At 71.5% G+C, this 55,376-nt stretch carries 55 protein-coding genes and 1 riboswitch (1 of these 56 only partly in view); of the genes, 29 read left to right on the forward strand and 26 right to left on the reverse strand.

Translation table 11 applies throughout. The features are described 5' to 3' along the window. Window positions 1-549, forward strand: partial view of a GntT/GntP/DsdX family permease gene (locus BJ969_RS09880; protein WP_184478647.1) — the 3' end only. The gene continues 807 nt to the left of window position 1, outside the view; only the last 549 of its 1,356 coding nucleotides appear in the window; its start codon lies beyond the left edge, outside the window; the stop codon is at window positions 547-549. A gap of 136 nt (window positions 550-685) precedes the next feature. Then, window positions 686-1,483, forward strand: coding sequence for a DeoR/GlpR family DNA-binding transcription regulator (locus BJ969_RS09885; RefSeq protein WP_184478648.1), 798 nt, complete (start codon window positions 686-688; stop codon window positions 1,481-1,483). Between the two features lie 24 nt (window positions 1,484-1,507). On the opposite strand, the gene BJ969_RS09890 is transcribed toward BJ969_RS09885, so the two are convergent. The 6 genes from BJ969_RS09890 to aztB form a co-directional block, all read right to left on the reverse strand. After that, window positions 1,508-1,801: a hypothetical protein gene (locus BJ969_RS09890; protein WP_184478649.1), complete on the reverse strand. Its 294-nt coding sequence runs from the start codon at window positions 1,799-1,801 to the stop codon at window positions 1,508-1,510. 198 nt (window positions 1,802-1,999) lie between these two features. Beyond that, entirely contained in the window at window positions 2,000-2,296 is a 297-nt protein-coding gene (locus tag BJ969_RS09895) for a hypothetical protein (RefSeq protein WP_184478650.1), read from the reverse strand. Window positions 2,297-2,441: 145 nt separating this feature from the next. Continuing rightward, window positions 2,442-3,605, reverse strand: a complete 1,164-nt coding sequence (gene aztD, locus BJ969_RS09900; RefSeq protein WP_184478651.1) for a zinc metallochaperone AztD — start codon at window positions 3,603-3,605, stop codon at window positions 2,442-2,444. Between the two features lie 50 nt (window positions 3,606-3,655). Then, window positions 3,656-4,576, reverse strand: coding sequence for a zinc ABC transporter substrate-binding protein AztC (gene aztC, locus BJ969_RS09905; protein WP_184478652.1), 921 nt, complete (start codon window positions 4,574-4,576; stop codon window positions 3,656-3,658). Beyond that, window positions 4,573-5,751, reverse strand: coding sequence for a hypothetical protein (locus tag BJ969_RS09910; protein WP_184478653.1), 1,179 nt, complete (start codon window positions 5,749-5,751; stop codon window positions 4,573-4,575). The genes aztC and BJ969_RS09910 overlap by 4 nt, the downstream gene beginning before the upstream one ends. Before the next feature lie 235 nt (window positions 5,752-5,986). Beyond that, entirely contained in the window at window positions 5,987-6,850 is an 864-nt protein-coding gene (aztB, locus tag BJ969_RS09915) for a zinc ABC transporter permease AztB (protein ID WP_184478654.1), read from the reverse strand. Between the two features lie 48 nt (window positions 6,851-6,898). Between aztB and aztA the strand changes: the two genes are divergently transcribed. After that, on the forward strand, window positions 6,899-7,630 hold the full coding sequence (gene aztA / locus BJ969_RS09920; RefSeq protein WP_343071318.1) for a zinc ABC transporter ATP-binding protein AztA: 732 nt from the start codon (window positions 6,899-6,901) through the stop codon (window positions 7,628-7,630). A 104-nt stretch (window positions 7,631-7,734) separates the two neighbouring features. Here the strand turns inward: aztA and BJ969_RS09925 are convergent, their stop codons facing one another. Beyond that, complete coding sequence (locus tag BJ969_RS09925; RefSeq protein ID WP_184478655.1) at window positions 7,735-8,763, reverse strand: GlxA family transcriptional regulator; 1,029 nt, start codon at window positions 8,761-8,763, stop codon at window positions 7,735-7,737. A 124-nt stretch (window positions 8,764-8,887) separates the two neighbouring features. On the opposite strand from BJ969_RS09925, the gene BJ969_RS09930 reads away from it, so the two are divergent. Beyond that, window positions 8,888-9,073, forward strand: a complete 186-nt coding sequence (locus BJ969_RS09930) for a hypothetical protein (protein ID WP_184478656.1) — start codon at window positions 8,888-8,890, stop codon at window positions 9,071-9,073. A 287-nt stretch (window positions 9,074-9,360) separates the two neighbouring features. Here BJ969_RS09930 and BJ969_RS09935 read toward each other — a convergent pair whose 3' ends face one another. Both BJ969_RS09935 and BJ969_RS09940 read right to left on the reverse strand, forming a co-directional pair. Beyond that, window positions 9,361-10,092 carry an NPP1 family protein gene (locus BJ969_RS09935; protein ID WP_184485074.1) on the reverse strand — a complete coding sequence of 244 codons (732 nt, stop codon included), beginning with the start codon at window positions 10,090-10,092 and terminating at the stop codon, window positions 9,361-9,363. Between the two features lie 354 nt (window positions 10,093-10,446). After that, window positions 10,447-11,985, reverse strand: a complete 1,539-nt coding sequence (locus BJ969_RS09940) for a class I adenylate-forming enzyme family protein (RefSeq protein WP_184478657.1) — start codon at window positions 11,983-11,985, stop codon at window positions 10,447-10,449. A 210-nt stretch (window positions 11,986-12,195) separates the two neighbouring features. Here BJ969_RS09940 and BJ969_RS09945 point away from each other — a divergent pair, with 210 nt between their 5' ends. The 6 genes from BJ969_RS09945 to BJ969_RS09970 all read left to right on the forward strand — a co-directional run bounded on the left by BJ969_RS09945 (window position 12,196) and on the right by BJ969_RS09970 (window position 20,149). Further along, window positions 12,196-13,770 (forward strand): NAD(P)-binding domain-containing protein, encoded by a 1,575-nt coding sequence (locus BJ969_RS09945; RefSeq protein ID WP_184478658.1) that lies wholly within the window; start codon window positions 12,196-12,198, stop codon window positions 13,768-13,770. Then, the gene (locus BJ969_RS09950) at window positions 13,770-14,849 is read left to right on the forward strand and encodes an alpha-hydroxy acid oxidase (protein WP_184478659.1); all 1,080 of its coding nucleotides are present in this window, start codon (window positions 13,770-13,772) and stop codon (window positions 14,847-14,849) included. Before BJ969_RS09945 ends, BJ969_RS09950 begins: the two co-directional genes overlap by 1 nt. After that, the gene (locus BJ969_RS09955) at window positions 14,846-16,210 is read left to right on the forward strand and encodes a cytochrome P450 (RefSeq protein ID WP_343071319.1); all 1,365 of its coding nucleotides are present in this window, start codon (window positions 14,846-14,848) and stop codon (window positions 16,208-16,210) included. Before BJ969_RS09950 ends, BJ969_RS09955 begins: the two co-directional genes overlap by 4 nt. Window positions 16,211-16,508: 298 nt before the next feature. After that, a complete protein-coding gene (locus BJ969_RS09960) occupies window positions 16,509-17,753 on the forward strand; it encodes a cation:proton antiporter (RefSeq protein ID WP_184478660.1) in 1,245 nt (414 codons plus the stop codon). 129 nt (window positions 17,754-17,882) lie between these two features. Further along, a complete protein-coding gene (locus tag BJ969_RS09965) occupies window positions 17,883-19,361 on the forward strand; it encodes an ABC transporter substrate-binding protein/permease (protein WP_184478661.1) in 1,479 nt (492 codons plus the stop codon). Then, complete coding sequence (locus tag BJ969_RS09970; protein WP_184478662.1) at window positions 19,358-20,149, forward strand: amino acid ABC transporter ATP-binding protein; 792 nt, start codon at window positions 19,358-19,360, stop codon at window positions 20,147-20,149. The genes BJ969_RS09965 and BJ969_RS09970 overlap by 4 nt, the downstream gene beginning before the upstream one ends. A gap of 12 nt (window positions 20,150-20,161) precedes the next feature. Here the strand turns inward: BJ969_RS09970 and BJ969_RS09975 are convergent, their stop codons facing one another. The 5 genes from BJ969_RS09975 to BJ969_RS09995 form a co-directional block, all read right to left on the reverse strand. Beyond that, window positions 20,162-21,064 (reverse strand): LysR family transcriptional regulator, encoded by a 903-nt coding sequence (locus BJ969_RS09975; RefSeq protein WP_184478663.1) that lies wholly within the window; start codon window positions 21,062-21,064, stop codon window positions 20,162-20,164. Between the two features lie 20 nt (window positions 21,065-21,084). Continuing rightward, on the reverse strand, window positions 21,085-21,909 hold the full coding sequence (locus tag BJ969_RS09980) for an SDR family oxidoreductase (protein ID WP_184478664.1): 825 nt from the start codon (window positions 21,907-21,909) through the stop codon (window positions 21,085-21,087). Between the two features lie 107 nt (window positions 21,910-22,016). Then, on the reverse strand, window positions 22,017-23,309 hold the full coding sequence (locus BJ969_RS09985; protein WP_184478665.1) for a CitMHS family transporter: 1,293 nt from the start codon (window positions 23,307-23,309) through the stop codon (window positions 22,017-22,019). Between the two features lie 158 nt (window positions 23,310-23,467). After that, window positions 23,468-24,106 carry a hypothetical protein gene (locus tag BJ969_RS09990; RefSeq protein ID WP_184478666.1) on the reverse strand — a complete coding sequence of 213 codons (639 nt, stop codon included), beginning with the start codon at window positions 24,104-24,106 and terminating at the stop codon, window positions 23,468-23,470. Further along, window positions 24,103-25,194 (reverse strand): isocitrate/isopropylmalate dehydrogenase family protein, encoded by a 1,092-nt coding sequence (locus BJ969_RS09995; protein ID WP_184478667.1) that lies wholly within the window; start codon window positions 25,192-25,194, stop codon window positions 24,103-24,105. The genes BJ969_RS09990 and BJ969_RS09995 overlap by 4 nt, the downstream gene beginning before the upstream one ends. 206 nt (window positions 25,195-25,400) lie before the next feature. Between BJ969_RS09995 and BJ969_RS10000 the strand changes: the two genes are divergently transcribed. Next, window positions 25,401-26,078 (forward strand): GntR family transcriptional regulator, encoded by a 678-nt coding sequence (locus BJ969_RS10000; protein WP_184478668.1) that lies wholly within the window; start codon window positions 25,401-25,403, stop codon window positions 26,076-26,078. Window positions 26,079-26,135: 57 nt separating this feature from the next. Here the strand turns inward: BJ969_RS10000 and BJ969_RS10005 are convergent, their stop codons facing one another. The 4 genes from BJ969_RS10005 to BJ969_RS10020 all read right to left on the reverse strand — a co-directional run bounded on the left by BJ969_RS10005 (window position 26,136) and on the right by BJ969_RS10020 (window position 28,974). Next, window positions 26,136-26,642 carry a mycothiol transferase gene (locus BJ969_RS10005; protein ID WP_184478669.1) on the reverse strand — a complete coding sequence of 169 codons (507 nt, stop codon included), beginning with the start codon at window positions 26,640-26,642 and terminating at the stop codon, window positions 26,136-26,138. A gap of 119 nt (window positions 26,643-26,761) precedes the next feature. Further along, window positions 26,762-26,974 (reverse strand): hypothetical protein, encoded by a 213-nt coding sequence (locus BJ969_RS10010; RefSeq protein WP_184478670.1) that lies wholly within the window; start codon window positions 26,972-26,974, stop codon window positions 26,762-26,764. 39 nt (window positions 26,975-27,013) lie between these two features. After that, the gene (locus BJ969_RS10015; protein ID WP_184478671.1) at window positions 27,014-28,021 is read right to left on the reverse strand and encodes a bile acid:sodium symporter family protein; all 1,008 of its coding nucleotides are present in this window, start codon (window positions 28,019-28,021) and stop codon (window positions 27,014-27,016) included. Window positions 28,022-28,113: 92 nt separating this feature from the next. After that, entirely contained in the window at window positions 28,114-28,974 is an 861-nt protein-coding gene (locus BJ969_RS10020; RefSeq protein ID WP_184478672.1) for an isocitrate lyase/phosphoenolpyruvate mutase family protein, read from the reverse strand. Between the two features lie 753 nt (window positions 28,975-29,727). On the opposite strand from BJ969_RS10020, the gene BJ969_RS10025 reads away from it, so the two are divergent. The 3 genes from BJ969_RS10025 (at window position 29,728) to BJ969_RS10035 (ending at window position 33,395) form a co-directional block, all read left to right on the forward strand. Beyond that, window positions 29,728-30,927: a dipeptidase gene (locus tag BJ969_RS10025; RefSeq protein ID WP_184478673.1), complete on the forward strand. Its 1,200-nt coding sequence runs from the start codon at window positions 29,728-29,730 to the stop codon at window positions 30,925-30,927. A gap of 139 nt (window positions 30,928-31,066) precedes the next feature. Continuing rightward, window positions 31,067-32,503, forward strand: coding sequence for an NADP-dependent phosphogluconate dehydrogenase (gndA, locus tag BJ969_RS10030; protein WP_184478674.1), 1,437 nt, complete (start codon window positions 31,067-31,069; stop codon window positions 32,501-32,503). A gap of 517 nt (window positions 32,504-33,020) precedes the next feature. Then, the gene (locus BJ969_RS10035; protein WP_184478675.1) at window positions 33,021-33,395 is read left to right on the forward strand and encodes a hypothetical protein; all 375 of its coding nucleotides are present in this window, start codon (window positions 33,021-33,023) and stop codon (window positions 33,393-33,395) included. 18 nt (window positions 33,396-33,413) lie between these two features. Here BJ969_RS10035 and BJ969_RS10040 read toward each other — a convergent pair whose 3' ends face one another. The 5 genes from BJ969_RS10040 to BJ969_RS10060 form a co-directional block, all read right to left on the reverse strand. Beyond that, window positions 33,414-34,043, reverse strand: a complete 630-nt coding sequence (locus BJ969_RS10040) for a TetR/AcrR family transcriptional regulator C-terminal domain-containing protein (RefSeq protein WP_184478676.1) — start codon at window positions 34,041-34,043, stop codon at window positions 33,414-33,416. A gap of 90 nt (window positions 34,044-34,133) precedes the next feature. Next, window positions 34,134-34,832: a dienelactone hydrolase family protein gene (locus BJ969_RS10045; protein WP_184478677.1), complete on the reverse strand. Its 699-nt coding sequence runs from the start codon at window positions 34,830-34,832 to the stop codon at window positions 34,134-34,136. A 54-nt stretch (window positions 34,833-34,886) separates the two neighbouring features. After that, the gene (locus BJ969_RS10050; protein WP_184478678.1) at window positions 34,887-35,066 is read right to left on the reverse strand and encodes a hypothetical protein; all 180 of its coding nucleotides are present in this window, start codon (window positions 35,064-35,066) and stop codon (window positions 34,887-34,889) included. Next, a complete protein-coding gene (locus tag BJ969_RS10055) occupies window positions 35,063-35,278 on the reverse strand; it encodes a hypothetical protein (protein ID WP_184478679.1) in 216 nt (71 codons plus the stop codon). The genes BJ969_RS10050 and BJ969_RS10055 overlap by 4 nt, the downstream gene beginning before the upstream one ends. Next, a complete protein-coding gene (locus BJ969_RS10060) occupies window positions 35,275-35,517 on the reverse strand; it encodes a hypothetical protein (protein WP_184478680.1) in 243 nt (80 codons plus the stop codon). Before BJ969_RS10060 ends, BJ969_RS10055 begins: the two co-directional genes overlap by 4 nt. 65 nt (window positions 35,518-35,582) lie before the next feature. Here BJ969_RS10060 and BJ969_RS10065 point away from each other — a divergent pair, with 65 nt between their 5' ends. Then, window positions 35,583-36,830, forward strand: coding sequence for an NsdA family TPR-like regulatory protein (locus BJ969_RS10065; protein WP_184478681.1), 1,248 nt, complete (start codon window positions 35,583-35,585; stop codon window positions 36,828-36,830). A 21-nt stretch (window positions 36,831-36,851) separates the two neighbouring features. Here BJ969_RS10065 and BJ969_RS10070 read toward each other — a convergent pair whose 3' ends face one another. After that, window positions 36,852-37,187 (reverse strand): antibiotic biosynthesis monooxygenase family protein, encoded by a 336-nt coding sequence (locus BJ969_RS10070; RefSeq protein ID WP_184478682.1) that lies wholly within the window; start codon window positions 37,185-37,187, stop codon window positions 36,852-36,854. A gap of 62 nt (window positions 37,188-37,249) precedes the next feature. Here BJ969_RS10070 and BJ969_RS10075 point away from each other — a divergent pair, with 62 nt between their 5' ends. Both BJ969_RS10075 and hrpB read left to right on the forward strand, forming a co-directional pair. Continuing rightward, entirely contained in the window at window positions 37,250-37,684 is a 435-nt protein-coding gene (locus BJ969_RS10075) for a MarR family winged helix-turn-helix transcriptional regulator (protein WP_343071320.1), read from the forward strand. Between the two features lie 46 nt (window positions 37,685-37,730). After that, window positions 37,731-40,166 carry an ATP-dependent helicase HrpB gene (gene hrpB, locus BJ969_RS10080; RefSeq protein ID WP_184478683.1) on the forward strand — a complete coding sequence of 812 codons (2,436 nt, stop codon included), beginning with the start codon at window positions 37,731-37,733 and terminating at the stop codon, window positions 40,164-40,166. A 244-nt stretch (window positions 40,167-40,410) separates the two neighbouring features. Here hrpB and BJ969_RS10085 read toward each other — a convergent pair whose 3' ends face one another. Together BJ969_RS10085 and BJ969_RS10090 are read right to left on the reverse strand one after the other, a co-directional pair. Beyond that, window positions 40,411-41,145, reverse strand: a complete 735-nt coding sequence (locus BJ969_RS10085; RefSeq protein ID WP_184478684.1) for a hypothetical protein — start codon at window positions 41,143-41,145, stop codon at window positions 40,411-40,413. Between the two features lie 42 nt (window positions 41,146-41,187). Further along, entirely contained in the window at window positions 41,188-41,856 is a 669-nt protein-coding gene (locus BJ969_RS10090; RefSeq protein ID WP_184478685.1) for a hypothetical protein, read from the reverse strand. A 174-nt stretch (window positions 41,857-42,030) separates the two neighbouring features. On the opposite strand from BJ969_RS10090, the gene BJ969_RS10095 reads away from it, so the two are divergent. From BJ969_RS10095 to BJ969_RS10150, 12 genes are all read left to right on the forward strand, one after another. Next, the gene (locus tag BJ969_RS10095) at window positions 42,031-42,789 is read left to right on the forward strand and encodes a DUF899 domain-containing protein (RefSeq protein ID WP_184478686.1); all 759 of its coding nucleotides are present in this window, start codon (window positions 42,031-42,033) and stop codon (window positions 42,787-42,789) included. Window positions 42,790-42,868: 79 nt separating this feature from the next. Continuing rightward, window positions 42,869-43,060, forward strand: a riboswitch (cobalamin riboswitch). 93 nt (window positions 43,061-43,153) lie between these two features. After that, the gene (locus BJ969_RS10100) at window positions 43,154-44,677 is read left to right on the forward strand and encodes an ABC transporter substrate-binding protein (protein ID WP_343071321.1); all 1,524 of its coding nucleotides are present in this window, start codon (window positions 43,154-43,156) and stop codon (window positions 44,675-44,677) included. After that, a complete protein-coding gene (locus BJ969_RS10105; RefSeq protein ID WP_343071322.1) occupies window positions 44,674-45,660 on the forward strand; it encodes an ABC transporter permease in 987 nt (328 codons plus the stop codon). The genes BJ969_RS10100 and BJ969_RS10105 overlap by 4 nt, the downstream gene beginning before the upstream one ends. Beyond that, a complete protein-coding gene (locus BJ969_RS10110) occupies window positions 45,657-46,442 on the forward strand; it encodes an ABC transporter permease (RefSeq protein ID WP_184478688.1) in 786 nt (261 codons plus the stop codon). The genes BJ969_RS10105 and BJ969_RS10110 overlap by 4 nt, the downstream gene beginning before the upstream one ends. A 407-nt stretch (window positions 46,443-46,849) precedes the next feature. Beyond that, window positions 46,850-47,896, forward strand: a complete 1,047-nt coding sequence (locus BJ969_RS10115) for a LacI family DNA-binding transcriptional regulator (protein WP_184478689.1) — start codon at window positions 46,850-46,852, stop codon at window positions 47,894-47,896. Between the two features lie 248 nt (window positions 47,897-48,144). Continuing rightward, on the forward strand, window positions 48,145-49,809 hold the full coding sequence (locus tag BJ969_RS10120; protein WP_184478690.1) for a sodium:solute symporter family protein: 1,665 nt from the start codon (window positions 48,145-48,147) through the stop codon (window positions 49,807-49,809). Window positions 49,810-49,838: 29 nt separating this feature from the next. Next, complete coding sequence (locus BJ969_RS10125; RefSeq protein WP_184478691.1) at window positions 49,839-50,147, forward strand: hypothetical protein; 309 nt, start codon at window positions 49,839-49,841, stop codon at window positions 50,145-50,147. 31 nt (window positions 50,148-50,178) lie between these two features. After that, the gene (locus tag BJ969_RS10130) at window positions 50,179-51,162 is read left to right on the forward strand and encodes a U32 family peptidase (protein WP_246456729.1); all 984 of its coding nucleotides are present in this window, start codon (window positions 50,179-50,181) and stop codon (window positions 51,160-51,162) included. Further along, a complete protein-coding gene (locus BJ969_RS10135) occupies window positions 51,159-52,316 on the forward strand; it encodes a mandelate racemase/muconate lactonizing enzyme family protein (protein ID WP_184478693.1) in 1,158 nt (385 codons plus the stop codon). Before BJ969_RS10130 ends, BJ969_RS10135 begins: the two co-directional genes overlap by 4 nt. 11 nt (window positions 52,317-52,327) lie before the next feature. Next, window positions 52,328-53,329 carry a zinc-dependent alcohol dehydrogenase gene (locus BJ969_RS10140; RefSeq protein ID WP_343071323.1) on the forward strand — a complete coding sequence of 334 codons (1,002 nt, stop codon included), beginning with the start codon at window positions 52,328-52,330 and terminating at the stop codon, window positions 53,327-53,329. Between the two features lie 412 nt (window positions 53,330-53,741). Next, on the forward strand, window positions 53,742-54,623 hold the full coding sequence (locus BJ969_RS10145) for an SMP-30/gluconolactonase/LRE family protein (protein WP_184478695.1): 882 nt from the start codon (window positions 53,742-53,744) through the stop codon (window positions 54,621-54,623). A 64-nt stretch (window positions 54,624-54,687) separates the two neighbouring features. Beyond that, on the forward strand, window positions 54,688-55,134 hold the full coding sequence (locus BJ969_RS10150) for an acetyltransferase (RefSeq protein ID WP_184478696.1): 447 nt from the start codon (window positions 54,688-54,690) through the stop codon (window positions 55,132-55,134). Window positions 55,135-55,376 lie beyond the last annotated feature (242 nt).

Consider the following 55,376-nt stretch of genomic DNA (forward strand, 5'->3'; position numbering starts at 1 on the left):
TGCGACACGCCGGTGCTGTCGCTGCTGGCGGCGGTCGTGTTCGCGTTCTTCGCGCTGGGCGTGCGATCCGGGTTCGGGTTCGCGAAGTTGCAGAAGATGGCCGCGAAGGGCCTCGGGCCCGTCGGCGCGATCATCCTGATCCTCGGCGCTGGCGGAGGACTCAAGGAGATGCTGTCGGCCACCGAGGTCGACAAGCTGATCACGCAGTACGCCGTCGACTGGGCGGTGCCGCCGCTGCTGCTGGCGTGGACCGTGGCCGCGCTGCTGCGGATCTGCCTCGGTTCGGCGACGGTCGCCACCGCCGCCGCGACGGGCATCGTGGCTCCGCTGGTCGCGGCGTACCCCGGGTTGTCGCCGGAACTGCTGGTGCTGGCGACCGCGTCCGGTGCCGTGATGCTCTCGCACGTCAACGACTCCGGGTTCTGGCTGTTCAAGGAGTACTTCCAGCTCAGCGTGTCGCAGACCTTCCGGACCTGGACGCTGATGCTCTCCTTGCAGTCGCTGTTGAGCCTCGGCGGCGTGCTGCTGCTCAGCGCCCTCGTCTCCTGACGTGAACGCCTCCTCCGCCCGTGAACGTGGGCGGAGGAGGTGTTCACCTGAACGGGCAGCGGTGGGCTCCGGGAAGCCGCCGGTGGGCGGTGGCGACAATGGGAGCGATCGGTTCGCGACGAACGGGGAGTGGGGCATGGACGCGTCGGAGAACCCGCCGCTCATTCCTGATCAGCGCCGCGAGCAGCTGGTCAAGCACCTGCGGCGGGAAGGGGTGCTCAGCGTCCAGCAGATCACCCAGCTGTTCGGCATCTCGCACATGACGGTGCGCCGCGACCTCGCCGAACTGGAACGCCAGGGCCTGGTGTTCTCGGTGCCCGGCGGCGCGCGCATCGCCAGCCAGGTGCACGCCGAGCCGACGTTCCAGGCGAAGTCGGTGACCGAGCAGCCCGAGAAGCAGGCGATGGCGCGGGACGCCGCCCGCCACGTCCGCGACGGCATGACGGTCTACCTCGACGCGGGCACCACGATGCTCACGATGATCCCGCTGCTGGTGGAGCACGCCGAACTCACCGTGGTCACCAACGATTTCACCGCCGTGGAGCGGTTGTTGCCGGCCACCCACCTCGACGTGATCCACCTCGGCGGCCTCGTCGAACCCGCGAACCGCTCCAGCGTCGGGCGGCTGGCGGCGTTGACGTTGCGGCAGCTGGCGCTGGACGTGGCGTTCGTGAGCGCGAGTTCCTGGGACCTGCTGCGCGGGGTCACCACGCCGTCGGAGCGCAAGGTGGAGGTCAAGCACGCCGCGATGGCGGCCGCGTCGAAGTCCTTGCTGGTGGCGGGTTCTTCGAAGTACGGCGTGTTCGGCCGCTACAAGGTCGCGCCGCTGACCGCCTTCGACGAGGTGATCACCGACGCAGCCCTGGCCGACGCCGCCGCGGAGGGAATCCGGGCGGAGGGCACCGATCTGCGCCTGGCGAGCCCGGAGGGGTAGCTGCGGGCTCGTGGGCCTGCGGCGTCAGGCGGTGTTCGGATCGCCCGCGATCTTGCAGGCGAGTTCGGCATGCGGCCTGCTCACCTCGATGGTGAGGAGGTCGTGCAAGCACTTCTTGAAAGCCTGCGATCCGCCGCCCTGCGAACCCAGCGAACAGGCGTTCTCCACCTTCGGTCCCACGGTGTACCCCTGGTCGTGGAGGTAGGCGGCGCACCCCTTCGCGGTCGCCTGCGCGGGTCCGGCCGCCGCCAACGACAGCATGCTCGCGGCTGCCACCGTCACCAGCGAAGCGGCGATGCGCCGCGTCGTCCTGCTCATGATTCCCCCTGCGGTGTAGGTCCCCCAGCGGCGGATTCCTGCGCCGTGGAGCCGTTTCTCCGGCTCCACGGGGAATCTTGCCGAATTCGATCGCGGGAGGTCGGGGGAATGGCACGAAGCACCTGAACGGCCCAAACGGGGTGGACACGAAGAATCCGGCCGATCGAGCGAACTCGACCGGCCGGATGGGTTCAGTGCTCAGTGCTCGTCGTAATGATCGCCGTGGGCGGCGTGGCGGTGGCCGTCGTGCAGGTAGTCGGTGTGGTCGCCGTGCTGCACGGCGGTGTGGCCGCAGTCCGCCCCGTGCTCGTGGGAATGCCCGTCGTGGGCGACGTGCTCCGACGGTTCGCATTCGTCGTAGTGGTCGTCGTGGGCCCGATGCAGGTGACCGTCGTGCGCATAGTCGGTGTGGTCACCGTGCGGCACCGCGGTGTGCCCGCAGTCCGGCCCGTGCGCGTGCGGGTGGTCGGCGTGCTGGGCGTGAGCCGTCGTCATGAGGAACCTCGCTGCTGCGTTTCGGTCGGTCGGCACCGCCAGGTGGAGCAACCTCGCGGTCCCCATCACATTAGCCACCACGCATATGTCAGCAACTCGGCGACCGCCGCCCGCATCGCACGATCCGGGCGGCGGGGCCGGGAGGTCAGGACACGACGCCGCTGAGTTCGTTCGGGGCGGCGGGCAGGGTGCCGGTGGCGGTCTTCTCGCCGGTCGCCAGGTCGACCGCGTGGATCTCCTTGCGGTTCGGGTCGGTGACGTAGGCGGTGCCGCCGCGCACGAACAGCGCGGGACGCGGCTGCTGCCACTCCAGCGGTTCCTGCCAGGAGCCGGTGACGGGGATGGTGTTCACGATGCGTCCGCTGGCCGGGTCGATGACGCGCAGACCGCCGTCGGTGCCGAGCACGAGGGCCTCGCCCTGCGGCCCGCGCGCCAGCGAGCGGAAGGTGTAGCTGGTGCCGAGGTCGACCAGCCGCAGCTTCCCGGTCGTGGTGTCGATCAGCGAGACCTGCTCGGGGCGCTCCAGTTCGGCGTCCTCGTCCACCTTGTAGTCGCCGAGCACGATCGGGGAGTGCTCGGAGCCGGCCTGGTTGCCGATGCGGCCGTACTCGGTCGGGCTGGTGACCTTCGTGATGGCGCCGTCCCGGTAGACGACCGCGCCGTTCTCGCAGCCGACCACGATCGCGTCGCCCTGGGCGGCGGCTTCGCCGTGCACGCCGGGGCAGTCCTCGTTGCGCGCGATCTCGTCGCGGTTCTCGTCGAGCACCACGATGCCGACGCGCTCGTCCTCGTTGCCGAGTGTGGTGAGCAGTTCGCCACCGGCGAGTTCGACGGCGACGCCGTGGTGCGGCTCGGCGGTCTTGTGCTGCTCGGTGGCGGGTTTCCCGTCGCCGAGCTCCTTCGGGTCGAAGGAGGTGACCTCGCCGGTGCCGTCGCTGAACAGCACGGTGCGCCCGGCGTGGCGCACGACGTGACCGGGCTTGGCGCCGGGGAACGTGACGTCGGTCAGCGCGGGGTGCGCGGCGTCGAGCAGCTGGAACCCGTCGGAGGTGGACACGACCACGTGCTCGTCGTCGCCCGCCGGGTTGAGGCGGTTGAAGCCGTCCAGCGGGATGTCGGCGGCGACCTGGAGGGTGCGGCCGTCGAGCACCCAGATGCCGCCGTCGTAGGTGGCGACCACCGGTTCCGCCACGGCGGGTCCGGTGGGTGCGGCCTGCGGCTGCGGTTCGGGTGACGCGCAGGCGCTGAGCGCGAGCGCGGCGGTGGCGAGCGCGACGCCGGTCTTGGCGGCTGTCCTCGTGGTGGGCATGGATGTTCCTCTTCTCTTGTGCCGTCGAGCGGTTCCGGTGTTCGGCGGGGTCATCCGCCGAGGCCGGTGGCGATGGCGTCGGCGTTGGACCGGGTCATCTCCAGGTAGGTGCCGGCGCCCTCGCCGGGCGGGCTCAGCGATTCGGAGAACAGCGGCACCACCCGCACGTCGAGCCCGGCCTGGTCGGCGAGCGCGCGGGCGAGCCGGTCGGGTTGCGAGGAGTCGGCGAACACCGCCCGCACTCCCGCCTGCCGCACGGCTCCGGCGAGTCCGGCCAGGTCGGAGGCGCTGGGGGAGGCCAGCGTCGTCCCGCTGGGGATGACCGCGCCGATGACCTCGAAGTCGTAGCGCTGCGCGAGGTAGCCGAACACGTGGTGGTTGGTGACGAGCTTGCGCCGCTGCGCGGGGATGGCGGCGAACCGCTCGGCGGTGGCGGTGTCGAGCGCCGCCACCTCGCCCCGGTAGCGCGCGGCGTTGGCCCGCACGACCGCCGGGTCGACCCCGTCGACGTGCTCGACTACCTGCTGCGCGATGACGTCGACGGCGGCGGCGACGCGGCGCGGGTCGGTCCAGAAGTGCGGGTCGGCCTGGCCGCGCGATTCGTCGCTGGTGTAGCGGATCGGGTCGACCCGTTCGCCCACCGGCAGCGTCGCGACCCCGGCGGACCCCGCGGCCCGGACGTGGCGCAGCACGCCCTCCTCCAGCCCGAGTCCGTTGTGGACGACGAGGTCGGCGAGTTCGAACTCCGCGGCCTGCTGGGCGGAGATGCCGAACGAGTGCGGATCCGCACCGGGCCGCATCAGCACCGACACCTGGGCCTGGTCGCCGAGGACGTTGCGGGTGATGTCGCCGAGGATGTTGGTGGTCACCACCACCTGGGCGCGCTGCGGCCCGCCGCCGGAGCAGCCGGTGAGCACGAGCAGCACCGCCGCCGCGGTCGCGGCGAGCGCCGCGGTGATCCGCCGGCTCATCGCCCGGTCTCCGCGAGGTGCGAGGCCTTGCCGCCGAGCCGGAATTCGCGGGCCAGGCGCAGCGAATCGTTGTAGTCGATCTCGTGGATCGTTCCGGCGTCGACGTCGTTGACGTAGGCGCGGGTCGTGTCGATCCGGATCACCGGCAGCGGCTCCGAGGTGTCGACGGGACGTTCGGTGATGCGGGTTTTCGCCGTGACGGCACCGGTTTCGGCGTCGTGGGCGTGCAGCACGCCGTCCGCGGTGAGCGCGAGCAGCGGGCCGCCCTCGCCGACCGCGTTGACGGCCACGACGGGACCCGTCTCGACGTGCGTCCACTTCCGGTCCGAGAGGTCCAGCGACCACGTGCCGTGCTCGCCCGCCTTCGCGGCGAGGGTGGCGCTGCCGGGGCGCTGCTGGAACTCGCGGGCGCGTTCGTCCTCGCCGACCGGGCGCGGGTACGGGATCTTCTCGCCGCGGAAGGCGCCGCCGTCCTCGGAGACGAGCAGCGCGCCGTCGGCGCAGCCGAACACGACTCCGCGCCGGGTGAGCGCCTCGCCGCTCGGCCGCGGGCAGGACGGCTCGACGGTGCCGGTGACCCGGCCCTCCCGGTCGAGCACTCGCACCGCGCCGTCGGGGGCGGCGGTCAGCACGTGCGTCTCGTAGGGGACGGCGGCGGTGCCCGGCGCGAGCTCGGCGCGGCCGACCTCGGTGAGGGTGCCGCCGTCGAGCGCGGCCCGGTCGAACAGCGTCGCCGAACCGTCCGAAGTGGACACGACGGCGACGCCGGTGTCGTTGTGCGCGCCGGAGGTGCGGCCGGGGAGGTCGCCGACCTCATGGATGTCGGCGCGGTAGTAGTGCACGTGGTCGCCGTGGTCCACCATCCACGAGCCGCTGTCCACGACGCGGGTGCCGCCGTCCCCGGTCAGGTAGGCGTAGCGGCCGTCGTCGGTGATGTCCTGGACGCCCGGTACCGCCCCGAGCTCCACGACCTCCTCGGTGATCAGGTCGAGCACCCGCACCGCGCCGGTGTCGCCGTCGGCGACGACGAGGCGGGATTGGGCTTCGGCGGCTTCCTCGGCACCTTCGACGTAGCCGTGCGGCACGTCCGGTGGCGGGGCGGCTTCGCCGCCGGGGGAGCCGCAGGCGGTGGCGGCCAGCGCGACGAGCGCGAGGGCGAACGCGGCGGATTTCATCTGTCTCACAGGGGCCCTTTCAGAATGATCTTTTGGTCGTTGTCTTGTCAGCGGGGGAGCCGCTGAGCAGTGACCGGCTAGAGCAGGCCGACCACCGGCGGGTTCTCAGCGGCTTCGTTCGCGAGGACAGCGATTTCGTGGTGTAGGGAGCTACATGAGAAATCGATCCCGCAGCGAGGAAGCCGCTGAGGTTCCGCTGAGCGACCAGCTACGCAGGTCGTTCTGAAAGGACTTCTCACAGTGCGTGCTCGACTTCCGTGTTGGTCTTCTCCGGGACTGCCCGGACCCGGTCGCGCAGTTCGGCGCCGAGGGCGGACAGGAAGAACAGGACGACGGCGGTGGCGGCGATGGTCGCTCCGGCGGCGGTCCCCCAGTGCCAGGAGACGAGCAGTCCGATCGCGGTGGCGGCCATGCCGAGCACCGCGGCTGCCGCCATCACCACCGGGATGCGCTTGGCCCACAGCACGGCCGCCGCGGGCGGGGCGATGAGCAGGCCGAACACCAGCAGCGTGCCGACGATGCGGAACGAGGCGACGATCGCGAGCGTCACCAGCCCGAGCAGCAGCGCGTTCGCCAGGCCGGGGCGCAGTCCGAGGGTGCGGGCTTTGCGCGGGTCGAACGAGAGCGCCACGAACGCCCGGTGTCCCGCGAGCGAGACGATCACCGCCACCGCGAGCGCTGCGGCCAGCTTCCCCAGTTCCGGCGCGGTCACCGCGAGCACGTCGCCGAACAGGAAGCCGGTGAGGTCGACGGCGAACGACTGCGAGTGCGACACGATGATCACGCCGGCCGACAGCATCCCGACGAACAGCAGGCCGATGCTCGTGTCCCGCGACAACCGCTGCGAGCGCCCGAGCGCGGTCACGCCGAAGGCCATCACGCCCGCGCTCAGCGCCGCGCCGAGCAGCAGGTCCCCGCCGAGCAGCGCGGCCAGCGCCACTCCCGGCAGCATCCCGTGCGACATGGCGTCCCCGAGGAAGGCCATGCCGCGCAGCACGACCCAGGTCCCCGCGAGCGCGCAGATCAGCGAGACCAGCACCCCGGCCCACAGCGCGCGCTGCACGAAGGAGACCTCAAAAGGGACGAATAACCAATCCATGACAGATCACCCTATAGTGAAAATGATTTTCGTTGTAGGGTGAGCGTCGTGAGAGCCATCACCGACGACGTGACCACCGACGACCGCCCCGCCGCCCTGCGCGGGGTCTGCGCCGGATACCGCAGGCACCCCGTGCTGCACGACGTCACCGCCGAGTTCCCGGCCGGGCGCCGGACCGCGGTGGTGGGGCCGAACGGCTCCGGGAAGTCGACGTTGCTGGGCGTGCTCGCCGGAGTCCTCCCGGTCCTGTCCGGCACCGTGCGGCGGCCCGGTTCGGCGGGGCCCGCGCTGGTCGCGCAGCGCACCTCGGTGTCGGACGCGCTGCCGCTGACGGTGCGCGCCGCCGTCGAGATGGGGCGGTGGGCGAGCACCGGACCGTGGCGCCGGTTGTCGAAGCGGGACCGGGAGGTCGTGGCGGACTGCCTCGAACGGCTCGGCGTGGCCGACCTGGCGGATCGCTCGCTGGGCGCGCTGTCCGGCGGTCAGCGGCAGCGAGCGCTCGTCGCGCAGGGCTTGGCGCAGCGGGCGGGATTGCTGCTGCTGGACGAACCGGCGGCCGGGCTGGACGTCGCCGCGCAGCGGTACATCACCGCGGCGCTCGACCAGGAGCGGTCCTGCGGCACCACGGTCGTGCAGGTCACCCACGACTTCGCCGAAGCGCGCGAGGCCGATCACTGCCTGGTGCTGCGCGACGGCCGCCTGCTCGCGGCGGGGCCGCCGGGCGACGTCCTCACCCGGGACGTGCTGAGCACCGTCTGGGGCGGCGTACCCGCGTTCTGACGCGCCGGAAGTCGTAGCGGCGCTGGGGAATTAGCGTTCCGGCCACCGGGATCAGGTGCGCGATTCCTGCTGCCGCAGGGGATTCGCCGCCGGTGGTAGCGGGATCAGGCGGACTCGGCGTCGCCGAGCCGACCCGGTTGGAAGGTGCTGCGGTACGTGCTGGGGGAGAGGCCGAGCCGGGCGCGCAGGTGCTGGCGCATCGAGGCCGCCGTCCCGAACCCGGAATCCGCCGCCACCTGGTCGACCGGCAGGTCGGTCTCCTCCAGCAGCTGCCGCGCCCGTTCGACGCGCTGCCCGGTGAGCCACTGCACCGGTGACAGTCCCGTCTCGTCGCGGAACCGCCGGGTGAAGGTGCGCACGCTCATCGATTCCAGGTCGGCGAGTTCCCGCAGCGGCAGCGCCCGGTGCAGGTTCTCCAGCGCCCACGCGCGCGCCCGGCCGGTGGAGGAACTGCGCGGCTCCGGCACCGCGCGCCGGATGAACTGCGCCTGCCCGCCGTCGCGGTGCGCGGGCACGACGGCGCTGCGGGCCACGTCGTTGGCGACCGTCGCGCCGTGCTCCTGCCGGATCATGTGCAGGCACAGGTCGATGCCCGCCGCCTCGCCGGCCGAGGTCAGCACCGGACCTTCGTCGACGTAGAGCACCGACGGGTCGAGCTCCACCTCCGGGAACGCCCGCCGGAACCGTTCGGCCGCGTTCCAGTGCGTGGTCGCGGTCCTGCCGTCGAGCAGGCCCGCCCCCGCGAGCACGAACGCTCCGGTGCAGATCGAGGCGATCCGCGCGTGCTCGGGAATCCGCGCGAGCGCGGCGAGCAGTTCGGGATGCGGCTCGGTTCGCGGCGCGTAGTCCTCGTCGGCGGCGGGCACGAACACGATGTCGGCCGCCGCGAGCACCTCCGGCCCGTGCTCGACGCGCACGGCGAAGTCGGTGGTGGTGCGCAGCTCGCCCGGGTGCACCGCGCAGGTCACCACCTCGTACAGCGGTTCCCCGGCGGGATCGCGGGCGAGTGAGAACAGCTGGTGCACGAAGCCCAGCTCCATCGGCAGCAGCCCCGGTCGCACCAGCACCGCGACGCGGCACCGGCCCGGACGGCGATGAGCACCCATGGCCCGATCCTTGCACATGTTGGCCATCGGGCCACTCGTCCCGGCTCCGCCGCAGGCCCACGATGAATGCCACGACGATGCCCCCGCCCATCCGGCGGGCGGACCCGAAAGCGAACGGCGCCCGTCTCGGGCGGCTGGAGAGGAACCGACGATGGCACTGGTGTGGATCGCGCTGCTGATCGAATCCGCGGTGGCCTTCACCCTCGCGGCGGCCCTGGCGACCTGGGCGCAGCGCAACTGGACCGACCGAGCCCGCCCCCAACCGTCCGACCGCCGGACGAGGACCCGAAACCTCGCCGACCTGGCCCCGAACCACCGCCCCTGCCCCGACCAGTGAAAAGCGGTGCGGCTCGACCCCGGAACCGCACCGCTTTCCGCCCTACCAAGGGAAAACCACCAACGACCGACTGCTCTAGTCGCTCCAGGTGAGCGCGGTCGCGGTCATTGTCTTGTCAGCGGCGAAGCCGCTGAGCAGTGACCACCAAAGCAGAACGACCACCCGCGGGTTCTCAGTTGCTTCCTCGCGAGGACAGCTTTTTCCCTCGTGGCGGAGCCACTTGGGAAAGATCCCGCAGCGAGGAAGCAACTGAGGTTCCGCCACCGGACCACCCAGGCAGGCCGGACTCAGGCCCCCGGGTTGAATTCGATGTCGGAGGGTTTGGCCTTGGCGAGGTTGTCCTCGAAGCTGCCGTCCTTGATGCCGAGGCTGGCGCTGCCGAAGTCGGCGCCGGTCAGCTTGTCCCGGATGCCTTCGGGGTAGTTGTCCCAGCTGACCAGGTCGGGGTACTGCCAGGTGCCGTAGTCGTTCTCCGGCTCCTCGTCCGTCTTCGCCAGGCGGAAGCAGTGCGTGCTGGCACCGTCTTTGTGGTAGACGATCTTCGCGTGGGTGTCCTCGAAGCCGACGTCCGACGCGGGGTAGGTGGAGAAGTCGCCGTGCGCCGAGGTGGAGACGTACTTGGCCTGGTCTTCGTTCACCCACACCACGACGTGCTCGATGTCGTGGCGGTGCCCGAACGCGTCGTGCACGCCGTCGAGGGCCTGGTCCTTCTCGAAGTACAGGTCGTACATGTACGCGCACCAGTCGTTGTCGCATTTGGTGCGCACGTAGGAATTGGTGTTGTCCAGGTCGGACTTGTCGTGGCAATTGCCGTTGAGCGCGCCGGACGGTTCCAGTCCGGGAGCGAGCGTTCCGTCCGGTCCGATCGCCGGAGTGGGGTAGCAGCCGTCACCGTCGTAATCGAATGCGGGCTGCCATTTCGCGTCGGCGTCGGTGGCGCTGCCCGGCAGCGCCTGCGGCGGGTCGGCCAGGGCCGCGGCGGGCGGCAGGCCGATGAACAGCACGGCCGTCCCGACCATCGCGCGGAACGCGAACGAGGACTTCCCGAACCGCCGGGGGTTCTTCCGCGTTCTGTCGGTCTCCAGTGTTCCCATCGCAGCAGAGCCTTCCGATCGCGCCGATAAGATCGGCATGATCATATGGTCCGGTGGTGGGGCTGGATAGTGCGTCGGCCGATGCGTTCGGCCGGGTTCACGGCCGGTTCACCTTTCTCCCGATACAGCCGTGGCGAATATTGGACATTCGTTCGCAGTGCTGGATGGTCGGACATAAGATCCGTCGCTTTTCTCGTTCGGCTGCTCGAGATCCGGTCCGGGCGCGAACCGGCGGCGCCGCTGCGGAGGACCCGGCGGCACCGCCGGTCGGCTGCGGGGTCAGCGCGGAGCCGGGATGGTGCGCAGGGCCAGCAGCGCGTTCTTGTCCGGTTTGCCCGCCGGTGTCAGCGGCACCTCGGGCAGCACGGTGATGGTGGCGGGCACCGCGCCCGCGCCGAGTTCGGCGGCCACCAGCGCGCGCAACGATTCGTGGTCCGGGTTCCGCGCGCCGGCGGCGACCAGGTAGGCGTGGACGGCCTCCCCGGTGCGGGCGTCGGGAGCTCCGGCCACGTAGGCCTGATCGACGTCGGGGTGCGAGGCGAGGACGCGTTCGATCGGGCCCGCGTAGTGCAGCACCGCGTTCACCATGATCACGTCGCGGGTGCGCCCGGTGAGGTGCAGGAATCCGTCGTGGTCGAGGTGGCCGAGGTCGCGGGTGCGGACCCGGCCGTCGTGCAGCACGGCGGCGGTCTCCTCCGGTGCGCGCCAGTACCCGGACAGGGCGTTCGGCACCCGCACCCACACTTCGCCGTCCGCGCCGATGGGCACGGGTGCGCCCGTGTCGTCGCGGATCTCCAGTTCCACGCCGTCGCGCGGGCGCCCGACGGAGTGCGCCGCCGCGGGGTGGGCCGCGATGTCGTCGGCGGAGAGCAGGCTGATCATGCCGAGTTCGGTCTGCCCGTAGCCCAGGTGCACCGCGGAGCCGATCCGCGCGTGCGCCTGCGCGAGCCGGTGCGGTTCCAGCGGTGACCCGGCGACCAGCAGCATCCGCGCCGCGCTCAGGTCCACGTCGCGCTCGGAGAGGTCGTCGAGGATCTGGTGCAGCCGAGCCACGGTGAGCAGGCAGGCCGTGATCGACAGTTCCGCGAGCACGTCCGGGAATTCCGGCGTGCCGGTGGGGATCACCGCGGTGCCGCCGGAGTTCAGGCACAGCGCGAGGTGTTCCTGCACCACGGCGCTGCTGAGCGTGCCGAACAGCAGGAAGCGGCGGTAGTTCGCGGCGAGCCGCGCGGTCTCGTCGGTCCACTCCGGCAGCTGCCAGGACCAGTGCCGGGTGAGGGCGCGGTAGTCGAACACCGTCCCCTTCGGTGTTCCGGTGCTGCCGCTGGTGAACGTGATGATCGCCGGGTCGTCGAGTTCGCCGCGCGCCACGGGTGTTTCCTGGTCGCGCAGCAGGTCCGGGCCGATCGTGAGCACGGTCGCCCCGCCCGCGGCGGTGCGCAGCCGGGTGGTGGGGTCGTCGGTGACGACGGCGTCGATGTCCTGGTCGAGGATGTGGGCGAGCTGCTGCGGGGTGAGGCCGGGCCGCAGCACGACGACGCGGCAGCCGAGCACGTGCGCGGCGAGCTGCGCGGCGAAGCCCTCGGCGCTGACGGCGGTGGCGATCGCGACTCCGCTGCGGTTGCCGAGCCCGGCGGCGCGCAGCCCCGCGGTGCACCGGCCGACGAGCTCCAGCAGTTCGCCGCGGACGAGGACGCGACCGTCCTGCTCGAACGCGGGGGTGAGCGGGTCGGCGCCGAGCGCGTCGAGCAGTGCTTGCGGAAAAGGTTGTGCCCGATCTTCGTGGTGATGATCACCTGCGGGATTCGCTGCTCCCATTTTTACCGCTTTCCGTCGAATAGTCGAACGTTTTCGGGCGCATGGCTCATCGGTTTCGAACGAGCGGTCCCGGCACGTGGATCTCTATCATCGAAACAGTGGTTCAACCACATGGTGCACGTGTGATGTGCATCACCAACAACTACTCCGGGGTAGTGTTTTAAGCTTCAAGTAAGAAACTTCCCGCCCAGTCCGGAGGCGAACGAACCCGTGGCCGAAGACTACTCGCTTGATTATCTCGTTATCGGTGGCGGTCCCGCCGGATTGCAAGCGGGATATTTCCTGCAACGCGCCGGTCGCAATTATGCGATCTTAGAATCAGGGGAATCCCCCGGAACGTTCTTCACCGAGTACCCGCGGCACCGGCAGCTCATCTCCATCAACAAGGTGCACACCGGCACGGACGATCCCGAGCTGAACCTGCGCACCGACTGGAACTCGCTGCTGTCGGAGGAGAACGCGCCGCTGTTCACCGAGTACACGCCGCGCTACTTCCCCGCCGCCGACGACTACGTGCGCTACCTGGCCGACTTCGCCGCCGCCCACGGACTGGTCGTCCACTTCGGCACCCGCATCGTCGAGATCACCAAGCCGGACGACTTCCTGGCCCGTGACCAGCACGGGAACACCTACCGGGCGAAGCGGGTGATCGTCGCGACCGGGGTGACCCGGCCGAACGTCCCCGAGATCGAGGGCGTCGAGCTCGCCGAGCCCTACACCGAGGTGTCGGTCGACCCCGCGGACTTCACCGGGCAGCGGGTGCTCATCATCGGCCGCGGCAACTCGGCCTTCGAAACCGCCGACAACCTCATCGAGAACGCGTCCGTCATCCACGTGGCGGGGTCGGGATCGCTGAAGCTGGCCTGGCAGACGCACTTCGTCGGGCACCTGCGCGCGGTGAACAACAACTTCCTGGACACCTACCAGCTGAAATCGCAGAACGCGGTGCTGGACGGTCGCATTCTGAGCATCCGGCGGGACGGCGACGGCCTGCTCGTGCGGGTGAGCTTCGAACGCGTCGACGAAGTCGTGAAGGAAATCCGCTACGACCGGGTCATCCTAGCCACCGGATTCCGGTTCGACGCGTCGATGTTCGCGCCGGAATGCCGCCCGGAACTCACCGTCAACGACCGGTTCCCGGCGCAGGACAGTTCTTGGGAATCGACGAACGTGCCGGGACTGCACTTCGCGGGCACGATCACCCAGGTACTCGACTTCAAGAAGTCGACGAGCGGATTCATCCACGGATTCCGCTACGGGGTCCGCGCGCTGCACCGCATCCTGGAGCACCGCGAGCACGGCGTGGCCTGGCCGGTGCGCCCGCTCGCCGCGACACCGGAAGCCGTGACCGACGCCGTGATCGAGCGGGTCAACCGCACCTCCGCGCTGTGGCAGCTGTTCGGCTTCCTCGGTGACGCCGTGCTGCTGGGACCGGATGGCCCGCGCTACGCCGAGGAGGTCCCGGTCGACCACCTGCACGACGCGGCGGGCGACGGTGCGTTCGGCGACGTCGAGTCGTACCTGACGATCACCTTGGAGTACGGCGAGGACCACGACCGGATCAACCCGTTCGACGTCACCGCCGGCCGGGTGTCCCAGCAGGACACCGCCGGGCTCGACGGCCGGTACCTGCACCCGGTGGTGCGCCACTTCCGGGGCGGGGAACTGCTCGCCGAGCACCACATCACCGAGAACCTCGAGAACGAGTGGGACGGCGAGCAGGTGCACCGCGCGCCGCTGCGCGAGTTCCTGCGCGGCAGGCTGACGGTTCCGGCGGGCGCGTGATGAACGGGTTCGCCGAACAGCACGACCGCGCGAAAGAAGTGCTCGACCCGGTCGCCTACGACTACTTCGCGGGCGGCGCGGGCGACGAACGCGCCCTGGCGGACAACGAGAACTCCTTCGCGCGGCTGGCGCTGCTTCCCCGGGTGCTGCGAGGCGGGGCGAACCGGGACCTGGCGGTGCGCCTGCCCGGCGCGCCGGACGCGCTGCCGATCATGGTGGCGCCGACCGCGTTCCACCGCCTCGCCCACCCCGAGGGGGAACTCGCCACGGCCCGAGCCGCCGCCGCGGCGGGCACCGTGCTCATCTCCAGCATGGCCTCGACGGTCGCCATCGACGAGGTCGTCGCGGCAGCCCACCAGGTGCGCGCCGAGGCGCCGGTGTGGTTCCAGCTCTACCTGCAACCCGATCAGCAGGTCACCGCCGCGCTCGTCGAACGCGCCGAACGCGCGGGCTGCTCGGCGCTGGTGGTGACCGTGGACTCGCCGGTGTTCGGCCGGCACGAGCGGGACCGGCGCAACGGGTTCCACGACCTGCCCGACGGGTACGCGGCGGAGAACATGCGCGGCCTGCCCGGCGGCCCCGCCGAAGACACCCGCGACATCGAGATGTCCCCGGAGATCTCCTGGCGGCACGTGGAATCGCTGCGGGCCATGACCCGGTTGCCGGTGCTGCTCAAGGGAATCCTGCATCCCGACGACGCGCACCTCGCGGTCGGTCTCGGCGTGGACGGGATCATCGTGTCCAACCACGGCGGGCGGCAGCTGGACGCGACGCCCGCGCCCATCGAGGTGCTGCCGCACATCACGAACGCCGTCGGCGGCGCGATCCCGCTGCTGCTGGACGGCGGGGTGCGCCGCGGCACCGACGTGGCCGTGGCGCTCGCCCTCGGCGCCACCGCCGTCGGCGTCGGCAGGCCCGTGGTGTGGGGGCTCGCCGCCGACGGGGAGAAGGGCGTGCGAGACGTGCTGGAGCGGCTGCGCGACGAGTTCGACCAGGCGCTGGCGCTGTGCGGCGGGCGCCGCTGCGGCGACCTGACCCGCGACCTGGTGGTGCGCCGGGGTTTCGGAGGTGGCTGGTGAAGGTGATCCCCGTGCTGGCCGCGGCCGCGGTGCTGACCGCGCCGCGCTGGTTGCCGCGGCGCGTGGTGGCGCTGCGCGGCAAGGTCTTCGAACTCGTCAACGGCGACAACGCGATCACCTTGCCCGACGAGCGGTTCGGGCCCGAGAAGTTCCGCGAGATCTACTCGCACCCCAACGCGGGCGGGCGCAGCGAAGGCGCCGGGCTCTCCGACCTGTTCTGGTACTGGCTCTCGCCCGGCCCCGAAGTGCACCAGGAGCACCTCGAGGCGGGCCCGCGCTACGACGACGTCGCCCGCACCACCCAGCGCTTCCTCGCCGGGAGCAGCGCATCGCTGGCGGCGACCGCCGCCCGGTGCGCGGCGGCGGTGCTCGACGAGCAGGTCCGGCGGGACGTGACCGCCGTGCGGCTGCGGGACCTGATGATGCCGATCTGGGCCGAGTTCAACTACGAGCTCGTCTTCGGCGAACCCTGCCCGCGGCCCGCGCGGGACCTCATCGTCGGCAACGCCACCGACGTCGTCGACGCGCTCAAGTGCACCGGCCTGCGCCACCCCGGACGCCGCGCCCGGCTCACCCGCTACCTGCGGGCCCGCGTCGAAGCCGGGGACGTGGTGCACGAGCTGCCGTCCACTCTGGACACCACCGAGCAGGTGCACTACCTGCAGGGCACGTTCTTCAACACCTCGGTCGTGCAGCTCTCGGAAGCGATGGCGCACCTGCTGCTGGTGCTCGCCCAGCACCACGACGTGCAGCGCCGGCTCGCGGCTAACCCGTCCGACGAGCGCTACTTCTCCCACGTCCTCGACGAGACGCTGCGGGTGTTCCCGCTGTTCGGGATCGCGCACCGCATCACCACCGGCGACATCGACGTGGACGAGCGCACCACGCTGCCGCGCGGATCGGTGCTGTGCTTCAGCTATCCCGAGTACCACGCGAGCGGCCACCAGGACCCGGAGGTGTTCGACCCGTCCCGCTGGGCGGAGCTCTCCGCCAAGGACGTGCCGCACATCCCGTTCGGCATCGCCGCGAACCGGCCCTGCCCGGCGTGGCGGTTGTCGCCGCTGGTGATGCGCGCGGTGGCGGGGGAGGTGCTGCGCCGGTTCCGGCTCGACTCCAGCGTGCGCCACACCCGGTCGCTGCCCTCGCGCGGGCCGTGCCTGCTGGTGCGCAGGGGAGCGCCGGAGCGGGCGACCGCGGCGGTGCTCGGCTTCCTGCGCGTGCGCGACCGGTGGGAGGACGTCGAGCGCAGCCTGCGACAGCTGGTGCTGGGAACCTGGATGGTGCTCGACGCCCGCAGCCAACGCCTCGCCGGTCGCTACTTCGAGCCGCCTCCGGGGTGTCCCGCGCATCGGCCTGCGTAGGGGTTGGGTGGCGGAACCTCAGCGTTCTTCTCGCTGCGGGATCTTTTTCCCAAGTGGCTCCGCCACGAGGGAAAAAGCTGTCCTCGCGAGAAGAACGCTGAGAACCCGCGGGTGGTCGGCTTGCTCTAGCTGGTCGCTGCTCAGCGGCTTCGCTCGCTGACAAGACAAGGACCAAGGACGGTGCCCACCTGGAACGGGTGGGGATGTTGGCGGTCTTCGACGTTTTGAAATTCCTGTAGCAGCACGGAATCGCCGGTCGGCGCGCGTCGGCGCGCCCCTCTCCTGCGGAGGAAGCACCTTGTCCCCTACTGAACTCGCGCCGGCGTTCTTCTTGGCTGCGATCGTCATCCTGGTCAGCTGCCGGTTGGTCGGACGTCTGCTGCGGGCCTTCGGGCAGCCTCCGGTGGTGGGGGAGATGGTGGCGGGGGTGGTGCTCGGCCCGTCCCTGCTCGGCTGGATCGCGCCCGCCGTGGAGCAGGCCGTGTTCCCGGACGCGTTGCGGCCGGTGCTGTACGTGGTGGGGCAGATCGGGCTGGTCGTGTTCATGTTCCAAGCGGGCTACGAGTTCCGCGTGGACCGGTTGCGCCAGGTCGCGCGGCCCGCGTCGCTGGTGTCGGTGGCCGGGGTGATCACCCCGCTGGTGCTGGGGATCGCGCTGACCTGGATCGCCGCCGACACCGCGGGCATGTTCCCGCCGGGAGTGCCGCTGCTGGTCTCGGCGCTGTTCGTGGGCGTCACGCTGGCGATCACCGCGTTCCCGATGCTGGCCCGGATCATCACCGAGCGCGGCCTGTCCGGCACCCGGTTCGGATCGCTGTCGCTGGCGTGCGGCGCGTTGGACGACGCGGTCGCGTGGGTGCTGCTGGCCGGGGTGCTGAGCATCAGCGCCGCCAGCATCGGCCCGTTCGCGGTCGCCGCGGGCGGCAGCGCGGTGTTCGTCGTGGTGCTCGTCGCGATCGTCCGCGCCGGAGACCGGGCCGACCGCGCGGTGCGGCGGCTCAACCCGGAGCACTTGCTGATGGCGGTGGTCGTGGTGCTGTTCCTGGCGGCCTGGTACACGGACAAGATCGGGCTCTACGCCGTGTTCGGCGCGTTCAGCCTCGGAGTGGTGCTGCCGCGCTCGGCGGCCGTCGACGGCGCGGTGCACGCGATGAAGCCGGTGAGCACGCTGTTCCTGCCGCTGTTCTTCACCTATTCGGGGCTGAACACGAACATGGCGCTGCTGCTGGATCCGGGGCTGCTGCTGTTCACGGCGGGCGCGGTGCTCGTGGCGATCGTGGGCAAGCTCGGTGCCTGCTGGGCCGCCGCGCGGCTGGCGGGGGAGCCGAGCTCGGTCGCCCTCCGCGTCGGCGCGCTGATGAACGCGCGCGGGCTGATGCAGCTCATCGCGATCAACGTGGGGCTCGCGGCGGGCATCGTGACGCCGCAGCTGTTCAGCGTGCTCGTGGTCGTCGCCCTGGTCACGACGATCATGGCGACGCCGCTGCTCACCTTGTTCGACCGCCTGGAGCGCAAGCGGACGCGGGAACCCGCGTCGGTCTGAGGCCGCGCCGCAGTGCCACCACCTGCGCGTTCCCGCGATGTGGATCTTGAAGTGCCGAGCGCCGATTCCCCCTATGCTCGGCTGCGCGGTGCCGCTTCCGGGCACTGTGGAAGGTGAGGGGATTCTCCGATGCGGCATGCGCTCAGGTGCGCGGTGCTGTTCCTGCTGATGGTGGTGGCCCTGCCCGCGCTCGCGAGCGCGGCCTCGGCGCAGGAGCCCGAACGGCCCGTGGTCCGGGTCGGCACCGAAGGGACCTATCCGCCCTTCTCGTTCCACGATCCGGGGACGCAGGAACTCACCGGCTACGACATCGACGTGATCAAGGCGGTCGCCGACAAGGCCGGGTGGGACCTCGAATTCGTCGAGACCCAGTGGGACGCGATCTTCCCCGCGCTCGACGCCGGGCGGATCGACGTCATCGCCAACCAGGTCTCCGTCAACGAGGAACGCGCCGCCAAGTACGACCTGTCCGAGCCGTACACGTACTCGCGCGGCGTGATCATCCGCCGCACCGGCGACGAGGGCATCAAGACGCTCGAAGACCTCCGCGGCAAGACGACCGCGCAGTCGAGCACCAGCAACTGGGCCCAGGTCGCCAAGGACGCGGGCGCGAACGTCGAAGCCGTCGAGGGCTTCGCGCAGGCGGCGGCGCTGCTCACCCAGGGTCGGGTCGACGCGATCGTCAACGACAACATCGCCGTGCTCGACTACCTGGCCAGCACCGGTTCCACCGACGTGGAGATCGCGGGCAACGCCGGTGCCGAGACCAGCGAGCAGGTCCTCACCTTCCGCAAGACCGATCAGGCCCTGCTCGACCAGGGGAACCGGGCGATCGCCGAGCTCAAGGCCGACGGGACGCTCAAGAGCATCTCGGAGAAGTACTTCAAGGCCGACGTCTCGGTGCCCGACGGTGGTGAGGCCGACCTGTCCGAGGGGCGCGGTCACCGCAGCACCTGGGACGTGCTGCGCAGCACGGCGTGGCCGATGTTCGTCGGCCTCGTCCAGGTGACGATCCCGCTCACAGTGCTGAGCTTCGCGATCGGGCTCTCGCTCGCGCTGCTCGTGGCCCTCGCGCGGATCTCGCCGTACAAGGTCCTGTCCGGACTGGCCCGCGCGTTCATCTCGATCATCCGCGGCACCCCGCTGCTGCTGCAACTGTTCATCGTCTTCTACGGGCTGCCGCAGCTCGGGGTGAAGTTCCCGCCGTTCACCGCCGCCGTGATCGCGTTCAGCCTCAACGTCGCCGGGTACGCGGCGGAGGTCGTGCGCTCGGCGATCCTCGCGGTGCCGAAGGGGCAGTTCGAGGCGGCGGCCACGATCGGGCTCGACTACCGGCAGACGCTGCGCCGGATCATCCTGCCGCAGGCGACGCGGACGGCGGTGCCACCGCTGTCGAACACGTTGCTGTCACTGCTGAAGGACACCTCGCTCGGATCGGTGGTGCTGCTGACGGAACTGTTCCGGCAGTCCCAGCTCGCCGCCGCCGAGAGCAACGAGTTCCTCGCCCTGTACGCCTTCGCCGGGCTGTACTACTGGGTGATCTGCGTGGCGCTCTCCGCCGGGCAGAAACGACTGGAAACCCGACTGGACAGGTACGTGGCCCGATGACCGACACCACAGCGCAGCCCGCCGAGCCCGCCCGCGTCCGGGTGCACGGCCTGGAGAAGTCCTTCGGCGACCAGCACGTCCTGCGCGGCATCGACTTCGAGGCGCGGCGGGGGACTTCGACGGTCCTGCTGGGACCGTCGGGCTCGGGCAAGACGACCGTGCTGCGTTCGCTCAACGTCCTGGAGACGCCCGAGGCCGGAGTCATCGGCATCGACGACGTCGAGATCGACTTCGCCCGGCTGCCCGCCGGCAAGGCCGGTCGCAAGGAGAGCGCGCGGTTGCGGGCGCAGAGCGGCATGGTCTTCCAGGCCCACAACCTCTTCCCGCACCGCACGGTCCTGGAGAACGTCGTCGAGGGTCCCGTCGTGGCGCAGCGGCGCCCGCGGGAGGAGGCCGTCGCCGACGCCCGGACGCTGCTCGATCAGGTGGGGCTCGGCGACCGCGCCGACGCCTACCCGTTCCAGCTCTCCGGCGGGCAGCAGCAGCGCGTCGGCATCGCGCGGGCCCTGGCGTTGAAGCCGCGGGCGGTGCTGTTCGACGAGCCGACCTCCGCGCTGGACCCGGAACTGGTGGGCGAAGTGCTCGCGGTGATCAAGGACCTCGCCGCCGAGGGCTGGACGATGGTGATCGTCACCCACGAGATCCGCTTCGCCCAGCAGGTCGCCGACCAGGTCCTGTTCCTCGACGGCGGCGTCATCGTCGAGCAGGGCACCAGCGCCCAGGTGATCGGCGACCCGCAGCAGGACCGGACCCGCCGCTTCCTCAGCCGCATCCGCGACCACGGCTGAGCGGTCCCGCGGTCAGCGCGCGGCGAGTTCGTCGTGGACGGCTCGGGCGAAGGCGTCGGCGGCGGGGGAGCGGTCGGCGGCGGTGAGCAGCATCGTCTCCCGGCGCCGCACGAACTCGGGGTCGTGGACCCGCACCCAGGTGACGCCGCGCGGCGCGGCGTCGGCGGCCATGCCGGGCAGCAGCGAGATGCCGAGCCCGGCGGCCACCATGCCCAGCCGGGTCTGCCAGCTCGCGGACCGGTGCGCGATCTCCGGTGCGGCCAGCGTCGGCCAGGCGCCGAACTGCGGCTCGTCCGCTCCGCCCGAGCCGACGATCCACGCTTGCCCCGCGAGTTCGGCGACGTCGACCTGCTCGCGGGCGGCGAACGGGTGCTCGTCGCTCACCGCGATGCCGAGACCCGGCCCCGGCCCGAGCGGTTCGGCGTGCAACCCGTCCACGTCGTAGTCGGGCAGCCCGTCGCCGACGGCGATCACCGCGACCTCGATCCGCCGCGCCCGCAGCCTGCGCACTTGCGCGGGACTGCCGGACTCCCGCAGGTCCACCACCAGCGCGGGGTGCGCGGTGCGCAGCCGGGCGATCGCGCGGGGCACGAGCACGGCTGCGGCGGTCGGGTAGGAGCCGACGACGAGCCTGCCCGCGAGCCGGTCCCGCAGCCCCGCGATCTCCAGGTCGGCGGCCTCCAGGTGGGCCACGACCCGCCGGGCGTGGCGCAGCAGCACCTCGCCCGCCGCGGTGGGCCGGACTCCCCGCGCGTGCCGGGCGAACAGCGCTGCACCGGCCGCGTGCTCGGCCGCGCCGACCTGGCGGGAGATCGCGGACTGCGTGTAGCCCAGCGCCTCGGCCGCGGCGGTGAAGCTGCCGCACCGGGCCACTTCGACGACGACGCGCAGCGAGGTGAGGGTCAGTTCCGGCATCGTCCGAGTATGCGCACTGCTCAGGCGGGCGCGTGCTCGGCGTCGGCCGCGTAGGCGATGTCGCGCTGCGCCTCCCACGCGGTGAGCCGTCCCCGGGCCGCGTCGGTGACGGCCTCGTAGGCGTCGGAGTTCAGCAGCAGCCGCAGCGGGGGCTCGGGGGAGGTGGCGGCTTCGACGATCGAGCGCGCGACACCGCTTTGGCTGCCCACCATCTCCTCGACCACCGGCGCGGGCTGGTCGGCGGGGCCGCCGCGGTAGGGCTCGCTGACCGGGATCCGGTCGGCCGCCTCGTAGAAGCTCGTCCGCACCCGGCCGGGTTCCACGAGCACGGTCCGGATGCCGAACGGTTCGACCTCCTTCGCGAGCGCCTCGAAGTAGCCCTCCACACCCCACTTCGTCGCGTGGTAGATGGCGAATCCGGGGAAGGTGATGTGCCCGCCCATGCTGGACAGCTGCACGAACACCCCGCCGCCCTGCTCCCGCAGCCGCGGCACGGCCCGGCGGGCGAGCTGGATCGAGCCGGTCAGGTTGGTCTCGATCACGCCCCGCACCTGCTCGTCGGAGAGGTCCTCGGCGGCGCCGAAGACGCCGAGCCCGGCGTTGGACACGAGGACGTCGATGTGCCCGAGCTCGGTGAACGCCGCCGCGAGCACCTGCTCGATCTGCTCGGTGTCGGTGACGTCCAGCGCCCGCCGCCACAACCGGTCGCCGTGCCGCCAGGCGAGGTCGTCGAGCTGTTCGGGCCGCCGCAGCGTGGCGGCGACCCGGTCGCCCCGGTCCAGCGCCTGTTCGGTGAGTTCCCGGCCGAGGCCGCGCGATGCTCCGGTGATGAACCACGTGGTCATGCTGTTGCCTCTTCCCGCTCGTCGTTGGTTCACCGTCCACGGTGCTCGGACGAGGCCATGCGGACAAGCGAGGGTTCCGCACCGGAGCCATGCGCATTCGGCATGGCTCACGCGACGCTGATCGCTCCGGTGAGCACGGCGAAGGCGATGTAGGCGAGCGAGGCCAGCAGCACCCAGAGCACGGCGAAGCGCTGGAAGTCGCCGAGGTCGCGCTTGATCAGCCCGAGCAGCACCCACAGCGGCGCGGAGGCCGGGCCGATGGAGTGCATCATCTGGCCGATGGCGCCGGCTCGTGCGATCTCGACGGGCGCGATGCCGTAGTGCCCGGCGGATTCGGCGAGCACCGGCAGCACGCCGAAGAAATAGGCGTCGTTGGACATGAAGAAGCTCAGCGGCAGGCCGATCACGGCGGTGAACAGCGGGATGAGGTTGCCGAGGGAGTCGGGCACGACCGCCAGCAGCGCGTCGGCCATCGCCTCGGTCATGCCGGTGTCGGTCATGATGCCGGTGAAGATCCCGGCGCCGAGGACCAGCATGACGACCGGGACGGCGTTGCCCGCGTGCTTCTTGATGACCTCGCCCTGGTCGGCCAGGCGCGGGTGGTTGACCAGCAGCGCGATCACGAACGCGAGCATGAACAGGTTCACCGGCTCGGCGACCCCGGCGACCAGCAGCACCAGCAGCAGCACCGTCAGGCCCGCGTTGAACCAGGTGCGCCAGGTGCGGTCCGCGTCGCCGCGGTCCTGCGCGGCGATCTCGGCGGCGAACTCGTCGATGACGGACCGGTCGATGCGCTTGCGCTGGTCGCGGCCCAGCATCCAGGCGATGGCGACGATCGTCAGCGAGGTGAGCACCATCGGGCCGATCATGTGCACGAAGTAGTCGGTGGAATCCAGGTGCAGCACGCTGATCCCGCGGGTGGCGGCGCCGCCCCACGGAGTCGTGCCGGAGATGGTGCCCAGCGCCATGGTGGCGATCGTGGCGATGACGAGCGGGTTGATGCCGAGGCGCCGGTAGATCGGTAAGAACGCCGAGCAGATGATCATGTAGCTGGTGGTGCCGTCCCCGTCGAGCGCGACCAGCAGCGCGAGGACGGCGGTACCGACGCAGATGCGGACCGGATCGCCCTTCGAGACCCGGATGATCATGCGGGAGATCGGGTCGAACAGCCGGGCGTCCATCATGACGCCGAAGTAGAGCACCGCGAACAGCAGCAGGATCGCGGTCGGAGCGACGATCTCCAGCCCGTTGAGCATCATCTCGTCGAGGTCGCCGCCGAACCCGGCGGCCACGCCGAAGAACACGGGCGTCGCCATGATCGCCACGAAAGCGGTCGCATATCTGCGCATCACCAGCGCCATGAAGACGCCGAGCGTCCCGAATCCCAGAACGGCGAGCATCGTTGCTCCTCAGAGGTGTGAGCTGTGTTGTGCGCGGGTGGAACCTCGGCCGCCCCCGCGTCACGAGGACCCGCGGCGGTGCCGGTGGCCGCCGCCGCGTCGGCAGGACGGCACACCGGTCACCGTCGGAGTGCGGTGGAATCGGCCGGGTGCGCGGGTTACGGCGTCGCCGGTCGCCCCGGCAGTTCGGCGCGCAGCGCCGCCAGGCCGAGCCGGGGCGGGCTCAGCACTTCCGCGCCGAGGGCCGTCGCGAGCTCGTCGGCGTGCGGGCTCAGCGAGTAGTTGGCGAGCAGCACGAGGTCGGCCTCGGCCAGGTGCGGACGTGCCGCTCGCACCAGGGAATCCGCCGACGCGGAGCCGGCCCGCGCGGGCAGGACGCCGGCGTCGGGGGCGGCCTCGGCGAGCCGCCGGGCCGAGTCCGCCAGCGCCGAGTCCAAAGAGGACAGCAGGAGGACCCGAGCGGGTCCGCGGCGGGCGATCTCGGCGAACGCGGCGTCGTCGGACCCCCGCACCGGCACGTCCCACAGCTCCCGCGCGAGAGCCGCGACCGGCCCGTACATCGAGCAGCTCAGCTGCACCGCGGCGGCCCCGCCGTCGACCGCGTGGCGGATCAGCGAGAGCATCCGCCGGCGCAGCGCGGGAGTGAGCCCCCCGGCCGCGTCGGCCTCGCCGATCAGCCGGTCGTCGACCAGGTGCCACGGGTCGGCCGCCGGGAAATCCGCGCGCAGCACGGTGTTCACGGGTTCGACCGAAGCGGGAGTGGCGTGCACGAACGCCACGAGCGGGCCGGTCGTCACGCCGGGTCCCCGATCGCGGCGGCGACCGCGTCGGCGAACGCCGCCGTACCGGTCGACCCGCCCATGTCCGGGGTGCACGTCCCGGTCGCGACCGTGCGCGCGATGCCGGAGTCCAGCAGCGTCGCGGCCCGGCGCAGCGCGTCGTCGTCGTTGCGGTCGCCCAGCCACTCCAACAACATCGCGGCGGAGAGCATCATCGCGATCGGGTTGGCGATGTCGCGTCCCGCGATGTCCGGGGCCGAGCCGTGCGAGGCCTGGGCCATGCACTGCCGGTCGGAGGCGTTGATGGAGGGCGCGATGCCGAGCGATCCGGCGAGCTCGCCGGTGAGGTCGGAGAGGATGTCGCCGAACATGTTCTCGGTGACGATCACGTCGAACTCGGGGGCGCGGCGCAGCAGGTGCACGGTCATCGCGTCGATGTGGAAGTCGTCGACGGTGACGTCGGGGTACTGCTCGGCGATCTCGCGGCACACGTCGCGGAACAGCCCGGTGGTCAGGCGCAGCACGTTCGCCTTGTGCACGATCGTGAGCCGCTTGCGCCGGCCGCGGGCGAGTTCGAAGGCGGTGCGCGCGATCCGCTCCACCGCGGGCCGGGTGATGATGCCGTGCGCGATGGCGACGTCGGGGGTGGGCATGAACTCGCCGGTGCCCGCGTGGGTGTTGCGGTCGGCGTAGAAGCCCTCGGTGTTCTCCCGCACGATGACCAGGTCGGTGCCGGGCACCATCGCCTTCGCGCCCTCGAACGCCTTCGCGGGGCGGATGTTGGCGTAGAGCCCGAAGCGGGTGCGGATGGTCCCGCTGGGGTTGAGCCGCGAGCGGTGCGGTTCGGGGTAGGCCGCGCTGTCGTGCGGCCCCAGCAGCCACGCGTCCAGCCCGGCCAGCGCCTCCAGCGTCGATTCCGGGATCGGTGTCCCGTGCTCGTCGATCGCGGACCGGCCGAGCGGCAGCGGGAGCCAGTCGACGCCCGGCGCCTCGGCCGCGGCCAGCGCCGCGTCGACGACCCGGGTCGTCGCGGGCACGATCTCCGCGCCGATCCCGTCGCCTTCGAGCAGGCCGAGTCGGTACGCGGGGGTGGGGCGTGCGGTCATGGAATCTCCTCCGGAAGTCGCGGACGGCGATATCCTGGAGGTTATAACCTCGGTCGGTCAAGACTTCGCAGAAAAGTGATCGCGTGCCGAAGAGCCAGCGGATACCCTGTGATGAGAGTCTTATAACGAGCCCGGTCGAGGTGTTTCACCTGGTGGTCGGGCGCGGTAGTCGGCGCGGTAGCTTATAGCCGAACGGGAGGTGTGGCATGAGCGAACCGGCGGCGTCACCGCTGATGACCAAGAGCGAGCTGGCGTACGTCAGCGTCCGCGACAAGATCCTCTCGGGCGAGTTCCCGCCCGGCTCGGTGCTCAACCAGGCCACGCTGGCGCGCACCATCGGCATCAGCACCACACCGCTGCGCGAGGCGCTGCGCAGGCTCAAGGCGGAGCGGCTGGTCGAACTGGACGCGCACCGCGACGCGCGGGTCACCGAGCTCAACGCGGAAGAGGCCCGCGACCTGCTGGAGATCCGGCGCTCGCTGGACCCGCTCGCGGTGTCGCTGGCCGCGCAGCGGCGCACCAAAGCGGACATCGCCGAGATCCGCGCGGCCGCCACCGGGCTGCGCTCGCTGCCCACCGACCCCGAGCACCGGCAGCTGCTGCACCACCGCCGCTTCCACGTCGCGATCTACCGCGCCTCGCACAACGACCTGCTCATCGAGACGCTCGACGGCCTGTGGGACAAGGCGGACCGCTACCGCAGGCTCGCGCTGGAGATCGACCGCGGACCGCGGGCGCGGGAAAAGAAGGACGAGGAGCACCGGATGCTCGTCGAGTGCGTCGTGGCGGGCGAGGCCGACGCGGCGGCCGACGTCATGCGCGAGCACATCGAGACCAGCCTCGGCGCCCAGGCCGCCCGCCGCCTCATCCGCGCCGAGCAGTGACCCCCGAATCCGCCCTCGGTGCGGGCCGACGACTTCCGGGGCGGCCGTGCGCGGGCCTCACCGGCGTTCCGCGATGCCGCGGATGAACGCTGCCTGTCCCGCGTGCTGCAAGCCGTCGGCCAGCACGCTCACCAGCCGGACCCCTCGGGTGACCGGGGGCGTCCAGTCCGCATCGATCACCTCGTCGAGGTCGGCGTCGGAGAGCCCGGCCACGTAGGACACGGTCCGCTCGTGCACCGAATCGTGGTAGCCGAGCAGCAGTTCCGCTTCGGCGCGCACCTGCGCCACCTGCTCGGAGCTGTGGCCGTAGCCGATGTCCAGGTCGTCGAAGGGCAGGTCGAACCGGTCCCGCCAGCCCTGGGTGAACCACACCTGCTCCGTTCCCGCCGCGCCCGCGAGGTGATCGTCCTGCACCCGCGTGAGATGCCAGATCAGCCAGGCGATCGAGTTGGCCTGCGGGTCGACGCGGAGGACGAGCTCGTCCTCGCCCAGCTTGCGGGTCGCGCCGTGCACGGCCTCCCGAATCCGGTCGTAGCCGTCGACGAGCACGTCAGCGCTGGTCATATCGCTCAGCGTCCCTTCACCGGTGGTCGGATGCGCGAAGTGCGCCGCGTTCCACCGTACGAGCGGGAACCGGCGCGGGCATGCGGCGCGGCCGTGCGGTGCACGGCCGCGCCACGACGTCAGTTGTCGTGATCGCTGCCCGCGCTGCCCGCCCCGAAGTCGAGGTTGAGCGTGCGGTCGATCTCGATGGGGCTGTCGCCGTTGTAGCTCACGTTCAGCAGCCCGGAGCCGGTGCTGCTCTGGCCGTCGCTGCTCGGCCCGGCGTGCGCCACCGGCGAGAGCAGCAGGGCGGTCGCCGGCGCGGCGCAGGCGAGTCCCCGGAGGATGCGCATGGGGGTCCTTTCGTTGATGTGCGGGAAGAACGGGTCGGGTCAGGCCGACGCTTCGGGGACGGGTGCCGACGCGGCGTCGTCGGCCGACCGGTCGGCGAACCGGCGGGCCAGCCAGGCGCAGGCGATCAGCTGCAGCTGGTGGTAGAGCATCAGCGGCAGCACCAGCAGCCCCACGCTCGCGGCGGGCAGCAGCACCGAGGCCATCGGCAGGCCGCTGGCCAGGCTCTTCTTCGAACCCGCGAACACCAGCGCGATCCGGTCCGGGGTGCTGAACCCGCACCAGCGCGCCGCCAGCGAGGTCACCGCCAGCACCACCACCAGCAGCACCAGGCACACGGCTGCGAGCAGCAGCAGCCCGGACGGGGTCAGCTGCTCCCAGATGCCGTGCGCGGTGCCCTCGCTGAACGCGGTGAACACGACGGCGAGGATCACGACCCGATCGAGCTTGCCGAGCGCTCGCCGCGCGCGCACCCACTCGCCGATCCAGCGGCGGGCCAGCTGTCCCAGCAGGAACGGCACCAGCAGCAACAGCACGATCTCGGGCAGCGCGTCGAGCGGCACGGCACCGGTGCCGCCCGCCAGCAGCAACCCGGCCAGCACCGGGGTCAGCAGCACCCCGAGCACGTTGGAGAACGTCGCCGCGCAGATCGCCGCGGCGACGTTGCCGCCGGCCAGCGAGGTGAAGGTGATCGACGATTGCACCGTCGAGGGCAGCACGCACAGGAACAGCAGTCCCAAGTGCAGCGGCTCGGTGAGCACGGCGGGCACCAGGACCGCGGTCGCCAGCCCCAGCACCGGGAACAAGGCGTACGTGCTGAGCAGGATCGCGCCGTGCAACCGCCAGTGCCGAACGCCTTCCCAGGTGGCGCCCCGCGGGAGCCGGGCGCCGTAGAGGAAGAACAGGAATCCGATCGCGATCGTGACCGCGGTGTCGAGCACCGCGGCGGGTTCTCCGCGAACCGGGAAGAAAGCCGCGAGAACGGCGGTGAGGACGAGCGCGATGATGTAGGGATCGATTCTCGAACGCGTGACGAAGCTATTCGGCATCACTGTCCTGTCGAAATTCGGGGAGAGGTGAATTCCCGGCGGCATGAATCCGGAATCGCTGATTCCGGTAGCCGGGAAGCGGGATGATCCGGTCAGGTCTGCATCTCGACCGGCCTGACGTGGTTCCGGCTGATGTTGCGCTCCAGCAGCGCCAGCGATTCCGCGACTCCGACGGATCCGGCCGAGACCTCCGGGAGCCTGCCGTCGGCGACGCGCAGATCGGTCAGCGCCCGGTCGATGGCGGATTGCGCGGCGAACAGGCACGGCGTGCTGTAGATCGCGACGTCGACGCCGAGGTCCTGCAGCTCCGGCAGCGAGAGCCGTGGGGACTTGCCGCCCGCGATCTGGTTGAACAGCAGCGGCTTGTCGCCGATGACCTTGCGGACCTTGGCGATCCAGTCGACGCTGCGCACTCCGTCGACCAGCAGCACGTCGGCCGCCGTCTCGGACAGCGCCTCCGCCCGGCGCAGGATCTCGCGCTCCTCGGTGGCGTCGGTGCGGGCCACGACCAGCAGGTCCTGCCTGGTGGAGAGAACCAGGTCCAGCTTGTCCAGGTAATCCTCCAGCGGCAGGATCCGCTTGCCGTCGACGTGGCCGCAGCGCCGCGGCCGCTGCTGGTCCTCGAGGATGACTCCGGAGGCACCGATCATCTCCAGCTGCTCGACGACGTGGCAGGCGACCTCGGGGTCGACGTAGCCGTCGTCGATGTCGACCAGCAGGTGCTGCTGGGGGAACGCCAGCCGCAGCCGCTGCACGAACGCGACCATGTCCGGCCAGGCGATGAACCCGATGTCGGGCAGGCCGTAGTGCGAGGCGGCGAAGCCGAATCCGGAGATGAACATCCCGGAGTAGTGCTGGGCGGAGACCGAGGCCGAGAACATGTCGTAGACGCCGATCAGCGGTGTGATCTGCTCGCCGGCCACGTCGTTGCGCAGTGCGGTGCCGTACTTCACGGTGTACCTCCAGGTTTTTCGGGTAGGGGTGTGCGAGGACCGTCCCGGAATACGGGTTCGGTCCGGGGTGGAACGGTCCCTCGATTTTCTGCATGCCGGATCGGCGGTGGTGCCGACGCGGTTTCGGTTCTCCTGAAATCGTCGCAACGCGGACAGGAATGGTTCCGGATGAGGAATTTCAGGAGTTGTCCAGGTGTCTTCCGGGCCCGACGGGATGGGCCCGGTTTGGTTCTCCTGGACTGATTTCACCTTATTGCACGAACCGAACTCCGGCCAAACCCACAGATGGGTGCAAGTAGGTGCACGATGGCGAATCACGCTGAGTGATAATGAATTTTCTCTAATCTTCGCCCCGGATCACGGAAGTCGAGATGATTCCGCGCGGAACGAGGAAAGTATTTCACGTTCACCCGCCTGTTTGCGGCTGACCAGCGACGGGTCCTGTTCGTGCCTTCTGGCTGCGGCTCGTCCTCGTCGCCGGGAGCTCCGCGCGCGGGTCGTTGCGCTGGAAAAGATCAACTTTGGGCTGACGGGACCTGGTGATGCACCGCTCGCTCTGCGTGATCACATGAGCGGATCGGCATGCGTTCGCGCCCGCATCGCCGCTGTTCGCGGTCGCACCGCCAGGAGGTTGCGCCGGGCGCGACGGCGACCCGGTGCCGAGTGATCGAACCGTCCCCGCGATCACCTTGAAGCGCGCTGGGCCTGCGGGTAGACACCAGGTGGCGGAATGCCCAGCGAACGTGAGGTGCCATGACCAACGCGCGAGGACAGTCGGTGCAACGCGCTCGGACGTTGCTGTCCGAGCACCCGGTGCTCGACGGGCACAACGACCTGCCGTGGGCGCTGCGGCTGCACGGGGCCTACGACCTGGAAGCGCTCGACCTCTCCCAGGACCGGACCGGCACGCTGCACACCGACCTGGCCCGGCTGCGCGCCGGTGGTGTCGGCGGGCAGTTCTGGTCCGTCTACGTCGAGACCGGGCTCCAAGGGGACCGCGCGGTGTCGGCCACCTTGGAGCAGATCGACTGCGTGCTGCGGCTCGCCGAGCGCCACCCGGGCGAGCTGCGGCTCGCGGGCACCGCCGCCGAAGTGCGCGCCGCGATGGCCGACGGCCGCATCGCCTCGCTGATGGGAGCCGAGGGCGGCCACAGCATCGCCTGCTCGCTGGCGACGCTGCGCGCCTTCCACGCGCGGGGCGTGCGGTACCTGACGTTGACGCACAACGACAACGTGCCGTGGGCCGACTCGGCGACCGACGAGCCCGCCGCGCACGGGCTCACCGCCTTCGGCGAGGAGGTGGTGCGGGAGATGAACCGGCTGGGCATGCTCGTCGACCTCTCGCACGTCTCCGCCGACACCATGCGCCACGCGCTGCGGGTGACCCGCGCGCCGGTGCTGTTCTCGCACTCGTCGTCGCGCGCGCTGTGCGACCACCCGCGCAACATCCCCGACGACGTGCTCGCCGAACTGCCCGCCAACGGCGGCGTCGCGATGGTCACCTTCGTGCCCTCGTTCGTGCTGCAGGAGGCCCGCAACTGGGTGCTCGCGTTCGACGCAGCGGCGACCGGGGCGGGGCTCGACGCGCACGGCGGGGGCGAGCAGGTGCGGCGGTTCCGCGCCGACTACGAGGCGGCGCACCCGAGGCCCGCCGCGACCGCCGCCACCGTCGCCGACCACCTCGACCACATGCGGGAGATCGCGGGCGTCGACCACCTGGGCATCGGCGGCGACTACGACGGGGTCGACGTCACCCCGGCGGACCTGGCCGACGTGGCGAGCTATCCGAACCTGTTCGCGGAGCTGCTGGACCGCGGCTGGTCCGAACAGGACCTCGCGAAACTGGCGCACCGCAACGCGATCCGCGTCCTCGAAGACGCCGAGCGGGTCGCCGACCGGCTGCGGCGGACCGAGCGCCCCTCGGTGGCCACGATCGAGGAGCTGGACGGCTGACCCGTGCTGCCGCCGGGGCCCGGGGCGTGTGCACTGTGCGGGCGGCCCACCCGTCGAGGTGATCCTCGGCCATCGGGGAACACCGGGCTCGGCGGGTGAGTTGTTCCAGTGAGTCATCCGGACGCCGAAAGAGGTATTCATGTCGAAGCTGGCGCAGGTAGGCGTCACCGGCCTTGCCGTGATGGGGCGCAATCTGGCCCGCAACTTCGCGCGCAACGGCTACACCGTCGCCGTGCACAACCGCTCCGTCGGCCGCACCCACGAGTTCATGGAGCGGTTCGCCGAGGAGGGCGAGTTCGTCGCCGCCGAATCCGCGGCCGACCTCGTCGCTTCGCTGGAACGGCCCCGCCGGGTCGTCATCATGGTCAAGGCCGGTGGGCCGACCGACGCCGTGATCGACGAGCTGGCCCCGTTGCTCGACGAGGGCGACGTGATCATCGACGGCGGCAACGCGCACTTCGAGGACACCCGCCGCCGCGACGAGGCGCTGCGCGGACGCGGCCTGCACTTCGTGGGCACCGGCATCTCCGGCGGTGAGGAGGGCGCGCTCAACGGGCCGTCGATCATGCCAGGTGGCTCCGCCGAGGCCTACGAATCGCTCGGGCCGATGCTGGAGAAGATCAGCGCGCACGTGGACGGCACGCCGTGCTGCACCCACGTCGGCCCCGGCGGTGCCGGGCACTTCGTGAAGATGGTGCACAACGGCATCGAGTACGCCGACATGCAGCTGATCGCCGAGTCCTACGACCTGCTGCGCCGCGCGGGCGGGCTGGACCCGGCGCGCATCGCGGAGGTTTTCCGCGGCTGGAACGAAGGCAGGCTCGCGTCGTACCTGGTCGAGATCACCGCGGAGGTCCTCACGCACACCGACGCCCGCACCGGAGCGGCGTTCGTGGACGTCATCCAGGACCAGGCGGAGCAGAAGGGCACCGGCCGCTGGACGGTGCAGACCGCGCTGGAGCTGGGCGTGCCCGTCAACGGCATCGCCGAGGCCGTGTTCGCGCGCAGCCTGTCCGGCCACGGCGACCTGCGCGAAGCCGCGCAGGGCCTGGCCGGCCCGCAGCCCGCCGCACTGTCCGCTGAGGACGCGAAGCGGCTGGCCGAGGACGTGGAGAAGGCGCTGTACGCGTCGAAGGTCGTGTCCTACGCGCAGGGCTGGAACATGATCTCGGTGGGCAGCCGCGAGTACGGCTGGGACGTCGACCTCGGGGCGATGGCCACGATCTGGCGCGGTGGCTGCATCATCCGCGCCGCGTTCCTGGACCGAATCCGCAACGCCTACGGCAACGACCCCGCGCTGCCCACGCTGCTGGCGGACGCGGAGTTCTCCCGCGAACTCGCCGACGCGCAGGACGCGTGGCGCCGCGTGGTGGCCACCGGCGCCGAACTCGGCATCCCCACGCCCGGATTCTCCGCCGCGCTGTCGTACTACGACGCGCTGCGGGCGCAACGCCTCCCGGCGGCGGTGACGCAGGCCCAGCGCGACTACTTCGGTGCGCACACCTACCGCCGCACCGACGTCGAAGGCTCGTTCCACACCCGCTGGGACACCAACCGAACCGAGGAACCGGCGTGATGGTTGTTCGGTCTCGTTCTGCGTAGCGGTGCGGGTGGCGGAACCTCAGCTGCTTCCTCGCTGCGGGATCTTTTTCCCAAGTGGCTCCGCCACGAGGGAAAAAGCTGTCCTCGCGAGGAAGCAGCTGAGAACCCGCGGCGGTGCCGGTTGATCTGGTGGTTGCTGCTCAGCGGCTTCGCCGCTGACAGGACACAGAGCATGAACGCTGCTCACCTTGTCGCGGTGAGGTCGGGGGCTGGCGGTTTCGAGCGAGGTTTCGGGGTCCGTGGTGCGTGGGTGCGCTGCGGGCCCCGCTTTGCGTCGGGGTGCCTCCGGTCGGTGGCGGGGGCGTTTCGGGGAGGACGATCCGTGTTCGTGCGGGGGGTTGGGGACGGTGAGGTGCACTGTTGCGGGTCGGTTGGGCCGATGGGGTGTATTCCGTAACGACCGTCCGTGTCCGGCGACATGGTCATCGAGCCCGGTGAACGGCACCGGGCCCGGTGCGCCCCTGCCCGGGGGCGGAAATGAGAAGACGGACATGAGTACGCGGACCTTCCCGCAGTCGCCGACCGCCTCGTCGCACCTGCGGCCGGATCGGCGCCAGTGGACGTGGGTCATCGGTGGCGTCTTCGCCCTGCTGTTCGTGCTCGGCCTCGCGGCCTCGTGCGAGCAGTCGCGGGAGGGCGAGTCGGCCCGGCCGGTGCCGACCGGGTCGGTCGTGCTCGCCCCGGCGGTCGTCCCGGAGTCGACGCTGCCGCCCGCCGCGACCTACGAGGTGCGGGCGTCCGAACGGATCGCCGCCCCGGAACCCGCGCGGACGCGCGAGCCCGTGCACTACGAGGACTGCGCCTCGGACCCAGTCCACCGGGTGGATCACCGCTCCGAGCGCGACGGCGACGGTTGCGACGCCTGACCCGTCCACCGGGTGGGATCACGTGCTCGGCGGAAGGTGCGCGTGTTCGCGGAGGGCGGCGAGCTGGGCGGTGAGTGCGAAGTCGAAGCGGGCGGCGAAGTCCGTGCCGGTGAACTCGCCGAGGATGCCGTGCAGCGCCGGGTACCGCCGCTCGTCGACCGCCTCCCGGAGCGCGGCGGGGCGGGGACCGGAGGGGGCTTGTTCCTCCTGCACCAGCCCGAGAGTGACGTAGAGCGAGGTCCACACCGCCCACGAGGCCTCGCGCACCGCGAGACCACCGCGCAGCAGCGTCGTGGCGAGCTCTTCGGCGAAGCGCAGCACGTGCGGTTCGAGCGCGTAGGTCCCGGTGACGAGCGCGGCGCCGTCGCGGTGCGCCAGCAGCACCCGCCGCAGCCGGTGGAACAGCTCGCGCACCCTCGGCTCCCACGGGCCGGGCAGGTCGTCGAAGCGGATCTCGCCGATCAGCGCGTCCGCCATCAGTTCCCGCAGCCGGGCTTTGCTCTTCACGTGCCAGAGCACGGTGTTCATCCGGACGCCGAGCCGATCGGCCACGGCCCGCAGGGTGACGGCGTCGAGCCCCTGCTCGTCGAGCACCCGCACCGCCTCGGCCACGACCGTGGCCGGTTCGAGCCTGCGCGGTTCGCCCATCGCCCCAGCTTAGGGAGACTCCGCGCCGCCGCCAGCGCTCGTGCGCCGGAGGCGCCGGTCACGACGTGCGGTGACCGGCGCCGGCGGGGATCAGCCCTCCAGCTTGGCGCGGAGGAATTCGAGCGTCGCGCCCCACGCCTTCGCCCCCTGCACGGGGTCGTAGGTGCCCATGAGGTTCTCGTCGTTGAAGAACGCGTGCCCGGCCGGGTAGATCCGGAAGTCGGGGCGCGTTCCGGACTCGGATTCGATCCGGTCGGCCAGCGCCTCCACGGCGTCCGGCGGGGCCATCGAGTCCTGCTCGCCGAAGTGGCCGAGCAGCGGTGCGGTCAGGTTCTCGAAGCTCGGGTAGTCCTCGCCGAGCACGCCGTAGAACGGCACCGCGGCGCCGATCTTGTCGCCCTGCTGCGCGGCGAGCACCAGCACGAACCCGCCGCCCATGCAGAAGCCGACGGAACCGATCTTGCTGCTCGTCACGGCGTCGTGGGCCAGCAGGTAGTCCACCGCGCCGCCGAGATCGGTGGCGGCCTGGTTCACCGGGAGGTCCTGCATGAGTTGACCGGCCTCGTCGGAGTCGTGCGTGGTGCGCCCGCCGTAGAGGTCGGGGGCGAGCGCGACGAACCCTTCGGCGGCGAGCCGGTTGGTGACGTCGGCGATGTGGTCGGTCAGGCCCCACCATTCCTGGATCACGACGACGCCGGGGCCGCTTCCCGATTCCGGCAGCGCGAGGTAGCCGTGCGCGGTGCCCCCGTTGCTGGGGAAGGTCACGTTCTGCAGTGGGTTCTCAGCCATGCCCCGATTGCACCACTTCCCGGTGGTCCGGGGCAGCGGGTGGGGTGGGTGGCGTCAGAGTTCCCGCAACCGGGTCAGCACCACCCCCAGCGTCACCAGGTCGGGAGCACCGTCCGGGGGAGCCGCGGCGGCGAGGTCGGCGGCGAGGTCGCCGCTGAACAGGTGGACCCAGGGCGATCCGATCCCGGCGTCGTGATCCGCTCGGTCGTCCGCGTACTCCGGCCCGGAGCTCATCGGTGCTCGTTCCGGGACCGGCGCAGCGCGCAGGCCGGGCAGCGGTTCCCCGTCCAGCCGGGCAGCACGGCGAGCACGCCGGGCGGGAACGTCTGCCCGCACAGCGAGGTGAGTTCCCTGCCGCGAGCCGCCGGATGCCGGATCTCGAACGCGTGGCTGATCAAGCCGGAGACGCCGAGCGCGGTGCTCCGGTAGCGGGCGAAGAAGATCACGGCTGCCACCTCGGTGCCGGGCGGCGCTCGTCGAGCGGCGGCGCGGTGCCCGTCCGGGCGCGGCAGTCGGGGCACACTCCCGGCGGCAGCAGGTACCCGGGCCACGCCGGTCGGATCTCGGCGCCGCACACGGCTCGCGTCGTGCACCCCGGCGACCACCGCCACCGCGCGGGCACCGCGTGTCCGACGGCGGCGTGCCTGCCGCCGACCCACTGCACTTCGGATGTTCGATCACTCATGGTCGCAGGATCGTCACCGAGGGTGCGTGGACTCCAGGTCAGCCGGGTGGTCATCATGGGTAACCGTGGGTCAACCCAACGAAAGCCTGCGGGAGGCGCGGTCGCGCACCGCGTCCCGGCGCGCGCCGGGCGAACCGATGTCCCGTTCCGAGCTCGCTTCGGCGGTGTCGTCGTGGTTGTGGCGGGAGACCGGCAAGCGCCACGACCTGGACCCGCACCTGCTGGCGAAGTGGGAGCGCGGCGCGGTGCGCCGACCTTCCGCGCCGTACCGGGCGGCGCTGCGGGCGGTGCTGGGCGCGTCGTCGGACGCGGAACTGGGGTTCCCGGAGACGCCGTCGGCCGCTGACGAGATCTCCGCCGAGGCTGCTTCGGATCCGACCGGGTCGGGCGCGGCGGAGAACGGGCCGCCCGCCGACGCGGACTTCGTGGCCTCCTTGCACGGCGCGATCGCGCAGTTCGTGCGGATGGACTCGCTGCTGGGCTCGGGCGAGGTGGTCGATGCCGTGGTGCGGCGTTTCCGTGATGCGCAGCGGGTTCTGGCGTCGGGGCGTTACCGGGTGGAGGTGGAGCGGGACCTGGAGGCGGCGACGGCGGAGCTGGGCGAGGTCGCGGGCTGGATGCTCATCGACGCGCAGCGCGATGAGGAGGCGAGGCTGCTCAACGCGGAGGCGTTGATGCTGGCGCAGATCGCCGGTGACACTTCGATGCAGTGGTTCATCTTGTCGAACCAGGCGTTGGCGTCGACGCATTGCGGGCGGCACCGGGAATCGCTGCGCATCGCGCAGCGGTTCAGCGATGACGAGCGGCTTCCGGGTCGTGTCCGGGCGTTGTTCGACGTGCGGCGGGCGCGGGCGTTGGGGAAGTTGGGCGCTACTTCCGATGCCGAGCGCGCGTTCGATCGTGCACGGGCCACCGTTGATGACGGGATCAGCGAGCGCGACCCGGCGTGGACGTGGTGGGTGGACGAGCAGGTGGTCTCGGGGCACCAAGGGCTGATGTACGCCAGGGCCGGTGATCCCGTGCGGGCGTTGCCGTACTTGGCGGAGTCGGCCGAAGGCGCCGCGCAGGTGGCGGACTACCGCTGGGGGCTCTACATCCATCGCGCGAACCTGTTCGATGCACTGCTCGCGGCACGTGATCTGGGGGAGGCTGAGCGGACGGCGTTGGAGATCTTCCCGATGGTCGGGCAGGTCGCGTCCGCTGCGACGGAAGCGGTTCTGCATCGTGCCGTCTCCAGGGTGCCGGGGGAGGCGTTGCCCTCGACGTTGTCCGACGTGCTCGACCACATCCGCCACCGCCTCCCGCCGCGCTGAGCCGCTTCGCGCCGCGAGGTCTCAGATGTCGTCGACCACGTGCACCGCGTCGACCGCGTAGAGGTGCGGCTCGTAGGACTCGGCCACTTCCGCGGCGGCCTGCATGTGCGGCTGCGCGACGGGGTTGGCGAGCATGGCCTGGAACGCGTCCGCGTCGCTCCACTGGGCGTAGTTGACGACCTTGGTGCCGTCGGTGCTGGCGTGGATGTTGGCGGACACGAAGCCGGGCAGCGTGATCATGACCTCTTCCGTCGCGCGGTTGAGCAGGTCGACGAGTTCGCGCTGGCGCTCCGGGCGCACGGTGAAGACGTTGATCAGGGTCGCCAGCGGCGCGTTCTGCTCGATGGTGCTCGGCATCTCTCGGATCCTCTCGATATGTCAGGTTCCTGACATCACACAGTCTGTGTCAGGATCCTTACGTGAGTCAACAGGGACACACCGAGCATCGGCCCGGATACCTCGTCAAGCGCGTCCAGCAGATGCTGCGGCACGAATCCGAGCGCGAACTGCGCGGCGTCGGCGTCACGATCGCGCAGTACGCGGTGCTCAACGCCCTCCACGAACATCCGGGCGCGTCCTCGGCGGAGCTGGCGCGGTTCTGCTTCGTCACCCGGCAGTCGCTGCAGGACGTGCTCGCGGGCCTGCGCGGCGGCGGGCTCGTGGAGGTCGCCGACCGTCCCGCGAGCGGGCGGGCGAAACCGGCTCGGCTGACGCCGCTCGGCGAACAGCGGCTGGTTCGGGCGGCCGAGGTGATGACCGCGGCGGAGGAGCGGATGCTGGCCGGGTTCGACGCGGCGGAACGCCTCCAGCTGGCGGGCCTGCTGATCCGGTGCACCGACAACCTCGCCGACTGAGCCCGCGCCCCCCGACCGCGACGAACGACCTGGACACTGTGCTGCGATGACCGACTTCTCCTCCCTCCCGCTGCCGGACCTGCCGGTGCGTCCGGTGCTCGGCGAGGTCGCCGACGCGCTCGCCGAACACGGCACCACCGTGCTGGTCGCTCCGCCCGGTACCGGGAAGACGACGCTGGTGCCGCTGGCGCTGGCGCAACGCGGGCTGCGGGTGGTGGTGGCCGAGCCGCGGCGGCTGGCGACCCGCGCGGCCGCCCGCCGGATGGCGCAGCTGGTGGGGGAGGACGTCGGCGAGCGCGTGGGGTACTCGGTGCGCGGGGAGCGCGTGCGGGGGCCGCGCACCGTCGTCGAAGTCGTCACCTCGGGCCTGCTGGTGCGGCGGTTGCAGGCGGATCCGGAGCTGTCCGGGGTCGACGTGGTGGTGCTCGACGAGTGCCACGAACGCCACCTCGACGCGGACCTGCTGCTGGCGCTGCTGCTCGACGCGCGCGACGGGCTGCGCCCGGACCTGCGGCTGCTGGCGACCTCCGCGACGATCGCCGCCACCCGCGCGGCGGAAGTGCTGGGCGGCGCCCCGGTGCTGCACGCGCAGGCGCGCACCTACCCGGTGGAGCACCGCTACCTGCCGCCGAACCCGGGCGAACGGATCGAGGCGTGCGTGGCGCGGGCGGTGCGGACCGCGCTCGACGAGCAGGACGGCGACGTGCTCACCTTCCTGCCCGGCGCGGGCGAGATCCGCCGCGTCGCCGCCGCGCTCGCCGGACTGTCTGATGTGGACGTGCTCCCGCTGCACGGCAGGCTTCCGCACGCCGAGCAGGATTCCGCGCTGCGCGAGGGGAAGCGGCGCAAGGTGGTGCTCGCGACGGCCGTCGCGGAGTCGAGCCTGACGGTGCCGGGCGTGCGCGCGGTCGTCGACTCCGGGATGTCCCGTGTGTCCAGAGTGGATACGAGGCGTGGGCTCGCAGGACTGGCGACGGTGCGCGTGTCGCAGGCGGGTGCCGAGCAGCGCGCCGGCCGCGCCGGGCGGCAAGGGCCGGGCATCGCCTACCGGTGCTGGCCGGAGCACGAGCACAGCACGTTGCCCGCGTTCGCCGAGCCGGAGATCCGCACCGCCGAACTCACCCGCCTCGCGCTGGAGCTGGCCTGCTGGGGAACTCCGGACGGTTCCGCGCTGACCTGGTGGGACGAGCCGCCGACGGGTCCGCTCGCCGCCGGGCACGAGGTGCTGCGCGGACTCGGCGCGCTCGACCCCGACGGCGCGGTGACCGGCAGAGGCCGGCGGATGGCCGAGCTCGGGCTGCACCCGAGGCTGGCGCGAGCACTGCTCGACGGCACCGAACGGGCCGGGTTACGGGCGGCGAGCGAGGTCGTGGCACTGCTCGACGACGACACGGTGACCTCCGAGTCCGATGTGGACTCCGCGTTGGCGCGGCTGCGCCGCGGCGGGCCCGGCACCGACCGGTGGCGGCGGGAATCGCGCAGGCTGGCCGGGCGCGCGGAGAAGCCGACGCGGCAGGGCAGGGCGGACGCGGCCGAGATCGTGGCGCTCGCCTTCCCGGAGCGCGTCGCCCGCCGCCGGGCTGCGGACTCCCCGATCTACCTGATGGCGTCGGGCACGGCCGTCGAAGTGCCCACCGGATCGCCGCTGCGGCACGCCGAGTGGCTCGCGGTGGCGGTCGCCGACCGCAGCCCCGGCGCCGCGCACGGCACGGTGCGGCTCGCCGCCCCCGCCGACGAGGGCTTGGCTCGACGAGTGGCGGCTCCGCTGCTCAGCGCGCGCGACGAGGTCCGGTGGTCCGGCGGCGACGTGCGGGCGGTGCGCGAAGAGCGGATCGGCGCGATCACCGTGGACAGCAGGCCGCTGCGCGAACCCGACCCGGCGCTGGTGCGGGCGGCGCTGCTCGACGGGCTCCGCGTCGACGGACTGGAGCTGGTGCGCTGGAGCCAGGACGCCGTCCGGCTGCGCGACCGCATCGGATTCCTGCACTCCGCGCTCGGCGAACCGTGGCCCGCCGTCGACGACGACTCGCTGCTGTCCGATGTGGACTCCTGGCTGGAGCCGGAGCTGTCCCGCGCCCGGAAGCGGGCCGACCTCGCGCGGATCTCCGCTGCGGGCGGGCTGCGGAGGCTGATCCCGTGGTCGCAGGCGGCCCGGTTCGACGAGCTCGCGCCGGAGAGCGTCGAGGTGCCGTCCGGGTCCCGGATCAAGATCGACTACTCGGGTGATCGGCCGGTGCTGCCGGTGAAGGTGCAGGAGGTCTTCGGCTGGCGCCAGGTCCCGATGCTCGCCGGCGGCCGAATCCCCCTGGTGCTGCACCTGCTCTCACCCGCCGGACGCCCGGCGGCGGTCACCTCCGACCTGGAGTCCTTCTGGGCCACCGGCTACCCGCAGGTCCGCGCCGACCTGCGCGGCAGGTACCCGAAGCACCCCTGGCCCACCGACCCCACCACGGCACTTCCCACGCGGAAGACCCGCCGTTGATCGTCTGCGTAGGGTTCGGGTGGCGGAACCTCAGGTGCTTCCTCGCTGCGGGATCTTTTTCCCGAGTGGCTCCGCCACGAGGGAAAAAGCTGTCCTCGCGAGGAAGCACCTGAGAACCCGCGGCGGTGCCGGTTGCTCTGGTGGTCACTGCTCAGCGGCTTCGCCGCTGACAAGACAACGACCACGAAGGCGCTCACCTGGAGATGCAAGATCAAAGAGAAGTGGTCAGCGGCTTTGGTTCTGTTCAGTTGAAGGTGAGGGCGATGAGGTCGGTGGCTCGGAGGTCGGGGAGCGTCCAGGTCACGCCTGCCAGGGCGCAGCCGATGCGGGCCAGGGCGAAGGTGTCCGGTTCGCCGGGGGCCAGGTCGTCCTCGTCGGAGATGCCCGCCGCCGCGATGGCCGCCCGGACGTCGGCTCGGGGCTGCGGATCGCGGAGGTCCAGGTCGTCGGAGTCCGTGCTGAAGACGAGCTCGCCGTCGATCGCGTACCCGATGGCTACCGGAGGGCCGGTGAAGTTCGTCCGGATCGTCACCGCGGGTCCGCCGGCGGCGGACAGGACCGCGCTCGGCTCCTGCACGGCCGGTCTCGGCCTGCCCGCCATCGCCTCGAGGCCGGACCAGTCGCCGCCGGCCGCCGCGTCCACCGCGCGGGCGCGCTCCAGGTCGCCGACCTCGCTGGTCGCGCCGGCGTCGTCGAACACCAGCGTCCAGCCGTGGACCCGGCCCGCCAGCAGCACCGCGACGCAGTCGGGGTCGCCGAGGGCCGCGCGCGGCAACGAGGTGTGCTCGTCGGTGGACTGCGCGGGCAACGTGCACGGCACGGCGGAACCGGCGTCGAGGCCGAGCAGCTCCAGCGCCGCGCGCGGTGCGACGTCGCGCACCAGGTGCGCGGTGGAGTGGCCGATCACGTCCAGTTCGGACAGCCAGATCGGGCGATCATCGGCGTCCAGGGTTCCAGGTGGAAAACCAGGTGTGGGCAAGACATCTCCTCGGAGTGGGGAAGGGCGGGCCGACGGGCGAGCTCAGCCGAACGGCAGCATCACCAGGTCGGCGCCGCGGACGTCCGCCGACGTCCAGGAGGTGATCCCCGCGAGCGCGCAGCCCATGCGGATGACCGCCTCCGGGTCGCGCTCACCCGGATCGAGGTAGTCCTGCTCGACGATCCCGGCGGCCTCGACGGCGTCCTTGAGCCTGCCCTCCAGCTCGGGCGCGATCCCGTCGAGGTCGTCGGAGTTCGTCCACAGCACCTCTTCGCCGTGCTCGGCGAACACGAGGCCGCAGCTCGGCCCGCTGAAGTTGTTCGCGAGGGTCAACGCCGACCCGCCGGTCCGGGACAGCGCCACGGCGGGATCCACCAAGGCGCCGTCGACGCCCGAGACCTCGGAGGTCATGCCCGCGTCGTCGAGGACGAAGGTCCAGCCGCCGATCCGTCCGGCCAGCAGCACCGCGCTGCACTCGACGTCGCCGAGCGCGGTGCGCGGCAGCGAGGTGTGCTCGTCGGAGCGCTCCGGCGGCAAGGTGCACGGCCGCACGTGCCGGAGCTTCGCCCCCAGCACCTCCAGCGCTTCGAGCGGCTGCAGGTCGCGCACCAGGTGCACGAGCTGGTGCGGGTCCTCCGCGCCGAGATCGGAGATCCATGCGGGGCCGCCTTCGGAATCCAGGGTGTCCGCGGGGAACGTCGGTGCTGTCATCGGTGGTCCTCGTCAAGCGTCGATCTTGTGATGGCGACACTCTGCACCAGACCCCCGACAACGAGCCCCGCGAGCACCCGGGTCGTCCGTTCGGTGGAACCGGCGGGCTGCGCGATGAGTTCCCGCGCACCGAGCGGTCGAACTCGTGGAACGGACGATTCGAGGAGGACGACGATGAGCTTGCCCGAGGTCGTGTCGCGGGAGGAATGGCTCGCCGCGCGCAAGGAACTGCTGGCGAGGGAGAAGGCGGCGACGAAGGCGCGGGACGCGCTCAACGCGGACCGGCGGCGGTTGCCGATGGTCCGCATCGACGAGGACTACCGGTTCGACGGCCCGGACGGGACGGCCACCTTGCTCGACCTGTTCGGCGGGCGCCGCCAGCTGCTGATCTACCACTTCATGTTCGACCCGAGCTGGGACGCGGGCTGTCCGAGCTGCTCGGGGTTCGTCGACCAGTTCGGCGACCTCACGCACCTGCGCGCGCGGGACACCTCGCTGGTCGTGGTCTCGCGGGCGCCGCTGGACAAGATCGAACCGTTCAAGGAGCGGATGGGCTGGACGTTCCCGTGGTACTCCTCCGGCGGCGGCCGGTTCAACCACGACTTCCACGTCACCCACGACGAATCGGTGTCGCCGATCGAGTACAACTACCGCACCAGGGCGGAGCTGGAGCGGGCCGGGGTCGGCTACTACGTCGAAGGCTCCGAGCCGTTCGAACTCCCCGGCCTGAGCGTGTTCCTGCGCGACGGGGACGCCGTGTTCCACACCTACTCCACGTACGCGCGCGGCCTCGACGGCCTCGGCAGCACCACGAGCCTGCTCGACCTCACCGCGCTGGGCAGGCAGGAGGAGTGGGAGGAACCGAAGGGGCGGGCGAGTGCCGTCGGCGCCCCGGCGGGCAGCGACAAGGTCCGCTACCACGACGAGTACTGATCACCGGCGGCGCAGCGAGGTCGGGCGATGACCGCGGGTCCGCCCGCATCGGGTGGTTCACATGTTTCTTGACAACGATCAACGCAGGCTGAAAGGTTGTCGCGACGTTCCACTGCGACGGTGTGCAGGAAGCCGGTGAGGAATCCGGCGCGGTCCCGCCACTGTGAATGGGGAGCCGCGTCCACTGGGGCCACTGCCGGGAAACCGGTGGGAAGGCGGGGCGCGGCGCTGATCCATGAGCCAGGAGACTGGCACCGTCGTACCGATTCGCACGGGGTCGCGGAGCCCCGAGGAGGTACGAAGTGCACCCGAACTCGTTGTACGCGCCGGATTCCGGTCGGTCCCCCGAGTCCTGCCGCGCCGCGTGAGCGGCGTGCTCGGCCGCAGGCGGCTGCTCGCGGGTGTCGCGGGAGCGTTCGCCGCGGTGCCCCTGGTGTCCTGTTCCGGCGGTTCCGGGTCGAGCCCGGGGCGGCTGCGGGTGGCGTTCCCCGCGGGCGGGGCGACCGAATCCCTGGACCCGCACACCGGCTCGCTGTTCGTCGACCAGGCGAGGGCGAAAGCGCTGTTCGACACGCTCGTCGGCTACGCCGACGACATGAGCGTGGTGCCCCGCCTCGCCGAGTGGTGGCAGCCTGATCCGACCGGCACCCGCTGGCGGATCCGGCTGCGCCCGGCGAAGTTCCACGACGGACGCCCGGTGACCGCCGAAGACGTGCTCTACACGTACCGGCGCATCGCCGACGACTCCACCGCGGCGCAGGCGAGCGCGCACTTCGGAGACGTGGACTTCGCGGCCAGCACGGCGATCTCGGCCACCGAACTGGAACTGGTGCTCGGCGCGCCGAACTTCGAGTTCCCCGCCGCGTGGGGCGCCCCCGCCACCGAGATCGTGCCCGCCGGAACGACCGACTTCACCGCCCCCGTCGGCTCCGGACCGTTCCGCTTCGTGTCCTTCGAACCCGGCAAACCCGCCGTGTTCGCGCGGTTCGACGACCACTGGTCCGGCCCGGCCACCCCGGCCGAGCTGGAGTTCGTGCCGATGGAGGAGGAGAGCGCGCGGGTCAACGCGCTGCTGTCCGGTCAGGTCGACTACGCCCACGACGTCAGCGCGAACTCGGTGCGACTGCTGGAGCAGGGCGGCCGGGCGCGCGTGCACTCCGCGCCGTTCGGCACCATGCAGTCGCTGCTGCTCAAGGTCGACCGGCCCCCGTTCTCCGACCCCAGGCTGGTGCGCGCGGTGCGGGCGGGGCTGGACCGCCGAGCGCTGCTCGACATCGCGCTCAGCGGCCAGGGACGGATCGGCAACGACCTGTTCGGCGCCGGTCTGCGGTTCTACCCGGCGGGCCTGCCCGAACCCGTCCGCGACCCGGAGCTCGCCCGGTCGCTGCTGCGGGAGGCCCGCGCCGACGGGCTCGGCTGGGAGTTGCAGACCAGCTCCGTCGACCCGTACTTCGAGTCGGCGGCGAGCCTCATCTCCCAGCAGCTGGGCGACATCGGGATGCGCGTGACGCCGCGGGTCGGGCCGTCGGAAACGTACTTCTCCGACATCAAGGAGCACGGCGTGGCCTCCCTGAGCAGGACCGCCGCGTTGCCGGTGCCGACGTTCCTCGGCCAGCGCATGACCTCCGACGCGGGCGGCAACAACTACACCGGCTACCGCTCCGCCGAATTCGACGCGCTGCACGCCGAAGCTCTGTCCACAGCCGACGAACATCGGCGGGCGGCCCTGCTGGCGCGGGCGCAGCGGTTGTCGCGGGAGCACAGCGGCATGGTGGTGTGGGGCTTCAGCGGCTGGAACGTCGCCACCTCCGACCAGGTGTCCGGCGTGCGCGGAGCACCACCGAACTCCCTGGACTGGGCCCGGTTCGACCGGGTGAGCGTGGGGTGATCGCGCTCGCTCCGCGGCTGCGCGGGGCGGCCCCCGGTGCTCGGGTGCTCGGCGCGGTGCTGTCCCGGATCGGCGTCGCGGTGGCGCAGATCGCGCTGGTCGCCGTCGGCGTGTTCGCGCTCACCGCGCTGCTGCCCGGCGACACCGCCGAAGTCGTCCTCGGCGAGCACGCCGACACCGGGCAGGTCGACGCGCTGCGGCGGCGCCTCGGCCTGGACGAGCCGCTGGGCACCCGATTCCTGGACTGGGCGGCGGGAATCCTGCACGGCGACCTCGGCACCTCGCTGCGCACCGGGCGCCCGGTGGTCGACGAGATCGCGGGCAACGCCGCGACGACGGTGCTGCTGGCGGTGCTGACCCTGCTGATCGTGCTGCCGCTGGCGCTGTGGCTGGGCGCGCGCAGCGGACTGCGCGCCGGATCCCGGTTCGACCGCTCGGTGAACTTCGCGGTGGTGCTGCTGAACTCGGTGCCCGAGTTCGCGCTGGCGCTGCTGCTGGTGGGCGTGTTCTCGGTGCAGGCGGGCTGGTTGCCCGCGACGGCCGCCGGGTTGTCCGGCTGGTCGTTGGCGGCCGAACCCGCGGTGCTGGTGCTGCCGGTGGCGGTCCTGGTGGCCAAGCAGCTGTCCGCGCTGGCCAGGCAGGTCCGCGCCGGCGTGGTGGTCGCGAACTCCGCGGAGTTCGCGACGCACGCGCGACGCGCCGGGCTCGGTGCGCGCGCGGTGGTGCTGCGCCACGTGCTGCCGAACGCGATCGGCCCGGTGCTGCAACAACTCGGGCGCACCGTGGACGGGCTGCTCGGCGGCGTGGTCGTGGTGGAGGCGCTGTTCGCGCTCGACGGGCTCGGGTCCGGGTTCGTCGAGGCGGTGCGCGCCCGGGACCTGCCCGCGGTGCAGGGCTACGCGCTGCTGTTCGCCGCGGTCACGATCGGCGTCAACGCGGTCGTCGACCTGGCGGCGCGCCGGTTCCGGGCGGGCGCGCGATGAGCCGCGTCCTCGGCTGGGTGCTGCTCGGCGTGCCGCTGCTGGCGGCGCTGGCCGGACCGCTGCTGACCGGGCCGGTGCACGCGGCGAGCGTCCCGCTGCTGCCGCCCGGCGGCGCGCACCCGCTCGGCACCGACGTGCTCGGCCGGGACGTGCTCGCCCTGGCGCTGCACGGCGGCGGATCGGTGCTGGCGCTGGCCGGGGGAGCGCTCGCGCTGTCCTACCTGGCGGGGGTGCCGCTGGCGCTGGCCGCGGTGGGCCAGCCGTACCGGTGGCTCGACCGGTGGCTCACCCGCGGCCTGGACCTGGTGCTGGCGCTGCCCGGACTGCTGGTGCTGATGGTGCTGGCCGCCACCGGGACCCGGACGGCGGGCGCGCTCGTCGTCGCGGTGGCGCTGCTGCAACTGCCCGCCGTGGTGCGGATCGTGCGCGGTGCGGCGCTCGACGCGGGCCGGCGCGGCGCGGTGGAAGCGATGGCGCTGCAAGGGGAATCGTGGTGGCGCATCCACTTCGACTACATCGGCCGCGGGGTGCTCGCGCCCGTCGCCGTGGACGCGGGCGGCAGGTTGAGCCTGGTGCTGTACCTCGTCGCCTCGGCGAACTTCCTCGGCCTGGGCCTCGATCCCGCCACCGCCGACTGGGCGGTGCTGGTGGAGCGCAACCAGGAGGCGCTGTTCCTGCAGCCGTGCGCGGTCCTCGTCCCGGCGGGCCTGCTGGTCGCCCTCTGCACCGGCATCAACCTCACCGTCGACCACCACCTGGTGACCGGCCGCGGCCCCAGCTGACCCCGGCCCCAGCCGTCACGTTGTGGACGATTCCCGCAATTTCGCGAGAAGTTGAACCACCCGAACGAGGCGAAACCCCCGCTCCGAGCCCATCGTGCCCCCGCTGATCTGCCGGAACGGTCGTCCACAGGGGATGTCGGACACGCCGGAGACCGTTGATTCCTCGCGAAATCGCGGGCGCCGGACCGGCACGTCCGGGGTGGGGCCTTCGGCTCCGGCCCGAAGAGCGGGGCCGCGCACCAGGGCCGAGGTGCGCGCGGTTGCCCCCGATGGAGTGGACGGCGCCGCCGTCCACCGCAGTGCCGTCGCGGCGGTCGGAGCAATTCGCCCCGGAGGACCTTGACCGCCGATGTGTTAGCGCTAACACTGGCGGCTCGATCCGATCGAGGCGGAAGCGGGGGGCGGCGATGGCCGAGGAATCCGGTGGTCCGGTGGCCGGTGCGCCCGGCCCGGTGCAGCGGGCCTCGCTGGCCGACGTCGCCCGGCTCGCCGGGGTCTCGCACATGACGGTGTCCCGCGTCGTCAACGGCACCGGACCCGTTCGGGCCGACACCCGGCGGCGGGTGCTCGACGCCGTGCGGCGGCTCGGCTACCGGCCCAACCCGCACGCCCGGGGACTGGCCACCGGGCGGTCGCGGGTGCTCGGCGTGGTCGCGCTGGACTCCGTGCTCCACGGGCCGGCGAGCACGCTGTTCGGCATCGAGAACGCCGCCCGCGACTCCGGTTTCGGCGTCTCGGTGGCCAGCGTCCGCGAACCGGGCAGAGCGGGCATCGGTGAGGCGGTCGACGCGCTCAGCGCGCAGGGCGTGGCGGGCATCGTGGTCATCGCGCCGCACGCGGAGACGGGACGGGCGCTCGACGACGTCCCCGCGGGCGTGCCGGTCGTCGCGGTCGCCGACACCGAGCAGGCGCCGGTCCCGGTGGTCACCGTGGACCAGCGCGACGGCGGGCGCCAGGCCACCGAGCACCTGCTCGCGCTCGGGCACGAGACGGTCTGGCACATCTCCGGTCCCGACGGCTGGTTCGAGACCGAGGCCCGCGAGCAGTCGTGGCGGGCCGCGCTGGAGGCGCGGGGCGCAGCGGTGCCTCCGGTGCTGCGCGGGGACTGGAGCCCCCGCTCCGGGTACGAGGCGGGGCGGAAGCTGCTGCGGTATCCGGGCGCGGACGCGGTGTTCGCGGCCAACGACCAGATGGCGCTCGGCCTGCTGCGCGCGTTGTCCGAAGCGGGCCGGTCCGTTCCGGGCGACGTGCGGGTGGTCGGGTTCGACGACGTGCCGGAAGCCGCCTACTACTCCCCACCGCTGACCACGGTGCGCCAGGACTTCCTGGCCCTGGGGCGCACGACGTGCGACCAGCTGCTCCGGCTGGTCGAAGGCGCGGCGGACGTGCCCGACCGCTCGATCGTCGCGGCCGAACTCGTGGTGCGCGACAGCACCGGAGCCCGCGACCCGTGACGCGGGCTCGGCGGTCCGCTCGATCCCTGAACGCACCGCTGATCCCTGCGAACCTCCGATCTTGCCGGCGGCGAAGCCGCTGAGCAGTGACCACGCACGCGGCCGGGTTTCCCGCGAGGACGGCGATTTCCCTCGCGGTGGAGCCGGGCCGGGACATCGACCCCGCAGCGCTGGGGTCCCACCACCCGACCCCTACGCAGATCACCCCGGAAGGCCTCTTCGCCAACGAAGACGAGGAAACGAGAACCATGCTCAGTGCCGATGGCTTACGGCTGTCCATGAACTGGATGGACAACCTCATCCTGATCGTCTACTTCGCGGTGGTGCTGGGCATCGCCCTGGCCGCGAAGCGCAGTGTCCGCAACAGCCTGGACTTCTTCCTCTCCGGCCGATCGCTGCCCGCGTGGGTGACGGGGCTGGCGTTCGTGTCGGCGAACCTCGGCGCCACGGAAATCCTGGGCATGGCGGCGAACGGGGCGCAGTACGGCGCCTACACGATCCACTGGTATCTGATCGGCGCGATCCCGGCGATGGTGTTCCTCGGCCTGGTGATGATGCCGTTCTACTACAACTCGAAGGTGCGCAGCGTCCCGGAGTTCCTGCTGCTGCGCTTCAGCCGCTCCTCGCACCTGCTCAGCGCCGCCCTGTTCGCGGTCGCCTCGGTGCTGATCGCGGGCGTGAACCTGTACGCGCTGGCGATCGTGCTGCGGGCGCTGCTGGGCTGGCCGCTGCCGGTGTCGATCGGTGTTGCGGGCGTGTTCGTGCTCGCCTACATCATCATCGGCGGGTTGTCCTCGGCGATCTACAACGAGGTGCTGCAGTTCTTCGTCATCGTGGCCGCGCTGGTCCCGCTGACCGTGCTCGGCCTGGCGAGGGTCGGCGGCATCGGCGGGTTCATCGACAGCGTTTTCGCCGGCCCCGGACCGGAATTCCTCACCGCGTGGGGCGGCACCGGGTTCGGCCAGGACAACCCGCTGGGGGCGAACTGGCTGACGATCACCCTCGGGCTCGGCTTCGCGGTGTCGTTCGGGTACTGGACGACGAACTTCGCCGAGGTGCAGCGCTCGCTGTCGGCGCGCAACCTCTCGGCGGCGCGGCGCACCCCGCTGATCGCGGCGTTCCCGAAGATGTTCATCCCGCTGATCGTGGTGCTGCCCGGCATCATCGCGCTGCTGGTGTACCCGCAGATCGGGCAGGCCGGTGGCGCCTACGACTACAACGACGCGATCCCGCTGCTGATGCGCGACCTGCTGCCCAACGGCGTGCTGGGGCTGGCCGTGACCGGGCTGATGGCCTCGTTCATGGCGGGCATGGCCGCGAACGTGTCCAGCTTCAACACGGTGTTCACCACCGACATCTGGCGGCCCTACCTGAAACCGGGCATGCCGGACGCGCACTACCTGCGGGTGGGCCGCGTCGTCACCGCGGTGGGCGTGCTCGCCGGCATGGGCACGGCGTTCATCGCGGCATCGTTCAGCAACATCATGAACTACCTGCAGACGCTGTTCTCGTTCTTCAACGTGCCGCTGTTCGCGACGTTCATCCTGGCGCTGTTCTGGAAGCGGATGACCGCGAAGGCCGGTTTCTACGGCCTGCTGGCGGGCACGATCGCGCCGATCACCTTCTACGTGGCGTACAAGACCGGCGTCGTGCCGATCGCCACCGACCAGGGCGCGAACATGATCTCCTCCATGATCGCGTTCACCGTGGACGTGGCCGTCAGCGTGCCCGTCGCGCTGGCCACCGCGCCGAAGCCGGACTCCGAGCTGCGCGGGCTCGTCTACACGAGGGCCGCGGCGAACGACCGCGGTGAGGAGCTGCCCGGCGACTCCGCGTGGTACCGCCGCCCGGCGCTGCTCGGCTGGGGCGCGATCGTGCTCGCCGCGGCCTGCTACCTCCCGTTCTCGTTCTGAGCGAATCCCGCACCTGGAAGGAGGCCACCATGACCGAACCCGACCGCCCGGAGCACGGCACACCAGATGAGCACGCCGCCGACATCGCGGAACTGGAGCGGAAATCCGGCACCGCGGCCCGGTTGTTCGACGTCCGCAGCGTGATCGGCGGGCTGTTCGTGTTCTACGGGCTGCTGATCGGCGCCGCCGGGCTGTTCGCCGACGCGGACGCGCTGGCGAAAGCGCAGGGCATCAACATCAACCTGTGGACCGGGCTGGCGATGCTGCTGGTCGGCGGATTCTTCCTGCTGTGGCTGAAGACCCGGCCGCTGCGGGTGGAACCGCCGAACGAGGAGTGACCATTCGACGCCCCGGATGAAAGGACGATCCTTGCCGCACACTCGACGGTTCCTCGCCGAACACGGCTTCGCCGCCGACGATTCTCCCGCCACCAGCGGGAAGCGCTTCCCCGACGGGGCGCACTACCGCGTGGAGATCCCCAGCACCGAAGGCCCGGAAGTGCTCGACGCGGTGCTGGAGGAGGCGCGCGCCAGAGAAGTGGTGGTGCACCGGATCTCCCAGGGCAGCGGGGCGCTGTTGCTCACCGACGTGGAGCTGGCGCGGATGGCGGGCACGGCGGCGGACGCCTCCGTCGAGCTGAGCCTGTTCGCCCGGCCGCTGGCGGGCTGGGACATCGGGGCGATGGCGACCGCGTCCGGGGGCGGCCCCGTCGCGGCGCAGGCCCGCGGCACCGACGGGCTCGTGCACGCGGTGGACGACATCCACCGCAGCGCCGAAGCGGGGGTGCGCAGCGTGCTGATCACCGACCTCGGCGTGCTGCGGATCGCCGCGAAGATGCGGGAATCCGGTGACCTGCCACCGGATCTGCAGTTCAAGATCAGCGTGCAGATGGGCTTGGCGAACCCGGCTTCGGTGCGCATCGCCGAAGATCTCGGGGCCGACACCTACAACGTGCCGACCGACCTCACCACCGGGCAGCTCGCCGCGATCCGCGCGGCGACCGACCTGCCGCTGGACGTCTACATCGAGGCGCCCGACGACCTGGGTGGGTTCGTGCGGCACCAGGAGATCGGTGAGATCGTGCGGGTCGCCGCGCCCGTCTACGTCAAGTTCGGGTTGCGCAACGCGCCGAACATCTACCCGAGCGGCACCCACCTGACGCCGACCGCGGTGGCCCTGGGGCGGGAACGGGTGCGGCGGGCCCGCATCGGCCTGGACCTGCTCGCCCGGCAATCGCCGGACGTGGGCACCTCCGTGCCGGGCGCGGACGGGCTGGCGCTGCCGCAACCGCGAAACCGGACCGCGGCCACTTCCTGGATGACCGAGCGCACGACCGACGGGGGAGCGGAATGAAGATCACCCACCTGGACACCTTCGTGCTCGGCACCCCGTGGCGGGACCTCACCTACGTGCTCGTGCACACCGACGACGGACTGGTCGGAGTCGGCGAGACGCGGATGCTCGGGCACACCCAGGCCCTGCTGGGCTACCTGCGCGAAGCCGCGCCCAGGCACATCGTCGGCACCGACCCGTTCGACCTGGAATCGCTGGTGTGGCGGATGAAGCACGGCGACTACGGGCGGGCCGGGGAGATCGCGATGTCCGGCATCGGCTGCGTCGAGATGGCGTGCTGGGACATCATCGGCAAGGCGCTCGGTCAGCCCGTGTGGCGGCTGCTCGGCGGCAAGGTGCGCGATCGGATCAAGGCCTACGCCAACGGCTGGTACACGGTGGAGCGGTCGCCCGAGGAGTTCCACGCCGCCGCGCAGGAGGTCGTGCGCCGCGGCTACCGCGCGCTGAAGTTCGACCCGTTCGGGCCGGGCCGGTGGGAACTGGAACCCGCCGAACGGCGACGCTCGGTGTCGCTGGTCGAAGCGGTGCGCGACGCCGTCGGCCCCGACGTGGAACTGCTCGTGGAGATGCACGGCCGCTTCACCCCGGCCGAAGCGGTGCGCATCGCGGGCGAGCTCACCGAGTTCTCCCCGAGCTGGATCGAGGAACCGGTGCCGCCGGAGAACTTCGCCGCACTGTCCACAGTGGCCGAGAAGGTGAGCGTTCCGGTGGCCACCGGCGAACGCGTGCACGACCGCACCGAGTTCCGCGAGCTGTTCGAGCGGCGGGCCGTGGACGTCATCCAGCCCGACATCGGGCACTTCGGCGGCATCCTGGAGACCCGCAAGGTCGCCGCCACCGCCGAAAGCCACTACGTGCTGATCGCACCGCACAACGTGGGCGGGCCGGTGCTCACCGCCGCCAACCTGCACCTGGCGGCGGCCACCACGAACTTCAAGATCCAGGAGCACTTCAACGACTTCGCCGACCGGCACGTGAAGCAGGCGGCCCCCGGGCTGCCCGAGGTCTCCGACGGCTACTTCCCGCTGCCCCAAGCACCCGGTCTCGGCGTGGAGCTCGACGTGGACTTCGTGCGCGAACACCCGCCGGAAGGCGCGCACTTCGACCTGTACGCCGACGACTGGCAGTTCCGCGGCACCGGGGGCTCCGCGTGAACGATCGTGCGGTGATCATCGATCGGCCGGGGGAGTTGCGGATCGGCCGCGTCGAAGCCGTCGAACCCGGGCCCGGCGAGGCGCTGGTGCGGGTGGCGTGGAGCGGGATCTGCGGCTCCGACCGGGAGGTGTTCACCGGCGGACGGCCCGACGCGTTCGTGCGGTACCCGGTGATCCCCGGCCACGAGTGGTCCGGCACGGTGCTCGCGGTCGGGCCCGGCGTCACCGGCGACTACGTGGGTCACCACGTCGTCGGCGAGGGATTCCGCGGCTGCCAGTCCTGCGACGCGTGCCGGCGCGGCGAGAACAACCTGTGCGGCGCGGGCTACGAGGAAACCGGGTTCACCCTGCCCGGCGCGTGGTCCGGGCACCTCGTGCTGCCCGCCCGCCTGCTGCACGTGCTGCCGCCGGAAGCCGATCTGCGGGCGGCGGCCGTGCTGGAACCGGCGGCGTGCGTCGGCGAGGCCTGCCTGCGGCTCGGCGGGGTGTCGGGGGAGCGGGTGGCCGTCGTCGGCGGCGGCAGCCTCGGGCTGCTCGGGACGCAACTGCTCGCGGCCACCGGCCCGGCGGAACTCGTCGTCGTGGAACCGAGAACGGGCCGCGAGGAGATCGCCGAGTCGTGCGGGGCCACGACCGTGCTCACCCCCCTGGAAGCGGTGCGGCGGTGCGGCCGGTTCGACGCGGTGCTCGAAACCGCGGGCACGCCCGGCACCGCGCACCTGGCGACCCGGCTGGCCCGGCGCGGCGGGCGGGTGGCGCTGACCGGGGTGCCTCCCGAGTCGGATTCGCTGCCCACGGCGCGGCTCGTGTCCGCGCAGCTCACCGTGCACACCGTGTTCGGCGCGCCGTCCCGTGCCTGGTCGCACGTGGTGCGCCTGTTCACCGCCGGGGTGCTGGACCCGGGGCGGATCATTACCCACGAGTTCGCCCTGCCCGACGCCGCCGAAGCCCTGGAGACCCTGGAGGAACCCGGCCCCCACGTCGGCAAGATCCTCCTCAACCCCCACCGATGACCCCGCGGCGATCGGAGTGAACGGACCGTTCGTCCAATCCCGTTGGACCAACGGTCCGTTCACCCCGAACCACACGCGCATCGCTGCACAGCGCAGCGCGCGATGCAACGACATCATGCAAGGCGCACGAGCTTTTTCGGAGTGAACGGACCGTTCGCCCAATCCCGTTGGACGAACGGTCCGTTCACTCGAACCCGGTGGCGACCGACGACGGTGTTGATCTCCCGGGGGGTCGGGAAGGGGGTGGGGTGAACGGACCGTTCGTCCGAGGAGATCGGTCGAACGGTCCGTTCACCCGAATCGAAGACGGGTGCCGGGGCAGTGGTGCGGATCGTGGGTGGAGGCGGGTGAACGGACCGTTCGACCAGTCCGGTTGGACGAACGGTCCGTTCACCCCGCGGGAAGGAGTCGGATGGACGTGCGGCGGTATCGGGCGGAGCAGGTCACCGAGGCGTGCGCGAAGCACGGGGAAGGGCCGGTGTGGCACGACGGCTGGCCGGGGTTGCGGTGGGTGGACATGCTCGCGGGCGACGTGCTCACGCTGCTGCCCGACGGGACCGTGCGGCGCACGCACGTGGGTTCGGTCGCCGCCGCGCTGCGGCCGAGGATCGGTGGCGGCGCGGTGCTCGCGGTGGAACGGGGCTTCGCGCTCGCCGACGACGACCTCACCGACGTGCGCCCGTTCGGCGAGCAGTGGGCCGATCCGGGAGTGCGGATGAACGAGGGCGGCTGCGACCCGCACGGCCGGTTCTACTGCGGATCGATGGCCTACGCGGCCACTCCCGGCGCGGGCGCGCTCTACCGGCTCGACGCGTCCGGGCGCGCGGAGGTGGTGCTGGACGGCGTGACGATCTCCAACGGCCTGGCGTGGAGCCCCGACGGCGCCCGCGCCTACTACGTGGACACGCCGACGCAGCGGGTGGACGTGTTCACCTACCGCGACGGCGAGCTCACCGACCGGAGGCCGTTGGTGCGCATCGACCCGGTGGTGGGAGCTCCGGACGGGTTGACGGTGGACGCCGAGGGCTGCGTGTGGGTGGCGCTGTGGGGCGGCGCGGCGGTGCACCGCTACGCGCCGGACGGCGGGTTGCTCGCCGTGGTGGCGCTGCCGGTGCCGCGCGTGACCGCGTGCACCTTCGGCGGCGTCGACCGGACGGACCTCTACATCACGACCTCCCGCCAGGAGACGGACGTGCGTCGCCACCCGGAGGCCGGCGCGTTGTTCGTGCTCCGCGACGCGGGGCGCGGCCTGCCGGTCCTGCCCTGCGCGATGAGCCGACCTGGCACGCGTTGATCAGACCGTCCGCTCGACCGGGATTCCGGATGACATCCTGAGCTCGACGCAGAGGAGGTCCATCGTGGTGACCGTTCGCCCGTCGATCGGAGCCGTGGAACACGGGGCGCTCGTCGCGATCTGGCGCAGCGCGGTCGATGCGACGCACACCTTCCTCGCCGCCGCGGATCGCGACGAGATCGAGCGGCACCTGGCGTCGGACCACTTCCCCGCGGTCGTCCTCTCGGTCGCGGAGATCGACGGCGATCCGGTGGGTTTCGCGGGCACGCTCGACGGGAACCTGGAGATGCTCTTCGTCGACGCGGCTCACCGCGGGAGCGGGATCGGCACAGCGCTCCTGCGGCACGCGATCGCCGAGCACGGCGTGACGAGGCTCGACGTCAACGAGCAGAACGAGCAGGCCGCGAGCTTCTACGCCCACCGCGGCTTCGAAGTCACCGGCCGCAGCGAGACCGATGACGCGGGCCGCCCCTACCCGCTGCTCCACCTGCGACTCGGCTCCGCGTCCTGACGCGGAGCCCCATCCCGACCGGCCGACACGCCCCGGTCCACAGCCCCCTCCGCCTCCGCCCGATCTGGGGATGAATCCCTCACCTGTGGACAACTTCCCCGATTTCTCGCGAAATCGTTCGGCAACGGCCACGGCGTAGCGCCGAGAATCACCTGTTGATCTGCACGGATAACCATCTTGTCGTGGTGGGTGGTGGTTCAATTTCTCGCGAAATTGCGGGGGGTTGGAGCAGGTGCGGCTTG

It is taken from the genome of Saccharopolyspora gloriosae (assembly GCF_014203325.1).
Classification (GTDB): domain Bacteria; phylum Actinomycetota; class Actinomycetes; order Mycobacteriales; family Pseudonocardiaceae; genus Saccharopolyspora_C; species Saccharopolyspora_C gloriosae.

Bases quoted from the DNA above. Each gene is read 5' to 3' on its own strand.
- BJ969_RS09885 (WP_184478648.1), top strand. From the start codon at position 686: ATGGACGCGTCGGAGAACCCGCCGCTCATTCCTGATCAGCGCCGCGAG.
- BJ969_RS09890 (WP_184478649.1), bottom strand. From the start codon at position 1,801: ATGAGCAGGACGACGCGGCGCATCGCCGCTTCGCTGGTGACGGTGGCA.
- BJ969_RS09895 (WP_184478650.1), bottom strand. From the start codon at position 2,296: ATGACGACGGCTCACGCCCAGCACGCCGACCACCCGCACGCGCACGGG.
- aztD (WP_184478651.1), bottom strand. From the start codon at position 3,605: ATGCCCACCACGAGGACAGCCGCCAAGACCGGCGTCGCGCTCGCCACC.
- aztC (WP_184478652.1), bottom strand. From the start codon at position 4,576: ATGAGCCGGCGGATCACCGCGGCGCTCGCCGCGACCGCGGCGGCGGTG.
- BJ969_RS09910 (WP_184478653.1), bottom strand. From the start codon at position 5,751: ATGAAATCCGCCGCGTTCGCCCTCGCGCTCGTCGCGCTGGCCGCCACC.
- aztB (WP_184478654.1), bottom strand. From the start codon at position 6,850: ATGGATTGGTTATTCGTCCCTTTTGAGGTCTCCTTCGTGCAGCGCGCG.
- BJ969_RS09925 (WP_184478655.1), bottom strand. From the start codon at position 8,763: ATGGCCAACATGTGCAAGGATCGGGCCATGGGTGCTCATCGCCGTCCG.
- BJ969_RS09930 (WP_184478656.1), top strand. From the start codon at position 8,888: ATGGCACTGGTGTGGATCGCGCTGCTGATCGAATCCGCGGTGGCCTTC.
- BJ969_RS09935 (WP_184485074.1), bottom strand. From the start codon at position 10,092: ATGGTCGGGACGGCCGTGCTGTTCATCGGCCTGCCGCCCGCCGCGGCC.
- BJ969_RS09940 (WP_184478657.1), bottom strand. From the start codon at position 11,985: ATGGGAGCAGCGAATCCCGCAGGTGATCATCACCACGAAGATCGGGCA.
- BJ969_RS09950 (WP_184478659.1), top strand. From the start codon at position 13,770: ATGAACGGGTTCGCCGAACAGCACGACCGCGCGAAAGAAGTGCTCGAC.
- BJ969_RS09965 (WP_184478661.1), top strand. From the start codon at position 17,883: ATGCGGCATGCGCTCAGGTGCGCGGTGCTGTTCCTGCTGATGGTGGTG.
- BJ969_RS09970 (WP_184478662.1), top strand. From the start codon at position 19,358: ATGACCGACACCACAGCGCAGCCCGCCGAGCCCGCCCGCGTCCGGGTG.
- BJ969_RS09975 (WP_184478663.1), bottom strand. From the start codon at position 21,064: ATGCCGGAACTGACCCTCACCTCGCTGCGCGTCGTCGTCGAAGTGGCC.
- BJ969_RS09980 (WP_184478664.1), bottom strand. From the start codon at position 21,909: ATGACCACGTGGTTCATCACCGGAGCATCGCGCGGCCTCGGCCGGGAA.
- BJ969_RS09985 (WP_184478665.1), bottom strand. From the start codon at position 23,309: ATGCTCGCCGTTCTGGGATTCGGGACGCTCGGCGTCTTCATGGCGCTG.
- BJ969_RS09995 (WP_184478667.1), bottom strand. From the start codon at position 25,194: ATGACCGCACGCCCCACCCCCGCGTACCGACTCGGCCTGCTCGAAGGC.
- BJ969_RS10000 (WP_184478668.1), top strand. From the start codon at position 25,401: ATGAGCGAACCGGCGGCGTCACCGCTGATGACCAAGAGCGAGCTGGCG.
- BJ969_RS10005 (WP_184478669.1), bottom strand. From the start codon at position 26,642: ATGACCAGCGCTGACGTGCTCGTCGACGGCTACGACCGGATTCGGGAG.
- BJ969_RS10010 (WP_184478670.1), bottom strand. From the start codon at position 26,974: ATGCGCATCCTCCGGGGACTCGCCTGCGCCGCGCCGGCGACCGCCCTG.
- BJ969_RS10015 (WP_184478671.1), bottom strand. From the start codon at position 28,021: ATGCCGAATAGCTTCGTCACGCGTTCGAGAATCGATCCCTACATCATC.
- BJ969_RS10025 (WP_184478673.1), top strand. From the start codon at position 29,728: ATGACCAACGCGCGAGGACAGTCGGTGCAACGCGCTCGGACGTTGCTG.
- gndA (WP_184478674.1), top strand. From the start codon at position 31,067: ATGTCGAAGCTGGCGCAGGTAGGCGTCACCGGCCTTGCCGTGATGGGG.
- BJ969_RS10035 (WP_184478675.1), top strand. From the start codon at position 33,021: ATGAGTACGCGGACCTTCCCGCAGTCGCCGACCGCCTCGTCGCACCTG.
- BJ969_RS10040 (WP_184478676.1), bottom strand. From the start codon at position 34,043: ATGGGCGAACCGCGCAGGCTCGAACCGGCCACGGTCGTGGCCGAGGCG.
- BJ969_RS10045 (WP_184478677.1), bottom strand. From the start codon at position 34,832: ATGGCTGAGAACCCACTGCAGAACGTGACCTTCCCCAGCAACGGGGGC.
- BJ969_RS10050 (WP_184478678.1), bottom strand. From the start codon at position 35,066: ATGAGCTCCGGGCCGGAGTACGCGGACGACCGAGCGGATCACGACGCC.
- BJ969_RS10060 (WP_184478680.1), bottom strand. From the start codon at position 35,517: ATGAGTGATCGAACATCCGAAGTGCAGTGGGTCGGCGGCAGGCACGCC.
- BJ969_RS10070 (WP_184478682.1), bottom strand. From the start codon at position 37,187: ATGCCGAGCACCATCGAGCAGAACGCGCCGCTGGCGACCCTGATCAAC.
- hrpB (WP_184478683.1), top strand. From the start codon at position 37,731: ATGACCGACTTCTCCTCCCTCCCGCTGCCGGACCTGCCGGTGCGTCCG.
- BJ969_RS10090 (WP_184478685.1), bottom strand. From the start codon at position 41,856: ATGACAGCACCGACGTTCCCCGCGGACACCCTGGATTCCGAAGGCGGC.
- BJ969_RS10095 (WP_184478686.1), top strand. From the start codon at position 42,031: ATGAGCTTGCCCGAGGTCGTGTCGCGGGAGGAATGGCTCGCCGCGCGC.
- BJ969_RS10110 (WP_184478688.1), top strand. From the start codon at position 45,657: ATGAGCCGCGTCCTCGGCTGGGTGCTGCTCGGCGTGCCGCTGCTGGCG.
- BJ969_RS10115 (WP_184478689.1), top strand. From the start codon at position 46,850: ATGGCCGAGGAATCCGGTGGTCCGGTGGCCGGTGCGCCCGGCCCGGTG.
- BJ969_RS10120 (WP_184478690.1), top strand. From the start codon at position 48,145: ATGCTCAGTGCCGATGGCTTACGGCTGTCCATGAACTGGATGGACAAC.
- BJ969_RS10125 (WP_184478691.1), top strand. From the start codon at position 49,839: ATGACCGAACCCGACCGCCCGGAGCACGGCACACCAGATGAGCACGCC.
- BJ969_RS10135 (WP_184478693.1), top strand. From the start codon at position 51,159: ATGAAGATCACCCACCTGGACACCTTCGTGCTCGGCACCCCGTGGCGG.
- BJ969_RS10145 (WP_184478695.1), top strand. From the start codon at position 53,742: ATGGACGTGCGGCGGTATCGGGCGGAGCAGGTCACCGAGGCGTGCGCG.